Source organism: Bradyrhizobium sp. 190 (assembly GCF_023073415.1).
Lineage (GTDB): Bacteria > Pseudomonadota > Alphaproteobacteria > Rhizobiales > Xanthobacteraceae > Bradyrhizobium.
This window is the reverse complement of record NZ_JADPJL010000083.1, coordinates 1-57,671: the sequence shown is the minus strand read 5'-3', so window position 1 is coordinate 57,671 and position 57,671 is coordinate 1. Positions and strand designations below refer to the sequence as shown.

The window sequence follows — 57,671 nt, the reverse complement described above, 5'->3', positions numbered from 1 at the left end:
CTTATGGCTATATACGATGGAGAATCCAACATCATGAAATTATCAGTTGAAAATCCCGGGCTCTCTGAGATGCGGCCAATTAACCTTGGCTACCTGTGATACGAAGTGCTGGTGAGGTTTTCAGTGCGGTTCAAGGAGGATTATAGTAATACCTTTGAATTGAAAGATTAAATTTTGTTGGTCCCCAAAATGGTCAAATCTGAAAAAATCGAAAGCCCGGTCGTTGATGGCGCTGTCGCTGAACGCGTCGGTGAGATCGACCGCGAACGAATCGTAAGGCGCTACATGGAAGGTTATGGGGTCGATGTATCGGAGTATTTCGCCGGTCTAGCCACCGCCGACATCTACGAGTGCAACGCCACTGGCTACCGCTTCTATCATCCATTTTCCCTCACCGGCAAGGAGCATCTCTATCGCGAGTTGGAAAAGACCACCGACGGAACCTACAAAGATGACAAGTGGGAATATCGGGAAGCGCTGAGCTTCATTCCGGGTTCGTGTCGCGTCCTTGACGTAGGCTGCGGGAAAGGAGCGTTTGTCGTTTTGGCTAACCAAGCCGGCCACGAGACAACTGGGCTTGAGTTGAACTCGGCGTCTGCAATGGAGGCGCGACAGCGAGGCATCGATGTGCGGACAGAGTTGATTGCGGACCACGCTAACAAGAACAGCCCTGCCTATGACTGTGTTTGCTCGTTTCAGGTGCTCGAGCACATACCGGATGTAAAACCCTTTCTTGATAGTTGTTTAAGCGTGCTTCGCCCCGGCGGTTTGCTGATCTTGGGCGTTCCCAACAATGGCGGGTTCGTCGGTTTGGACCCCGATGCCGTTCTCAATATGCCGCCGCACCACATGGGGTTGTGGACTGAAGAAAGCCTAACGGCTCTAACTCACTTTTTCCCGCTTTCCCTTAGGGCGATCAGATTTGAGCCTCTAGAGGAACTGAATTGGTACGCCTCTGTCATGGAGCGCAGGGCGTTATCGAACAGTGTCGCTCAAGCAATCTACTACAAGTTGGGCATCAGCCATTTGTTTAGAATGTGGGTTAGGTTGAGAAAATCAAAAATTCACGGGCACACTATAATGGCCGTATTTCAAAAGGCGGATGAGGCAAAGCCTACGAATCCTCGTTGAGTGCGATAGGCGCTGGCTCCCGTTGGGGGTATCGTGCAAGCGGCAAATCGCGCCGCTAAGGCGCGTGACTAAGAAATGATTCTGTAATGTCTAGATATCAGCAGGTGCGTGAGAGTTTGCAAGCTGAGCCCAAGCGATGGCTTATAACGGGTGTTGCGGGCTTTATTGGCTCAAACCTTCTCGAGGAATTGTTAAGACTCGACCAAACAGTCATAGGTTTGGATAATTTTTCGACTGGCCGCCGCCGAAATCTTGAGGAAGTGCGAAGTTCGGTCACGCCTATCCAGTTTTCTCGCTTTCGCGTGATTGAGGGAGATGTTGTTGACGCTCGACTGTGTCGAGAGGCAGTCGCTGGCGTCGACTACGTTCTGCACCAAGCCGCCTTGGGGAGTGTGCCTTGGTCAATCAGCGATCCGGTAACAACTAATCTTGTGAACGTGGATGGATTTCTTAATATGCTGGTTGCATCGCGCGATGCTTCAGTTCGTCGCTTTGTCTTTGCGGCGTCCAGCTCGACCTACGGTGATCACGTGGCGCCACGTCAGGTTGAGCACGTGATTGGCCGGCCTTTATCACCGTACGCGGTGACTAAATTGGTCAATGAACTTTACGCAGATGTCTTTAGCAAAAACTTTTCCTTTCATTCGATCGGGCTTCGTTACTTCAACATTTTTGGTCGCCGCCAAGACCCTAAAGGTCCATATTCTGCGGTCATCCCACGGTGGACGGACGCGATGATCGCTGGAGATGTAGTGGAAATATATGGAGATGGAGAGGCTAGTCGTGACTTTTGTCATGTCGAGAATGTAGTTCAAGCAAATATTCTGGCTGCAACGATCGAATCCTCCGACGCAACAAATCAAATCTACAATGTTGCACTCGGTCGTTGCACCTCGCTGAACGAGCTGTTTGGTATGATCCAGGGGGCTCTCGTTCCACATTGCCCAGATGTGAAAGACCTAAGGCCCGTCTACCGCGAGCCTAGGGCAGGCGATATCGTTCGATCATCCGCGGATATCAGCAAGGCTCAACGTCTTTTGGGATACGAGCCAACCCGTCCGCTGGATGTGGGCTTGGCAGAAACGAGCGAGTGGTATCTAGCTAAGAGGGCAGGGTTGAACTAAGTCCTGGGCAGATCGAACGATTTTCAGTAGCCCTATAATTTCCAGTAGCTCTATAACGTGTGGCCGAGGCCGATCGGTATCAAGTGCATAACGTAGACGGCTAGCTTACCGAGGATGAATCCAACACCGTAGATGGGAACACAGCGTAGCTCTTTCGCTGGACTTATCCAGCCCTCACCACGGGCTATCAAGAGTATTGCAACTGACGGAATAGCGCGACTAGCGACTGCACCAGCGATGCCGCCAAGAGCACCGAAAAAATAGAATCCGAATACCATGCAGCAAGCCAACGAAATCGCCTGAAGAACTGATATCCAGGCCACTATATTTGGTTTGCCGACTACTGCGAAAGCCCCGCGGATCAGTAGGCTGGGGTAGAGCAGGAGAGCAAAGCTAAGGATGCGCAACATGACGCCCGCTTCCGCATAACGAGGGTCATAAAGCACATTCACGATCAAGTCGCCTGCCGCGAAAAGAAATCCTGCAGAACCGGCGGCCACGAGTTCGATTGGTAATCTGAATCGATAATAGCGATCTTTGAGATCACCAGGATTTTTTCTGGCGATCTCGCCCAGGACGGACAGTGTCATTGAGCTGTTTAGTCGTTCAACGAAATTCTCGATCGCGTCACTTAGCGTTTTCGCGATGAAGTAGATTCCCAATAGCGGCCCCGTTAGCCAGACCCCAAGGAGAAGAACGTCGCTTTGTGAACTGATGAATGTGGCCATCGACGAGAGGTTGACCCATTTTCCAAAAGCAACAATTTCCTTGATATGTTCTCGATGCCATACAAACTTCATCCGAGGGCCCGGAATGATGGCATGCGACAGGGCGAGGCGCATGATGCCGCCCACGACGTTTCCAGCGACGATGGACCACACACTGGGATAGAGGTAGGCCAAAGCAATCATTATTGGGATGGACGTTGTTCGGGCCGTGAGATCGAGCACGGTTATTGCCCTAAAATTCAGCCGTCTCGTGTTCAGTGGAATTGCCGTAGATTCAAAACCGCTTAGGGCAAGAGTAATTCCCAGTACACAAGTAACGAAAGGAAATTGAACATTCGCGAATACGCTCTCCGGCGGCAGCGTTGAGCGAATTGCCTGCAGGTTGAGAACGGCACAGACAACGATCAATACAAGCCACAGCAGAACGCCTCGGGAGCATTGAAATGTCCAGGCCGATTGGAGGAATTTTGGATCTTCCCCATGAGGGCTGCGGATAATCACAGCCCTTACGCCGAAATCGCTCAACAATCCAAGACCGACTATCAACGCCGTTGCAGCTGCCACAACGCCAAATGCTTCCGGGAAAAGAAGGCGCGTCATAACCAAATTCGTGAGCAGTCGCGTTGACAATTCAACGCCGTATGATGCGACGGTCCATGCTCCAGCTCGAAGAGCCCTTTGACGAAGGGTCATTGTTCCAATCACTATTGCAGGCCATCGTAAGGCGGTTGTGGGCAATGGAGGCTAAAGTCCATGCTCATCAGGTCGCGGTTAATTTGGTTGGATTCACCAGAGTGTTCGTGCTGGTCGATACATCCGAGCGATGTCCTAGAGTAGGCGTTGATCCAATTGATCGCCTGGCGAGAAGAGCTTCGGCTCGACCTAACAATGCGCCGCCGAGCAACCACGTCCAAGGGATCAGTCCTGAATTCGGGATTAAGTCAAACATGTTTATCGCCACGAGCAGCGCAAGTGTGCCCATTGCACGCTGATCGCTCGGCGACGAGGCAAATCGAAAGGCAGAAGCAGCTCGATAGACGCAAATCGCTAGCAGTCCGAACTCCAGCAAGAATCCTACCAGTCCAAACTGGCCGATAACGATGACCCATCGTCCATCGGTCACGCTGACGTCCCTACCGGTACTTTCGTCGTACACTCGGCTTCGTCCATAGCGTCCCCATCCAAACAAGGGTCGCTCGAAGGCACGCGTAAGTAACATGTCTTCGTTGGTAAGTCGAAACTCTAGCGATTCGCCTCGTTCATTATCGATCGATTTCGCCACGCCGAGGATGGTTGTGGTGGGGACGAGGTCGAGTGATCGCAATACAGGATAAGCCAACGAGATCGTAACCAGCACCACGGCGACACGAAACATCAGCTTTGGCTTAGACATTAGAACCAAGAAGCCACCGATAACTCCATAAACAAGCGCACCTAGGCTCTTACAAAGTACAAGAAGGATGCTCAAATACAGAGCCGCCAATCCCGATGGAATGGGATGCAGGCGAATATGATTTCGCCAAAGCGTCATCGCGCTTAAGGCACTGGACATCAGGAGAAAAGCGGCGAGCAATCCATGGCCTATGAAGACCATAGGGCGGAATCCGCCTTCGCGCATTGCTTGAACAAATTCAATTGGCGAATACTTATAAACCCAGAGGTGCAGTTGCGGGCTGAACCTGATCTCAAATAGCAGTGGGATCGAATAGAAGAGAAAAGTCACTGTGAGGATCCGCAGGACGGCTTCAGTATCTGATTGAGTTCGAAGGAAATATCGCCCAAGCATGAACGGAATGAGGGCTATCAGTGCTGACGCGGCTGCGGAAATGGCATCATAGAGGCCAACGCCCGGCAGAAAACGGCCACCGATAATGAGATAGTCGCTATTCAATTCGCTCGTGATTATCGGCGATACTACGGTGCCTAGGATCAATACTTCCACCACACCAAATTGTCTTGATCGTTTCGGCGACTTGCCCCGAGAAAAAAAGAAGATGCCTGCAAGAGCGCAGAAGCTTGCCATGCTGGCTTTATCAAGCTGCGGAACCATCGGGAGCTTAATGCCCGTGTTGCTGGGAAGAAGCAGCTGTGCCGTCAGAAAAGTTAAGATCAAGGCTTCCGATCGAGATTTGCAAAATGCAAACAGGCAAAGGCTCACGACTGGCCAAAGCAGGAGAGCCAGTGCCGCAATAAGTGTTAGGTTTTCCTCAGCCAATGCTCGGTTCCTGACGGGTGCGACGTGGAACGGGAAACTTTGATTCCAACATGTTTGTTTAGCTAGAGCTCTTCAGTCCAGCAGCCTGTTTCTTGCAACCCGTAAGAACTCTAAGAGAGGCGCCAGAAATGTCTTATCCAAAAGCTTGGGAGAAATGTCACTCTTTGTGCCGTGTTGCTTTGCCAAGTTGGGAGATGCGATAAAGACGCGTGTTTGCGGTCGCACCAGCAGCAAATGGCCGAAAGTACCATCACGGCCCATAGATCCGCCATCGGGGTGGCCGGCCGGTCTCGATTGACATTCCTTCATATAAGTTATGATCACATCAAAAAATGAACCATTGACCGCATAGAAATGTCCTCCGATTGTTCCTGTTGAATGGCGGAGCAATCCTGTTTCTGAGGAGGGAGGCAGTGTCGGAATCAAATACCCAAAATAGATGATGTCCCATTCGGCTGGAATTTGATCGACAATTGTTTGTACAACCGAGGGCTCGACAACGTTGAAGTGAACGTCGTCCTCAAAGATAAGCACGTTCTTTAAGCGCGTTTGTCGCGCAAGCTCAAGGACCCGATGGTGACTGGCTACTGATCCTCTATATCCAGTTGAGGGGAACGATCCCGCGTCATCGAACTTTATTGCTGGAAATAGACTGATCTTGCCTCTTGGATTTTGACCCGGGGGCGCGGCTTCAATCTCGAACCCGAGTTTCTTGAATTCCTGCTCAGCTCTCCTCCTTCGATCAGCTCGCTCAGGAAGATTGATCAGGAAGGCGTGATCGAAGTAACCGATTATCTGTTTCACTTGGAAGCCATTCATCCAATGCGCTTAGCGGTAATCTCTCGAGAAACGTCTGATCGATGACAGTAGATCATTCCTGTCAATGGGCTTGGGTTTGAGGATGGCGAGACGCCCGCGCATTTCGAGTTCTGCGAACTTCTCAACCTCACGATAGTGAGGTCGACCTGCATAATCGTCGAACATTATCTCAAAATCATCGAGACGACTAATGGAGTAGAGCGCACAGTGCACACGGAAGCGGCCATCGATTAGGATGAGATCCGGTCGAATATTGTAGGTCCAGGGTAGTTCGGCGTAGTTCTTCCAGCGTACTAGCCTCCCGGGGGTTTCTGTTTTTAGCAGAGGAAATCCCCAGGCGGTCGTGATACCGATATTGGCATGGAGCAAGTGTCCATTGCTTAAATCGTATTGGGCAGTCTTTTTACGGACGCTCTCTAAGTAGACGCGGTCACTATCAACACTGACAAAAGGCTTTTTCAGGCTGGCAGCAACAACGGTGCTGCCTCCGCTGCCATACTCAAGATAGAATGATGCCTTCGTAAGCCGATCGAGAAAATAGGCTCGGCCGTCAGCATCGAACTGCGGCTGATCTGGAACATCGAATCCGTGTCGATACCTATCGATCAAGAACCTCGCCGTCGATAATGATTTTCTGAACATAGCTCAACATTCTGTGGGCTGCGCCCTGACAACATACACGCTGCGGGCTTTTTGGCCATTCGCTCAAAAGCCGATCATAATTCCGCTTTTTTGGAATCTGCTTGTGTTCGATGATCTGAGGGCGACGAGGCATTAGGCGGTCGCGCCAAAACATCGCGAAGCCTATTCCTTCAGGGAAGCGAGCGAGAAGCTGAAAGGAAGCGAGGTGCGCAGACGCATTCATTCGGTATGCAGCAAGATTGCGGTGGAGACTCAAGGTGGCAACAGATGATCTGGCGTCCTTCCTCGTCGCCTCCAGCTACAATTCTAGCGCCACGCCGATCCCTTCATCAACCATGCGCTGCCGATCTGACGCCGGCTTCCAACTCAGTTCGGCGCGGGCGTACACGGCAGATTACGTACTATATGGGGGCCGCGTTACGAGACGAGACATCGCCGACAATCTGTTCAAGAGGGCCCACCGCTTATTAACCCATGACGCCACAGCTCATCGCGCACTAGTCTTGCGGTCGAAATGAATGGCAGGCGCCCATAGCAAGTAGTCTTGCCGAGCGAGCTTTCGGACCCTCGCTGAATGGAGAGCCGGGGGGACGAGATCAAGCATTTGACGTCTGGATTCTGCTGTCGGAACAGAGTGAATGATCCGTCTATGTACATCTTGCCACCCAGCGGATGTCCGGCTGGCCGCTCTATCACTGCTTCAAGATATCTCGCAAGTTTGGGAATAACTTTAGCTCTTACTGCGTAACAGTGAGCCCAGTAGAATCCACCAGTGTAAGTGACAAAGCCATTTTCTGAGGACGGTGGATTACGAAGCGAATGGCCAAGAAATAGGATGTCCCAATCGAGCGTCCTGATGGTCTCGGCGATCTCGGGTCCTCGTGAGCCGATTGCAGTTCTAAAAATTGCGTCATCTTCCAGGATCAGGACTGATTCCAATCGGTCGGCTTCCGCCCTGCGAATGATATCAAGATGACTGAGGAAATTGCCGTACACCCCACGAGATGGAAAGCCGTTTGTGGTCTCGGGTCTTGGAGCGTTCGGAATTCGGACCTTGGGGTCGTCGATGTCCAGCCCGACGCGCGCCAGTTCGGAGCGCAGCGCTGCCAAGCGGTCAGTTCGTTCAGGCAAATGGATGATCTCGATTCGATCAAAATAATCAAACAACGCGGCCTTAGACATTTCGTACCTCATGTGAGCTGCTTCCGGTTTCGCGCAGATCCATTGTTGGCTTATCTGATCTCACCTCGATGCTTCACTTGTATTCTATAATTCGGGATGGAGATCGCAGGAGCTTGTTGCGAACGAACTTGAGCTGGCCGACGCTTTCGGGAAAGCGTGATAGCAGGTCAAAGAAAGCCAATTGAACTCGAACAGGCCACGTTCCCGGAATGTGGAAGACTCTGCGTCCGAGCTGCAGCGGAAAAATCAGAAAGGCCAATAGGCCGAGCAATCCGAAGGCTAGGGTAAGGGCGATGCAGATCAAGGGAATTATGAGGCCCCACAAAATGGCACGCCGACTTTCCCAAACCCAAAGCCGCTCGGGGGGCGTCCCATGGAGATAGGCCCCGTTCGCGAAAGCATATCCGCTGCGTACGTGCCTACGCCACCATTGCTCGAATCGCGTCATCGCGGCGTCGTGCAAGGTCATTTCCTCGTCAATGCGCCAGATCAGCCAGCCGGCAGCGCGAAGTCGGACGCTGAGCTCGGGCTCCTCACCCGCGATTAGTTCGTCGCGATATCCTCCAACACTGGTGAGGGCCGCTGTCCTGATCACTACGTCGCCGCCGAAGAAGCGGGCTTCTCCGACCGGCACGTTCCATTCGCGGTCACAAAGTTCATTGTAGAAAGAATGTTTCGGATGACGCTCGCGACGTCGGCCAAATACGGCGCAAACCTTTGGGTGTTCATCCAGAAACGCCATGGAGCGTTCGGGCCAGTGCTTCGCCAGTTCGCAATCACCGTCTACAAATTGCACGTACTCCAGATCAGCCCGCAGCTGCATTAGGCGGGCAAAGCCAGCGTTGCGTGCCCGCGCGGCGGTGAAGCCTGTCTTCATGTCGAGCTCTACGACTTCGACCCCGCGGCTTCTGGCCCAATCGACCGAGCCGTCGGTCGAGCCGGAATCGACGTAAACGGTTAAATCGGCGTTTTGAGCGAAGATCAGACATTGCTTGAGGCGCTCGCCTTCATTGCGACCGATCGCGACAACGCCGTAGCGATATGGCCACTCAGCGGGCGTCACGAGTTGAAAACTGCCGTCGATTGCTGGCGACGCGGCTTTACGACAGCGGGCACGCCGATAGCTATGCTGTTTTCGGGAACGTCCTCGATCACGACAGCGTTGGCTCCGATAATTGAATTGTCGCCGATCCTGATCGGACCCAGCAATTTGGCTCCTGCACCAATGTCGACGTTGTTGCCGATAATGGGAGCAACGGGCTCCTCGACACGTCGCAGCCCGACAACCACGCCGTTCCGGATGCGGCAATTGTCTCCGAAACGCGCGTAGCCACTGACAATAATGCCGCCAAAATGATCGATAACGAAATTGCGACCCACTATCGCCTCGCAGGGCAGCTCTATTCCGGTAATGATCTGAATGATCTTGTAGAGGACCTTGTAGATGAACGAACACAACTTGCGCAGCAATGCCGGGCGCACGCTGTACCGCCATCGACCAAATCGATAGATCACCATGGCCCAAAATCCCTGGGCCCCCGCGTCGCGGCCGTGGGCATTAAAATCGGCTCGAATATTGTCAAACATTGCAATGGGGTCCGGCGATCGGCTTGCGAGTTCAAATAACCAATTATGCTGTACCACCAGGGTGGATTGAGCGGGAACCGTTTTTGGTAGCATTGAGCGCTCTGAGGTCCGGCATCCGGCGAGAGATTAGGAGGTTAGTTAAGATTAGTGATGAACGCGGACCAACGGATGCTGATGTGTTAAGCGGCTTGATGAAATCCGCACCATCTTGCCGAGCATGCGATCCGCTGTCGTGGTCGTGGGACTATGCACGTGGTCCAATGTCCCATGATGGGAATCTGTCTATGGGGTCGGGTTCTTGCCCGTTCCGACGGGATATCCTGTCGCTATCCCGTATGGCTCGACATCGGCAATCACGACGGCGTTCGCCCCGATCCGCGCATGTGCGCCGATCTTGACTGGCCCAAGGATCTTGGCGCCGGCCCCCATATCTACATGGCCGGCAATTTCGGGAACCCCGCCGCGGCCGCGGCTGCCAAGTGTGACCTGGTGGAAAATCAGGCAATTCACCCCGATTTTGGCGTCCGGATGAATGACAATGCCGTTCGGGTGGGGGACCAACAGCCCGCCGCCGATCTGGCAGGTTAGCGGTATCTCGGCTCCCGTCACCACGCTCCAGAAGCGGTGGCGCAGCGCGATGAACTTGCAGCACAGCGTGCCGAAAAGCCCGCCGCGTGCCCGCCAGAACTGGTAGCGCCGGACCGTCAGCAGCAGCTTGCGGCCGGGGTCCCAGAACTGCCGCGGATGTTCCCGCGTCCAGTCGGGAACATCGGCGCTGATCTCTTTGGTAGCCTGATCCACCTGTGTGCACCTGTGTCCTGGAATTAAACCAAATAGCGGACGGCTCGCCGCGTTGGAAGCGCCCGGTTCTCATGCGCGCAACCATCTCCATCGGCCGTCGATCGCCGACGGCCCGCGATTTCCTGAGGACGCCCGCCCCATCCATTTCCTTGGAATTGGCATTTCATTCAGGGTACGGTATTAATCACGTATATTAAATCGATTTCACTAAGCAAGATTTTCGTAGTAGATCGTTTGCGATTCGTTAATTATATGATGGCCCACCCGCGGTGCGTCGGGCGAAGATTTGAAGTTCGTGGAGCTTTTATGTTAAATACGTTACGCCCCCTGCCGGCCTCGTCCGACTTGGCCGATCGATCTGCGGATCCGCAATCGGCGTGCGCCTCTCCGGACGACCTTTCCCGCAATATATTTGGCCTCCTCGGCATTCCCGTGGACGCGCTCCATTTTCCTTCGCTGCTGCGCTCGATGGAACTCGCAACGAATGCCGGCTCGCCATTTCTGATTTCGACGCCCAACGTCAATTTCCTCGTCAAGAGCCAGCTCAACGGCACCTTCCGCGAGTCTATGCTGCTGAGCGATCTGTGTCTTGCGGACGGCATGCCGCTGATCTGGATCGCCAAACTGCTGCGCATTCCGATCCATGAGAGAGTCGCCGGAAGCGACCTGTTCGGCCGGCTCAAATCGGCCAATGAGGCTGGCCGGCGCCTGCGGGTCTTCCTGCTGGGCGGAGCGGAGGGGCTGGCGGCTGCGGTCGGCGCCCGGCTGAACGCCGAGGGGGGCGGGCTGGAATGCGTCGGCGTGCTCAACCCCGGTTTCGGTACGATCGAAGAGATGAGCTCGTCGAAAATAATTGATGAAATAAATGCCAGTGACGCGGATTTAATTGCGGTATTCTTCGGCGCGGAGAAGGCCCAGGCCTGGCTGCTGCATAACCACTGGCGGCTGCGCCCGCCCGTTCGCGCCCAGTTCGGCGCCACCATCAATTTCGAAGCCGGAACCGTCCGGCGGGCGCCGCCGATGCTTCGCAGCACCGGGTTCGAGTGGCTATGGCGCATCAAGGAAGAACCGTATCTCTGGCGGCGTTACTGGAGCGACGGGAACGCGCTGCTCGCGATGCTGGTCACTTGCGTCCTGCCCCTGATGCTGAGTGAGCGGCGGACGCGAAACTTGAAGAGGCTGTCGATCGCAAGAAGGGAAGATCACGGTTCCGTGACCCTTGCTCTGTCGGGGGCGGCGGTAGCCACACACGTTGACGGCGCGATCGAACAGCTTCGTGACGCGCTCGATAGTGGTAAACGGTTGATCGTCGACGTTTCGAATACGCAATACATCGACGCAAGATTTTTTGGGTTGTTCCTGATGGTTCGGAAACAATTGGCCAGCCGGGGACAGAAACTGCTGTTCACGGGCGCCTCCGCCGGCCTGCGGCGAATATTCCGCCTGAACAGATTCGAATTCCTCCTCTCACAGGAAGTGTGATAGCGGAAGAAGCAAACGATTATCCGGCCGGGTTCGGCCGTCTGACACTCATTCAGGGCCAGAGATGAAGCAGCCAGTTGGTCAGACTTTTCAAGTTCGCCGCGGACTTGCGCTCCTGCTCGTGATGTTTGTAGCGGGCTGCGGATCGCCCGAAGAACGCGCGCAGAGCTACTACGAGAGCGGAATGGCTCTTATCGAAAAGAAGGACGACCTCGAGGCGCGGAAGGAACTCCTGAAAGCCGTCAAATACAAGAGCGACAAGGTCGAAGTCTGGCGGGCACTCGCAGGTATCGACGAACGGACAAAGGCGACTTCGCTCTTCCTCGATCTGCGCCGTATCGTCGAGCTGGATCCGAACGATCTGAATGCGAGATTGAGGCTTGCGCGGATTATGGTGGGCGGCGGGGCCGCCGAGGCCGCGCTCCGGGTCGTCGATGCCGCGAACGAGGGCGACAAGCCGAATGCGGAACTCCATGCTTTGCGGGCGATCATTCTCCTTCGCACAAACGACAATGCCGGCGCGCTCCGCGAAGCCCAGCGCGCCTATGAGATTGAGCCGGCAAACGTCGATGCGATCTCGTTGCTTGCGTCGAGAAAAGTCGCAGATGGCGATCTGGATGGCGCACTGAAGCTTCTGGATTCTGTTCCTGCGGACAAGGACGAAACGCGCATTACACTGCAGAAGATCGACACGTACGCACGCAAGAAGGATCTGGCGAAGGCAGAAGAGTTGCTGCGCAAGCTGATCGCGCAGAATCCTCAAGAGGCTGCATACCGCGCCCAGCTTCTGCAATTTCTCATTGCGCAGCGAAAGTTCGTCGAGGCCGAGAAGGAGTTTCGGGCTAGGGCCGAAGCCACTCCGACCGACAGCAAGATCGGGCTCGACCTTGTTCGCTTCTTGGCTGCCACGAAGGGGGCGGATGCCGCCAGAGCAGAGTTGGAAGCGCGGATCAAGGCAGGCGGCGATGACTTCGATTACCAGATCGCACTGGCAGAACTGAATCTGGGGCAGAACCGAGCGGCGGATGCCGTGCAGGCTTTGCAGAAGCTGACGAGCACGGCAGCCACCCCCGACAAGAAGCTCGCCGCCCAGGTCAAGCTTGCGGAGGTCTATATTGCCAAGAACGACAAGGCGGCTGCCGAGCCCTTGATCGCCGATATCCTCTCGAAGGATCGCCGAAACTCGGGCGCGCTCCGGCTCCGGGCGGCCCTGAGCATCGACAAGGGCCAGATCGACAGCGCCATTTCCGATTTGCGCGAGGCGCTCAACGATCAGCCGAAGTCGGTTGAGCTGCTGTCGTTGATGGCAGTGGCGTATGAACGCAGCGGCAAGGCCGAGTTGGCCGATCGTCAGTATGCCGACGCGCTGAAATCATCCAACTCCAATCCCGATGTCGTCCTCCGCTACGTCGCGTTCCTGCAGCGCAAGGGCGATGCGGCTCGTGCCGAAGAGATTCTAACGGAAGCTGCCAATCGCAATTCAGGCAATCTCCAGATCTGGTCGTCGCTCGCGCAGGTCAAATTGAGCCGGCAGAACTGGTCGGGAGCCTTGGCGATCGCGGACGCCATCGGACGCGTCGATGAGGGCCGCGTGGTTGCTGAGCAGATCCGTGCAGCGGCTTTCGCCGGCCAGAACAAAATCGAGGAAAGCGTCGCAGCGCTGGAGGCTGCGCACAAAGCGGGGCCGGATGCACTACAGCCGGCGCTTGCGCTTGCCTCGGCCTATGTGAAACAGGGCAAGCCAGACAAGGCCTCGGCGCTGCTGCAGGCGATGAGCAGCAAGTTCCCGGCCAATGCCCAGCTTCTCGTGTTTCTGGGGCAGGCCAAGCTGGCGGAAAAGAAGAACGATGAGGCGCTGCAAAGCTTCAGGAAGGCAGTCGAGCAGCAGCCGAAAGAGCCGGCGGGATACACTGCGCTGACCGAGCTCTATATGCAAAGCAAGGACTATGATGCGGCTGACAAGGTGCTCAAGGCCGCACTTGCGGAGTTGCCCGGTAATGTAGCTTTCCGTCTCTCCCTGGCTGGATTGCAGATCCAGCGGGGGAACAACGACGCCGCAATATCTCAGTACGAAGCGATTCTGCAGGACCAGCCGATTTCCGTGGTTGCGATCAACAATCTTGTCAGCCTGCTATTGGACAATCGGAGCGACAAGCCAAGTCTCGAACGTGCGTTTGAGCTGTCTGAGAAATTGAAAAGCTCCAACGTGCCGCAATTTCAGGACACGTTCGGATGGGCTCAGTACAAGCGTGGCGATTTCAAGGGTGCGATCGCAACCCTGGAGCCAGCGTCTGCCAGCATGCCGAACCTTGCGGCAGTCCACTATCACCTCGGCATGAGCTACGCGGCTGCGGGGCAAACCGAAAAGGCGACCGAACGGTTCAAGACCGCATTTTCGCTGGAGCCGGACGGGACGCCCCTCAAGGACAGCATCCGCTCAGCGATGAAGTGAACGCTGGCTGGATCATGTTCGAGAAAAGCGGATAACGGTTTCCACTGAGGACAAGCGCGAAGCGTTTGCACGGAAAGTATCGCTCCGGGGGAGGGCGCCTTGTGCGGCTTGAGCGCCTGTGCGTCAGGGGCCATTGCAATCATACTCGATTGCTCGCGTTTTAAGTGCGTGGTTTAAGTGAGAAGGCATAGCGGACACCAGTTCGCTTGAGAGCGATAGCCAGCGCGATTGGCGCAAGCAAGCCCGCAACAATTCCAGCGACGAGATGGATGAAAGGGGAGCTTACGTGCAGAGAGGCCAGAAATATCCTGGTTCCCGCAGTAGCTATCGTGTGCACGACGAATATTTCGAGAGAATGATGACCGAGATACTCGAAAGTCGGCGCGAACTTGCTTCTCGAAATCAGAATAGCAGTAGCACATCCCCCACAGATGCCTAGCGTTGCAAAAACTGGATAGAATCCATCCTGCGGGAGGACGATGCGACCCGCGGCAGATGCTAAGCCCGCAATCCCAATCAGGGCGAGCAGGCCAGAACTCAGTTTTTCAACGTCCCGCAGATGGACTGAACCAATCGCTGCGCCGATGGCGAAGTAGACAGCAAATCGACTGACTTCGGCCATCACTCTGCCGTCCAACAGGAGAGGTGCCACATCAGGATGAATAGCGATTGCTGCCGCCAGGAAGATCCAGAAGGTTGTTCGGCTCAAATATAGCAACTTGAAGCCGATTGAGAGAACGAAGAGTGTATATAGGAACCAGTATTGTTCGATCGGGTGGTAGAAGATCAGAGATAGGTCACGCAAACTTCGCGGCGTGGTTGGGAGCGGTCCGAGTGCTGTCTTCAACAATATCGTAATGATCGACCACACAAAGTAAGGATAAGCGAGGGTCGCAACTTTATCGAAGATGAAATGGGAGAGCGTGTTTTTTTCAGCGGACCTTGCAATAAAAAGCCCAGTCAAGAAAAAGAACAGCGGCATGTGGAATGAGTAAATCCACGTGTCGACGTATTGGACGGTCGCTGTTTCAGTCAATATGCGCGCTTCCAGCAGCCCTCGGATCGCGTGTCCGACGACCACCAAAATGATTCCAAATCCTTTGGCCGCGTCGACCCAGTCGACGCGGCCCTGCTGAGCCCCGTAATCCCCCATGGCCGTGAGCCTAACGGTCCGGTCCACAGCTTCGCAAGGTTTTAGAGGCGAGCACGCAACAAAAAGACCGCCGAGGCGGCTTCCGTTCTAGCAGTGCAGCGCACAAATGGTTTTTGCTTTGTGCGAGCGCGAATCTCGGTGAAAAATAGACGGCGACATGTCATCGGCGATGAGCATGGACGGCGTAGGGATCGTAATTTGCGGCTTGCTGGCTTTGTGGGGTTTGCGGCGTTCTTGCTGCTGCCAATCCGATCAACTGCCTCGCGATCCAGACGACGAGAGACAGCCAACCGCCCATCAGCCGTTATAACCGCGAGGAAGTTGTTCAAGCCATAAGTGGCGCACCGGTACACAAAGTCGCCAAGCGGAGCATGGTCGTTTGGCGACTTCGCTGGTGTGGGCCCCGGACCTGGGGAAATGGTCCGAGCGGGATGACGATTAGTTGCCCGACGGCAGCACAGTCCAGTTGTGCGTCACAACGAACATCAGGCTATGGGAATCCGCAGGCCCCAGGCCGGACACAGTTGGGGTGCCGGTGATCGGATCGAAGATGGTGGTGCCGGTGCTTGCGAACCGATGCTGGTACCGGTAGGTGGCCGACGTCAGCCATTCCCGGGTCAAATTGTAGCTGTAGGTTGCCGACGCCGAGGCGAAATCCGTCGTCGTGGTCGAGATCTGCCGGTTGCCGCTCGCTGAAAACGACAGGGTGGATCGTGAATTGATGTCGTGGCTCAGCGATGCCGTGATCGAATCCCTCTTGAACAGAGAGCCGACGACGCTCGGTCCAACCGACTGGCTGGCGATGACGGACAAGGTCGTGCTCTTCAGCATTCGATAGGTGAGGACAGCGTCGCCGATCCAGTCGAGGAGCGAGCTTGATACAGGTGTGACCGTCGTCGCGCCGCCGAATGCTGAACTCGAAAGCCCTCGATCGGTTACCAGATAGGCAACGCCGGCATTGGCGCGAAAGGAAAGCACTGCCGACAGAGTGGTGTCGAACCCGGCCTGCTCACGAAAAATCTGGACCTGGGTGTTGAATGCGTTGCCATATTCGAGCAGTTCATACTCGGAGGACAGGTTGATCGCTGTGGCCGAACTTAGCGAGCGCCGCCAATTGCCGCGCGCAAGTGTATCCGTAAACGGGATACCACCACTGGATGGCTCGTAACTCGTGCGAGTGGATGTGGCGAACAGAGACACTGTGTCAATTGCGGTGATCGAACGGTCAGTGCCACCGGTTGCCGTAAGCCGATCGATGAAGCCTGAAGCCGGCGTGGAAACGCCGAGATCGTTCAGGATCGCTAGAGCGGTACTTTGCTGTCTCCAGTTCGCCTCAACATACTCCCGGTCAAAGTTCGTCTTTTCCCGAACCTCGTAGCGGGCCCCGAATCCATAGTTCAGGAATTCCGACGCGGTTCCAGCAGCGCCCGGACCCCAATATTTCCTGTAGGTACCGTCGCCAGTGAAGTTGAACTTGGATGTCGGCGTGCGCGCCTCTGCGTCAGCGTTGAGCGTGGTGTAGGATCCCACCGATCCCGCGGGGGAGCTGCGCAAGAACTGATTGCTATTGACTTCGACCGTTTCCGTCTCGCTGGCCTTTATCGACCAATCGAACGCAAATGCCACGGACGGCGCCATGCCAAAGCACACCGAGACTGCTATGGCAGCTCTCTTCACGTTGCTTCTCGCCCCCGCCGATCGTCAAGCCTCACTCAAACAAGCGCCGTTCCGGAACCATGATGACGTCGCCGGCCCGCAAGGTGATGTTACCCTCCAGGTCGTTACCGGCTTCGTAAGCGCGGTAGTTGAACATGAAGATTGTTTCGTCGCCGCCGGGGCCCTTACGCCTCACCTGAATGCGATTCCTCGCAGCAAAAGGTCCGATGCCGCCGGCAAGGGCGATCGCCTGCATCAAGGTCGTTTTCTGCCTGACGACATAGGAGCCCGGCTTTATGATTTCCCCGGTGATGAAAATCTTCGGCTTCAGGTCGTCTTCGGGGATCTCCTTGGGAGCGTTTAGGACAGCGACCGTGACGTCCAGATTCTCGTCCTTGTAGTTGTTCTTCAGCTTGTTCTTGAGAATGTTTTCGAGCGCCACTGGCGTCAGCCCACGTGCCCGGATATGGCCGGCGAGGGGAAACGCGATTTCACCGGCGGGATCGACGACAACGTTCCGATCGAGCTTCGGGTCTTGCAGGACGGTAATGCTCACGCTGTCGCCCGATTTCAGGGTTTGCGCCTTCGCCCCCGGGATCAGGAAGGCAACACACAGCAGTGCCAGCAAGATTCGCATGTCGTACCCCCTCAACGTCGGCAAAAAGCCCGCAAACAAAGACATTTGGGCCGACGTGTGGGGATTCTTTCCCAAACACGCAGCCATTATTTAGCCACGGGGGAAACTAATTGAATACAATTACTTAGGGAACCCGCGAGAACTTTTTTACCGGAAAAATGCTGTACTGTTGCTTATCCGCAATAACATCCCGAACAATATTATCCGAAATCACGCGTTGGTCGTTGGCAAAGCCATAAACCAGCGCCGTGTCACATAAGACGTTAATCATTCGGGGTATCCCCCCGCTCGCGGACGCGATCAATGAACAGGCTTCCTGAGTGAACAGGGGGCGGCGGGCGCCCACCGCCTGGAGCCGGAACGCGATGTAATTAGCTACCTCCCGGTCGTCGAGGGGGCGAAGGTGGAAGTCGGAGGAAATCCGCTGCGCGAACTGATGCAGCTTCGGCGCCAGGAGCAGGTCGCGCAGCTGGGGCTGGCCAACCAGAATCAGCTGCAAAATCTGAAACTTGTCAGCGTTAATATTGGAGATCATGCGCAAATGTTCGAGCGCCTCCGGCTCGAGATTTTGGGCCTCATCGATGATCAATATGGTCCGTCTTCCGTTGGCGAATTGACCATACAGGAAATCCTGTAACTTCTTGAAAAGATTAGGATAATCTCCATCGAACGGTTGACCGAGCGACATCAGGATCCATTGTAGCAATTCCTGCCGGCCCTGCGGGGAGTTCGAGATCAGGCCGATGGTGATCGCCGGGCTGACCTTCTTGAGCAGATGCCGGACCAGAGTTGTCTTGCCGGAACCTATTTCACCTGTAATGACGGTGAAGCCGGCGTTGTTCATGACACCGAACTCCAGCATCGTGAACGCCATGGAATGTATCTTGCCCCAGTAAATCAGGTCGGGGTCCGGAAGAATTGAAAAAGGTTTCTCCCGCAGCTGATAAAATGCCTCGTACATTGAACTTCCTTAGCCCGGCTACAGACCCTTATAGCGTAATTCGGGAAATTACCTTGTCTCCCTCAACCCATTTCTCTGATCTACGTAAATTTGCCAAAGCGGCTGCCGATGGAACCATCATTAAGATTGAAATTTGAAACTCCTGGCGCTGAGCAACTATTCATTAAATCCTGAAAAATCGATGCTAGATTGCAGCTCGGAGCGACGCGCCACCGATCATTTCGCGGTATCATTAGCCTAGCAGGCTCGCAAACAGACGCTCGGACGATATATGTTGCAGAAAGTTGAATTCGAGGACGATTTCCAGGCTCTGCAAGAGGACCGCAGTCACCTATTGCAGCTCTCTTTCTACTGGGAACTGTTCAAGCGGCGCTGGGCCTATTTCGCGCTGCCGTTCGTCACGGTCCTGGTTGCGGGCGCCGCGGCAGCTTTGCTGTGGCCGCCTACCTATCTCTCCGAAGGACGGATCCTCGTTCAATCGCAGCAGATTCCATCCGAGTTGGTCCGGCCTACTGTTACCAGTGCTGCCCAGGAGCGTATTCAGGTCATTCAGCAGCGGACGATGACGCGAGATAATCTCATCGCGATCGCCGACAAATTTAAGCTGTTCCCGGACAAGCGCACGCTGATGTCGCCGACCGAGCTCGTTGCGGAGGTCAAGAAGAACACGAAAATCGCGCCGGTCGACCTTCAATTGGACTTCAAGCAGCGGACGCGCGCCGCGATGGAAAATCCCACGATCGTTTTCTCGGTCGGATTCGAATACGGCAATCCTGCGGTGGCTGCACAGGTCGCCAACGAGTTGATGACGCGGATCCTGAACGAGGACCTTCGGGATCGGACCAGCCGCGCCACGGACACGACGAAATTCCTAGGGCGAGAGGTGCAGAGACTTCAGGCGGAGAACTCAGCGCTCGATGCCAAGATCGCTCAGTTGCGGATTACGCAAGGCAAGCCTGCGTCGTCCAGCGGCTCCGATCAGCCGACGACGCTGACGCAGCTGAAGGCTGAACTGATCCAGAAGGGCGTCCTGTATTCAGAGCGACATCCCGCGATCCAGTCCCTGAAGCGGCAGATCGAAGCCCTGGAAAAGGTGGCTTCTGCGCCGGCTCCTACGAACGACGCAGCAACGGCGGCCAGCCTCGAGGCTTTGGTCGCGCAACAGGAGAGCTTGCAGAAAAACCTCGATGCTGCCTCGGCCAAATTGGCCGCTGCACGGCTCGGCGAGAATCTCGAAAAGGACCAGCAGTCCGAGAAGCTCGAAATCATCGAGCAGCCCACGGTCCCGCAGGAGCCGGTCAAGCCCAATCGGCTGAAAGTCCTTGCAATGGCGTTCGCGGCCGCGCTTGCGGGCGGAGCAGGGCTGGCAGTCCTGGTCGAAATCCTGGACAAGGGAATTCGCAGAAGCAATGACCTTCTGTCTGTTGTCGATGGCCAGTTGATCGTTTCAATTCCATACATCACGACGGCCGCCGAATCGCGTTCGAGGCGGCGACGGATATTTATTTTTCTGGGAGCGTTCGTGCTGGTCGTGATCGGACTGTTGGTCGTTGCCTACCTGTTCCTTCCACCGCTTGACCTGATGATTGCCAAGGCCAGGGTCGGGCTGTTTCGATAATTCGCGGAGTCACGCAGTGGATTCAATAAAGCAGGCTGTCGAACTCGCGCGAGCTGCGGAGACGGTACACCGTCCTACAGCATTGGGCGGATCTCCCCTCTCTGCCGAAGGGCCGTCGCAGCGCTCTGCCGAATCGCCGTTCAAGGAAGTGCGCCTCAGCGCCGGTCATCTCGAAGCCAATCGAATAGTGGCCTACGGCACTTCCGGTCAGAACCGCCGCTACTACGACATGCTGCGCACGCAGGTGCTGCAGGAGATGGACAAAAAGAACTGGCAGTTTCTGGCCGTGACTTCACCTACGGCCGGCTGCGGAAAATCGGTAACAGCCTGCAATCTTGCGCTGAGTATTTCCCGCCTGCCGGAGCGGTCGGTGCTGCTGGTCGATCTTGATTTGCGCCGGCCGACGGTCGGAAAATATCTCGGCATCGGCGGCAATGGTGGTGTTCTCAGCGTCCTCGAAGGGCGCGCGCCACTTTCGTCAGAGGTTCTGCAGGCAAGCATCGGTCCGAATGGCATGCTGGTGCTGCTCGGATCGGTCTCGTCGAACTCTTCGGAATGGATGGGCTCGCAGACGATGGGAGCGCTGCTCCAGACCATCAAGCGAGACTTCCGGTCGCGCATCGTCATCTTCGATCTTCCGCCGATGCTGCTGGGCGACGATGTGATTTCTATTCTACCCAGAATGGATGCGGCGTTGCTTGTTGCGGGGATTGGAAGCACGACGGTTTCTGACATTAAGGAATGCCAGCGGCATTTGAAACGAACACCTGTTGTCCGCGTGGTCGTGAACAAGTCGACCGAGGCGACTGGTTCGTATTATGGCTACTATTGATTTCAAACCCGGCCGCGATTTCCGAATCGGCGTGAGTTCGATTACGCATCTTTCGGAATGACTATTGTTGTCCTTCATGCAGGAACGCCTGGTAGGCGAGCCTGATGCCCTCCTCGAGCGAGGTGGAGGCACGCCAGCCGAGTCTGGCCAGCCGGCTGACATCGAGCAGTTTTCGCGGGGTGCCGTCCGGGCGCGAGGTGTCAAAACCGATCTCGCCAGTGTAGCCGACGGTCGCCGCGACCACGCGGGCGAATTCGGCGATCGTGATGTCCTCGCCGGTGCCAATATTGACCAGTCCGTCGCCGGAATAGGTCTTCATCAAATGGATGCAGGCATCGGCGAGATCGTCGACATAGAGGAATTCGCGCCGCGGCGTGCCGGTGCCCCAGACCACGACCTCCCTGGCGCCGGACAGCTTCGCCTCGTGGAAGCGGCGGATCAGGGCGGCGACGACGTGGCTGTATTCGGGATGATAATTGTCGCCGCGGCCGTAAAGATTGGTCGGCATCACATTGATGAAGTCGGCGCCGTACTGGCTGCGATAAGCCTCCACCATCTTGATGCCGGCGATCTTGGCAATCGCATAGGGCTCGTTGGTCGGCTCCAGCGGCCCCGTCAGCATGGCATCCTCGCACAACGGCTGCGGCGCCAGCTTCGGATAGATGCAGGAGGAGCCCAGGAACATCAGCTTCTCGGCGCCATGGACATGCGCCGCATGGATCACATTCGCCGCAATCGCCAGATTGTCGTAGAGGAACTCGGCACGCAGCGTGTTGTTGGCGACGATGCCGCCAACTTTCGCGGCCGCCAGAAACACCACCTGCGGATGCTTGGCAGCGAACCATTTGTTGACCGCGGCCTGATCGCGCAGATCGGCCTCGCTGCGGCTCGCCGTCAGCAGTTCGACGTTTTCCGAAGCCAGCCGGCGCACCAGCGCCGAGCCAACCATGCCGCGATGGCCGGCGACGTAGACCGTCTTGCCATTCAGCTCAAACGGAAGGCTTGCCATTGGCCACCTCCCGCCTTGCGTCAGCGAGATCGCTTGCCACCATTTCCTTGACCAGCTGGGCGAACGGCGTCTTCGGCTGCCAGCCGAGCTTCTCGCGCGCCTTGCTGGCATCGCCGACCAGAAGGTCGACTTCGGTCGGCCGGAAGTAGACCGGGTCGATGCGCAGGATGGTCTTGCCGGACTTGCCGTCGACGCCGGTCTCGTCGACGCCGTTGCCGCGCCACTCGATGCGGCGGCCGACCTCGGCAAACGCCAGTTCGACGAACTCGCGCACCGAACGGGTCTCACCGGTCGCCAGCACGAAATCGTCGGGCGCGTCCGCCTGCAATATCCGGTGCATGCCCTCGACATAATCCCGGGCATGGCCCCAGTCGCGCTTCGCCTCGAGATTGCCGAGATACAGCACCTCTTCGAGGCCGGTCTCGATGCGGGCGACGCTGCGCGTGATCTTGCGCGTCACAAAGGTCTCGCCGCGGATCGGGCTCTCATGGTTGAACAGGATGCCGTTCGAAGCAAACATGCCGTAGGCCTCGCGGTAGTTCACCGTGATCCAGTAGCCGTAAAGTTTCGCGACGCCGTAAGGCGAACGCGGGTAGAACGGCGTGGTCTCATTCTGCGGCACTTCCTGGACCAGGCCGTAGAGCTCGGAGGTCGAGGCCTGATAGAACCGCGTCTGCTTTTCCATGTCGAGGATGCGGATCGCTTCCAGAAGCCGCAGCACGCCGATGCCGTCGGCGTTGGCGGTATATTCCGGGCTCTCAAAGCTGACGCCGACATGGCTCTGGGCGGCGAGGTTATAGATCTCGGTCGGCCTGATCTGCTGCATCAGCCGGATCAGGTTGGTCGAATCGGTCATGTCGCCGTAATGCAGCAGGAACGGCACATTGCCGGCGTGCCGGTCTTCGTAGAGATGATCGATGCGGGCGGTGTTGAACGAGGACGACCGCCGCTTGATGCCATGGACCTCATAGCCGAGGCCGAGCAGATATTCGGCCAGATAAGCGCCGTCCTGGCCGGTGACGCCGGTGATCAGCGCCACGCGCCGCTGTGAATGTTCATTCGTCATGCCAGTTCCAATATTTTCTTTCCGCGCGCCAAGGTGCCAAACTTATTGAACGCCGACGCTGCGATTTGTCTCAATGTGCGGGCGATCGATCGGCAGAGCCAAGGGGGCCGACTAGAGCTGGGCGGGCAAGAAGGCCGCAATCTCTGAGGCCGGTACAAAGTATTTGGCAATATCACGCGTTTCCGTCTTTCTGGTATCAGGTCGATAATGTGGTTGCGATATTTTTCGGCTCATTATACCGAGCAGGCATTTGCGTTTGACATCAAACACGCCTGATCCTGAATTGCCGGTACGGGCCACGTCGGCGATGACCGTGCTGAACCGGCTGCGGGTTCCGATCGGCAGCCGATGGGGCGCCAGGATGTGGGAGCGCACGGCCGATCCCGGCACAATGGTCACAACCTCTTGTCCCGGCTTGGGCGGTTCGGTGCAGATCGAGTTTCGCCGAAGTCGCAAGCGCGCCGGAAGCAGCTCTTCCTCGACCGATAGCAGCGTGAGATCCGTTCCCTCAAAACTGCCTTCCTTGATGACACGCGTCGGATATTCCGAGCCGGCAATCGCGATCTTGGGCCGCGTCAGCCAAGTCCGGCCTGCAACATGCGCTGCGGTGATGAACAGGCCTTTTCCGAGATAGATGCCGGATCCCGGTCCCCAGCTCTGCATCGGCGTCTGATGGATGTGCACCGCATATGGCAGCAGCGTATCGTCAGCGCCTTGCGCGCATGCCGGCTGCCACAGGACCGCCAGAAGAAGCGCGGCCTGGAGAAATGGTGCGCACAGCAACTTTGCGGTGTTTCGAGCGAACGCCAAGATTACCTGCCGGGTTTGCACGCTCGTTTGTTAGCGATCTTCAGCTCGCACCGGTAAAGAATTTCAGTTCCTGAGGCGGAATGGCGGCGAGCAGATCGCGGATAAATTGGTCCTGCAGCTTGAACGATACATCCTTCGGCAGACCGATCGTGGAGACCCTGATCAGCGCGCCATCGGGAATGATGCCGCGCAGGCCATACTTCAATCGGCTGAGCTGATGATCGACGACGCCATTGGCGATGTCATTGCCGATCCGCAGCCAGTAGGTGACCGGCTCGAAGCGCGACTCCCTTGCCGCAATCAACCGGGTCATCTTGATGGGTTGCGTGCCATTGCGATAGTTGATCGCGGCGTCCGCTTTTTCCGAGATCCGGAAGCCATTGGCCGTATAGCAGATCTCCGGACGGTGGGACTTCAGTCGATAGTTCTGCACCGGACCGTAAGCGACCATCAGCATGACGATGTTGCCATGCCCGTCGGTATAGCCTCGACCGACTTCCTGGCTGTAGATCTTTCCCGCGAGCGGGTCCGGCTGAACGTAGGCGTCCGGATCCGCCGGGCGGACCGGGCTGATTTCCGGAACCAGCGTCCAGGTTCCGAACTGGCGAGGGATGACGGTTTCAAGGCTGGGGGAGGCCGTTGTACGGGCCATCAGTTGGCGGGGCGCCAGTACGGTCGCAAGCACGGCGCAGCCCACGATTGCGATACATGCCAATATGATCTGAACTCGAGGGTATTTCATTGAGGCCACGCAAAATCTTCAAGAGTTAATTGGATCAGCCGTTCTGGACGAGGATATACTCCAACAGGCGTATTTGCAGTCAAAAGAAAGAGATAATCGGTTTACTTAACGAAATTAACATAAATAACCAAAACCGCAGTGAAACAGTGTTATTGGCTCGACCCGGGGCAGCGGGCTGTTTAGTCATACCAAGATTAGGGCACGGCCAGCCTGTTGTATATGCTTCTCGGCCTAGTTGAATGCACGGAGTTCCTGGATGAAGGGTATGTCTATCAAGATCGCCCGGCTTGCCGTTTTGCTAGCCTGTAGCGCGGTCGCCTTAGCCGGGTGCGGCAAGAACAGCGATCAGCCCGCGGCCTCCAAAGGACAGGTCGTTGCGCGTGTCGGTGAGGAAGTCGTAACCGTCCAGGATCTGGAGAATGAGTTCCGCTGGGCGAACGTAACTCCGGACAAGCAAAAGGAACCCGAGATCGTCAAGCGCGTGCTTGGTGAACTGGTCGTGCGCAAATATTTGTTCCGCCAGGCCATGGCGGCGAAGCTCGATCGCGAGCCGGGCGTGCTGCTGGACCTGCTGAGATCACGTGAGCAGATCCTTGAGAAGGCGTATTTGCAGCGAACAGCGGCAGCCAAGGCGCCGGGCAAGCTAGATGTCGATAGGTACATCGCCAACAACCCGGCGAAATTCGCCGGCAGAAAATTGCTCAGCGTTGAACAGATCGCATTTCCAATAGGGCCGACCACCCAGTCCTTCGTCGAAGCGAACAAGGGTGCCAAATCGCTCGACGAAATCGACGAGAAGCTTACCGCAGCCGGCATCCCCCACGGCCGACAAATGGGCGCGCTGAACAGCGGCGATCTGCCGCCGGAGTTTTACGGGTTGATCGAGGCCAAAAAGGCGGATGACGTGTTCTTCGTTCGCGCCGGCCAGAACGGGATGTTCTTCAAGGTCAAGGGCGAGGAGCGGCGCCCGCTCGAAGGAGAGCCCGCAGCCAATCTGGCCCGGCAATTGATGCGCGCGGATGCGGTCAAGGCCGAACAGGGGATTGCCGCCTACTCGGCGAACCTCGAAGCGAAATATGAAGGTGAATACGCAAAGATCATGCAGCCGGGAGACGGAAAGAAGAACTGAGCGCAGAATGTAATCGCGCCGCCGTAAAAATGTTCCTCAGGGCGACATCGAAGTGAAATGACAACGTTTTTTGATGTGTTGACCGTTACCTGTTTCGTGGCGTTGGTGATCGCGTTCTTCCGATTCACCGAACGCGACAATCGAACGTTGCTGCATTTCATGCTGGCCGGCATCGTATTCGCCGTCGCCAACCAGGTCGGAAATGCCGGTTCGTTCTATCTTGCGCTGATCTTGATTCTTGCTGGCGCCGGTTACGCGGTTTTGATAGTCCGGAGATGAGCGGCTTGTTCCTTTTAATGCTATCGGTAGACTAAATTTCGCAACCTGTTGGTATTCGAATGACATATTCGCAAGTACTGCCATCGGCGAGGGCAGGTTTTCTTGGCCCTTTTCTGTGGCCGGCGCTGCTCGGCGTCTCTGTGATCGCTGCCTATGCCCAGACCGTTCTCAGTTTGATTGATGGGCCTTGGCAGACGGAGCAGGAGGGTCATGGCCCGCTCATCATTGTGGCCTCGCTCTGGCTCACCTGGCAGTCGCGCGAGAAGTTGAGAGCCGTGGAAATTTCTCCGGCTCCCGTCACGGGCTGGCTCGCTCTCCTCGCCGGCCTGGTCCTGCTCTATCTGGCCCGAATCCAACAGGGTCTGGTCACCTTTGAAACCTTTTCCTTGATTCCCGTCATCGTCGGCTGCGTCCTGATTTCGGCGGGATGGCCGGCGCTGCGGGTCCTCGCGTTTCCGATCGGCTTCCTGATCTTTGCGGTGCCGATGCCCGACTGGCTGGTTGATGCCCTCACGGTTCCGCTGAAGGTCTTTATTTCGAACGTCGTTACCAACGTGCTCTATGCGACGGGTTTTCCGGTCGCCCAGAACGGCGTCATGATCATGATCGGAACCTATCAGCTCCTGGTAAAGGACGCCTGTTCCGGAATGAATTCGATTTTTGCATTGTCCGCGATCGGCGTTTTTTACGCCTACGCGTTTCGCTGGCAGGAGAAAATTCGCAGCCTGCTCCTTCTCGCGGCGATCATACCCATTACCATCATTGCAAATTTCTGTCGCGTTTTCGCGTTGGTCCTGATCGCTTATTACCTGGGACCCGACAAGCTCGAGGGAATTCTGCACGATCTCACCGGCATCGGTCTTTTCGTCGTCGCGGTTATTCTACTGTTCCTGTTCGATGCCTTTCTGGGCCTGTGTTTTGCGCTGGTGCGCCGTGTCCGCAACCGCGCTGCAGCACCGGCGACACCCGCCTAGCTTCCAGCATCTTCGCTGTGTCGCATGACATCGGCCGTTGAGGCACCTTGCTCCTGCAGGCGCTTTCTGCGAGGTGGTTCGCTCGCGTCGAGCTTGCTAAGCTCATTCCACTACTTCAGGACAGGTTCCTAGCGAAGGTTGCCGTGAGCCGAACGTACGCCATACCCGACCTTCATGGCCGGCTGGATCTCCTGGATCGCGCAATTGACGCGGTTGCGCGGCATGCGGAGGGGATGGCTTCCACGATCGTAACCTTGGGCGACTATGTCGACCGTGGGCCGCAGAGCAGACAGGTCATCGAGCGTCTCATGAACTGGAGACCGGATGAATCGAAGGTCGTCAATCTGAAGGGCAACCACGAGGCGATGATGTGCGCGGTCTGCGAGAATAGGGCCGAGCTCGACTGGTGGATCAAGAACGGGGGAGGGGAGACACTGGCATCGTATGGCCAAAGCCCAACGCTGCCCGATCTGCGCGCAATCCCGGACGACCATCTGGACTGGATCGTCAATCTCCCGCTGATGCATGTCGATCGGCACAGAATATTCGTTCACGCCGCGGTCGATCCGAGAATTCCGCTCGATCAGCAAAACGAGGAAACGTTGCTCTGGAAGCGTTATCCCGGTGGCGCCGATGTCGGACACGGGCATCGGCATGTCGTGCACGGTCACCATGCCGATGCGCGCGCGCCAATTGCGGGCAAGCACAAAACTAATCTCGACGGGCTGGCCTGGAAGACGGGACGGTTGGTCATCGGGATATTTGACGACGACCGCCCCGGGGGGGCCTCCGAGTACGTGGAAGTATTCGGCCGCGAAATGTAGGGCTGGCCCATCGCAGGCCGTGGAGATGCGCGCGAGGCGGACCAGTCCGTGGCAGGTCATAATCGTTTCCCGACACTCGCAAGCACCCGAATTAGGCTCGAATAAATGCCTCCAATTAAAGTTTAATTCCTTTTCGGTGATCGCGCGTTTCCGCTAATATTCGGACACGAATCAGTGCTGCGTTCGTTTTCACACAAAATCTCGGGAATTATTTATGAAGATGAACCCAGCTGCCCTGGGGGCAGCACTGATGCTGTTTTCAGGCACGGTCAATGCGAACGCCGGCCTAGTTACTTACGCGAATTTCTCCTTGTGGAGCGCAGCCGTACCTGGCTACACCTCTCTTGCAATTCCCGATCCGACAGGTTCTGAGGGATATGACGATTTTGGAAGCGGTACGGCCTCCGTCAGCTATGGCGGTGTACTGTTTGCGACGAATGCCGCCTTGGGCAACGGAAGTTTTTACAACATTGGACCGACGTTCAGCGGGTCTAACGGTTTTTTTCCGGTTTTGTCCTCGCAGCAACAAAGTGATGGCGTCGCAAATATTCTGATCACGCTTGCCGCCCCTGTAAAGGCATTCGCGTTGAACTTCGATACGTTCTTCGGATCTGACGTTACGTTCACACTTTCCAATGGCGAAACGCTGACGCTGCCCAGCGCGGGATATGCTTACGATCTCAAGAGCTTTTTCGGCGTAACCGACGACACGCCGTTCAAGACGATTTTGCTCACCTCGTCGGACTCGGTGTTAAATCTCAATGCGCTGAATTTTGATGCAGCGGTATCCCCCATTCCGGAGCCGGCTACCTGGATCATGCTGCTGCTTGGCTTCGTCGGGATCGGTCTTTTCGGCGCGCGACTGCCCGCGCGCCGTGCACCGGCGCTGCTGATCGACAGGGCACAGTCATAACGCGAACTGCGACAAAAATCGGGGATTGTGACCCGGTAATGTTGATGCAGGTCCAATATGAATCAATCTACTTAATGTGAATTTTCCGCCCGAGCGAGTTTAGGCCGAGGCGGGTGGCACGTGGCACGGAGATTTAAATGCTTTCGTTAAGAGCGAACACGCTCACGGCTTGGGTGCTTGCGGTCGGCTTGTTGATTGGCCTCAGTTCGGTGAATCCGGCAAAGGCGGTTGTTGTTTCGGGTGCTGATTTTGAAGTCATCGAGACCGCCGGTCCAGGCAACACGGGCTATTACACCATCATCAACAATTCGGTTTCCGAATATATCTACGGATTTTCGGTCACGAACCCGCTTGCCTCGAGCGTCAACAGTTGGACGACGGAGCCCGGCTGGATCGCAGGCAAGACGCCCGTGCTTGGCTATCCCAAGACCGGATTCGGCTATCTGACCGCCCCGGGGTATTGGACATTTTCGAGGGGACGTCCGGTTTTCCATGTCAGTTCTCTGACCATCGGTCCGGACGAAAGCTCCAGCGATTTCTTTTTCGGAACGGCGGAACTGGCGAGCCTCGTGACGCTGCTTCTGGTCGACGCGAAAGGAAATTTCTCGACGGTCAGCTTCGATGCCACGCAAGCCACGCCAGCTGTTCCCGAGCCTTCGACCTGGGCGATGATGCTTCTGGGTTTTGCCGGCATCGGCGTGCTGGCCTATCGCCGGCGCCGGAATGGCGTTGCGACGGCCTGAACGGGCTTGGAAATCCGCAGACGCCAAGACCGCCTACGGGCGGTCTTTTGCTGTCTGCCAAAAGCGATGAATCAAGGGCGCCGGCACATTGTTCTAAAAGCAGCGCCGTCCCTGACTGTCATGGAGCACATAATCCGTTCCGGGCGGCGGATAGTGAAGTTGCCCGCACGAGCCGGAATTGACCGGAGCGCCAAAAATATCGAGCTTTCTGTCCAGCGCGTTTGGCGAGGCGGTCTGGTCGCTGCTTCCGCGCCCATAATACTGTCCGCTGTATTGCCCGCTAAATTGCCCGCCATACTGGCCAGCGTACTGTCCGCTATATCGGCCGATATACTGCATGTTGACCTGACCGATGGCCGGCTGCATCGCGCCGATGACAGTCACAACCGCCAGCAGGGAAAGCAGTATCCTCATCTCACTTCCTGGAAGCATGAGGTATGGCGCAACCGGGGCCACCGACAATTGTCGGTCCAACTGCCCGGTCTAGGCTTCAATCAGTTCGGCCAGCTTAGCCGCTTCCTTGTCCACATCATGGCGTTGCAGGACCCGTTGACGGGCACTTTCTCCCATTTGCGTGATCGCTTCCGGCGCGGTGCCGAGACATTGCTCCATTGCCACGGCTAGACTCTCGAGGTCGCCGGCCGGAACCAACCAGCCGTGCTCGCCATGCCTTATCAGTTCGGGGATGCCGGCGACGAACGTTGTGATGACCGGTCTGCGCAACGCCATGGCTTCCATGATGACGACCGGCAGGCCTTCGGCGAAGCTCGGCAACACCAGCGCCCGGGCTGCGAGAATTTCGGAGCGAACCCCTTCGCTGCTGATCCAGCCCGTTATTCGCACGATATCCGTCAACTTGTGTTTTGCGACGAGCGACTCGATCTCGCCCCGCATTTCGCCATCGCCGGCGAGCACCAATTCGAACTTGGTCCCGCGCTCCGCCAGCAGCCTCGCCGCCTCGATCAGGAGCAACTGCCCCTTCTGTTCACATAGGCGGCCCACGCAAACCAATCGCCGTTCGCCGCCCGCCGCCGTGGTGGCATCGGTTTGATAGAAGGCCGGTTCAAGCCCGCAATGGACCACCTTTATCTTGGGCCAATAGGAGTGGGGGACATTGCGAAGGAGCTGGCTTCGCCCGAAGGAACTGACCGCGACGACAAAGCGAGCCCGCCGGATTTTCTCAGGCAGCGAGATGAACTTCGGCTTGTCGAATTCCTCGGGGCCGTGGGCGGTAAAGCTCCAGGGCGGGCCGCCCAGTTCGCGGACCAGCATCGCAACTTCGGCGGAATTGGTTCCGAAATGAACGTGCAGGTGCTGCGCCTTTTCGCTGCGCAGCCACAGCGCCACCTGACACGCTTCGAACAGATAAATCAGATGAACGGGCAGGGGACGCTCCGCCCGCAAACCGACCTTCAATGTCAGGACGATCGCGCGAAACAGGCCGGCGGGATTGATTGCCAGAATGCGCAGGAATGAAAACAGAAGCGGCACCGCGCCGCCGCGCAGCACGTAACGTGTGCGGGCCTGCTCCAACTGATCCTCGGCGCCGCACTGCGCGTCGGCCCAACCCCGCACTGATATTCGCAGGATCTCGTGACCCAGGCGTTCGAGCGCCAGTATTTCGCGCCGAATGAAACTGTGGCTGATCGCCGGATAATGGTTAACCAGATAGGCGATCTTCATAAAGGGGCTCTGCCTGACTTATCCGAAAGTAGGCCGATAAAACAAGCTTATTCGGCCCGCGTCCTATTTATCTATTTGGGAGATATAGTAGTAATTTAGAGGGAAACAGGATATTTATACCTGACTTCCATACTCACTTTTTTGCAAAAGCGTTAAGTCAAACGTTTCAAGATTGGTATTTGTGAAATGTTGATCTTGGCCGCACTGGCTGGGTTGCTCAGCGTTCCCGTCGCTGTCCTGCTGGTTGAAGTCATTGCAGCGCTTAAGGCGCCAAAGCTGGAGCCTTTCGAGGCCAAAGAATTAAATATCGCGAAGCGCGTTGCGGTAATTGTTCCTGCGCACAATGAGAGCGCGGGACTTGTTCCGACGCTGCAGGATATCACGGCGCAGCTTGGCGCTGGAGATCGCCTTATCGTTGTTGCTGATAATTGCACCGACGACACCGCGGCGGTTGCGGCCGCATCGGGCGCCGAGGTCATTGTCCGCAACGACCCCGACAGAATTGGCAAGGGATTTGCGATGGGGTGGGGCGTAAGCCACCTTAGTCAGGACCCGCCCGATTTTGTTCTCTTTGTCGACGCCGATTGCAGGCTCCAGGCCGGCTTGATCGAAGGGCTAAAGCGAACCTGTCAGCACGTTCAGCGGCCGGTACAAGCGCTGTTCTTAATGCGAAGCGCCGAAAATTCGCCCATCAATCACAGCTTCGCGGAGTTCGCCTGGGTTCTCAGAAACTGGGTTCGGCCGCTTGGACTAAGAAACCTTCATGGCCCTGTCCAATTGATGGGGACAGGAATGATGTTTCCGTGGAATGCGATCAGCTCCGTTCCGCTGGCCAGCGGTCACCTGGTGGAGGATTTGAAGCTGGGGCTCGATCTGGCGGAGACAGGCAAGGCTCCGTATTTCTTTCCGTTCGTGAAAGTTACCAGCGTATTTCCGACAAGCGCCAAGGGAACCGAGAGTCAGCGCCAACGCTGGGTACAGGGTCATCTCGCCACAATCGGGAAATTCGTTCCGCGACTTCTCGCTGTCGGTTTAAAACGCGGCGACTTAAACGTCCTTGTGCTGGCGCTCGATCTTTTGGTGCCGCCGCTCTCTCTCCTTGCACTATTGATCGTCGGGGCGATGGTCCTGACCTCGTCGGTTGCGCTGCTTGGTGGGCCGTGGCTGCCCGCCCTGATCGCAGGCGGCAATCTCGCCGGATTTTCCTTATGTGTTGTTCTGGCTTGGTTTAAATATGGGCGCGAGGTTTTTCCTGCGCATCAGGCATTATCGTTCGGCACTTTTGCACTTAAAAAAATCCGGCTCTACGGCCGGATGTTGATAGGCGGCACGGCGTCCCAATGGATACGGACCGACCGGTCAACCCCTAACTAACCACTACACCGCGGTTTTTTTCCGCGGTTTCCCCCAAATGGGTCACGCAAGCGTTATCGAACTTCAATAAGAACGCGCCAGACAAAGGTTGGTCTGGTGTGCCGGTCGCATCACCTGCGTTTGGGTGGCACATCGTTTGCCTGTGTTCTCGGGCACGAGGAGGGGGTACCCATGAAGGCGCACAGCCGCAAGACCGTGGACGTTCTGCCGAAATCAAAGAAGTCGAAAAAGGCTTTGAAAAAGCTCCCAGCTGTAAGCATTGCGGAGCGGTACCTGGAATTACGACGCCTTCGTGAGCGCTTGTCCGAGGCGGAAGCCTTGCGAAGTTTGCAATGAAAAAGTTCCGTCAGGGTTTAGCCCCGCCGCTTTATCTGGCCGCGATCGGGATTGCCATGGTTGGCTGGCTGTGGGCGATATTTGCCGGCGTGGGATGGCTTTTGGGGGCTTAGCTGGCGCTCCCGGATGTCCGCCATCGGCGTGGTGCACCGCCCATGCCCGATCACATCCTGCTTCTTGCAGGATAGTTCTGAGGAAGGCGGGTTTGCTGGGCCACTTCCGGCTATCGGCGCTGTTCGTCATTTGATCGGAAAAAGGTATGGCAAGTCAGGTGGCCGGCTTGCGAATCGCTGCGCGGTCGGGTTCCCATTAGTGTCGGAGCGATGAGCGCCCTGGGGTAGGTTGCGCTGCCGTTTTTCTTCGGGCTTGTGGCCTGCGAGAATTGCCGGATGGCGCAGAAGGATGGACCCATGCCGGATAGGCTGACGAGCGCGCTGCTTGCCGCGCTGAATGAATCGACCGAGGTAAAGGACAGTGATTGGCTGCAGCTCGAAAGAGCATTGCGCGGTCAATTGGACGGGGTTGATCGTAGGCCAGACATCGAGCCGAAAACGGGCTCGGAAAACAGGTTCGCTGCTACGGTATGCTCGGGGATGGCCAAGGTCCGGATGAATTCCTGAACCTTGCGCCCCATTATGGCGACGCTGAGACCCGCGTGATAGCCTTGCGGAACGTAGCTCCGTCCGGCTTCACGGGTCCCGTGACCGCAAGTCGGGAGCGGTGCTGCCGCAAGCTTGATCAAACATTTGGCCACGCGATTTGTGTCCGTTCGGGCGGCTATAAATGGCCATCCGTTTCCTGTGTCGGAAGCTATGTGGAAATCCTTCCTCGTCCCGGCCGCCTTGATGTTGAGCACAGCGGCGTCTGCGCAGGAGAGCGGCCGCATCAAGCGGCCGCCACCCTCTGCCGCCGAGGCCGCGCGGATCGCTTCGGATATGGCCATGAACGATAGCCTACTGCAGAGGGGCGACATCGTGGTCACAGACCGCGGCTTTTTCGTTTTTCTCGGACCGGCTCCGGATGGCGTGACCAACGAGTTCGCGCGAGTGCCCAATCCTGGCCCTGTCGGCAAAGCAGCCCGGTAGTCTCGCGGCAGGGCACCGTCCCAGGCGGTCGGCGGCAGAACTAATCCGATCGTGCGATGGGTTTAACTCCGGCGAAAGGCTCCCGAAAGCCGATTTAAATGAGGATTAACTAATTTGGAAGGTCCGGATTGCCGAATCGGATCACGCAGATCGCCAGCGCGCAATCGCATACCAAAGGGGCAGGACTTCCATCCAGCGACCGAGCCGCGTTCAGACAAAAGAAGGGTTAATCTAACTGAAGCCTACTTCAGGGGCTCTTTGCAACAACCTGCGCGTTCACGCTGTTAACGATAAACGCGGCGGCGAAAGATGCGTCTTGCATCAGGCAAGGCCCATGGTAATAGTTTGGTAACAATAAACGATGGTGTTCGATTTAATTGTTCACCTCTTGAGGAATTTAATATGTCGCTGCGGTCTGGTTTGCTCATTGCTCTGTCTACTGCCTTTCTGGGCTCTACGGCTGCTTCGGCGGTGCCGGTCACCGTCACCAGCTACGAGATGAACAATGGCAACGGAACGGTCTCGCTGGGCACTTACAACTACTTGGACGGGGCGTACGTAGGAACGACGCCAGCCGTGAACTCGACTACGGAGGCGGCGCCCTTAAAGGGAGGGACTGGCATCCTCACCAATGGCATCGCTCCAGCGACCGATTATACGCTCGGACCTCAGCAATATGTCGGCTGGAAATACACCGACCCCGTCCTGAATTTTTTTCTGAAGCCCGGATCCCAGATCAGCCAGATCACGCTCTATTTCGCCAACCCGTTGCAAGCGGTGAACAGTCTTCAAGGCGGTCTCGTTGGCCTGCCCGGCCAGATTAACTTCAGCATTGATGGTGTCACGCAGGCACTGACACCCACCTTCTCAGCTCTTTCGTCAGTCGTCGAGAAAGCGACGTTCACCTTCGATACACCAATCAGTTATGATCAAGACACTGATTTTCAGTTCCAGCTTTTACGCGGCGGTCTTTTGGCGGACTCGCTCTATTACCACAGCTTGTATCCTGGTGATGAGTTGTTCAACGCCAACTCTTTCAACGTAAACAAGCAGGCATGGATAATGCTCAGCGAGGTGGAATTCACTGCTGCCGTGCCGGAGCCGTCCACCTGGATCATGATGCTTCTTGGTTTTGCGGGGCTGGGTTTTGGCATGTACCGGCGCAACGCCAGACGCGTGCCAGCCGTGGCATGATCTGACCTCTCCGCAACAACCGAAAACGGCGAAGGCCACCGAAAGGTGGCTTTTGTTTTGAATAGCAGAGCTGGCTGAATTGTTTGGTCTGATCCGAGCGTTCACTTCCACTAAGGAATGAGACGCTCGGCCACCACTATTTTGATTGGTCGAAGCGGTGGCAATCAAGCGAGTGCAGATGTGCACCCGTTCAATAGTTTATCGACGTCTGCGCGAAGATGCCTTGGGCCCTCTGGTCGCCCGCGAGGCGCCATCGATACTGCAGCGTCAGCTCCCAGTACGAGGGGGGCGCCATGTATTTTGTCTCGCCAAACCAATAGCGCAACGAACCACCTGCGCCGGCCGAGTAGGCGGAACGGTTTGCGAATGAATCGTCGTAGTTTGCAGCCAGCACGGCGTGCGGGAAGAATACCAGTTTGCTGCTGATGGGATCGAGCCGGAAGCTTCGTCCGAAGCGGCCTTCCATGATCGCCACTAGCTGTCGCTTCTCGAGGAAGCGATCCACTTCCGCGTAGACGTACCAGGTCGGCCAGCTCGCATCTAAAACACGCAGATCTGTACCGACCGTGTAGGAGTAGAGCGCGCGCAGCAGCGTGTCATCACGTGCCGCATCGCCAAGCGCAATGAGCTTGTCGACTTCAAAAACCAGATTGGCGTTCGAGAACGGCTTCCAGCGGGCGCCTACCATGCCCTGTGTCGTGCGTCCGCCCGTTGGCCCGCCGGACTGGTCATAGAGGGTTTCGAAAAGGCGACCGAACAGCTCTAATATCGCGCCATTTCTGTATCCGAATCCTTCAGGGCGATAATAGAACTCGGTTCCCAGTTGCGACGTGTAACTGCTGGGTGCCGTTATCGTCAGGAACGGATTGGGCGCCGAACCAACTTTGCCGTACGTAACCGAAGTGTTGATACCCCATACGCGGGCCAGGTCTGAAACCGTCCGGCGCGTTTCGAACAGCTTTTGATCGTCAATATCGATCCGTCCGCCTGCCTTGGCGTCGATTCCTTCCATCAGATAGGCGATGGCCTTTGGATTTTCGAAGCGACGCATAGCGGTATATCCCGCATCGATCGTGGCCCGAGCCGGCAATCGTCGGTGGGCATGCGCGCGATCGAAGCGAGCCAGCGCAATCTCATCATTGCCAACGGCGACGGCGAGGTAGCCAACGTCGGCATCCCGGATGGAACCCAATCTACCCTGGGCGATCGCCTGATCGAACAAAACGCGGGCTTCCGGCTTGCGCTCCAACTCGACCAGCGTGTTGATCTGCGCGCGCAGTGCGCCGTCCCTCTGAACAGTGGTCGTTGCGAGCCGTTCCGCTGTCCTGAACTCAGGAAGCGATTCTTCCTTTCGCCCAAGCGCCTGCAGCGCATAGGCCTTGCGGATCGCCGTGTCATAGCTGACGGCCAACTTCTGCAACGCGCGCAACGCCCGCAGAGGCTCGTTGGAAGTCAAGGCGGCATCGGCGAGCGAAAGTCTGATGTTGCGGGCTTGACCGGAAGGAAGGCCATGCTTCAGGGCGGTTTCCCAGTCCGACATCGCACCATGAAAATTCTTGAGCTTGCTCCTCGCATATCCGCGTTGCGCGTAGATTTCGGCATTCGCATGCCCCGCATTGATCGCCTTGGTCGCCTCTGTCTCGGCCTCCGCGGGGTGGCCGGCAGACATCAGGATGTTGACAAGCAGAAGCCGGCTCGCAACGGCATCGGGTTCAAGCTCCACGGCTTTGCGCGCCTCGGCGACGGCTAATTTGTAGTTCTTGTCCCGTTCGGCCCGATAAGCGCGTTCTTTCGCTTCATAGATTTCTGCTGCAGCTTTCTCTTCAGCAGATGCAACGGGTGTCAGAATACTCGAAACCAGAGGTGCCTCGAGTTCGCAGCGAACACCACTGGCATTGGCTAAACAGTTCTGTATCGGCGCCGGCGTATTATTGCCGTGGCTCTGTAGCACCCCCACGCGTTGGCGTGCGCCTTCGGCGTCGGTCAGTCGGGTGATGACCTTGGGATCGGTTCGCGAATAGTTGCCTAACAAGTCTATCGCGGCGTTGAAGTCCCCCGATGCAAGAGCTGCATCCGCGGCGATCAGGCGGATATTCTTTTGCTGAGCCTCGGTCAGGCCGGGCATCGCGAGAGCAGCGTTAAAGGCGGAAACGGCTTCGGCGCGCTTTCCCAGTCGCTGGTTGATATAGCCGCGCCACACCAGGGGGACATGGTCTGTCCGATCGAGCGCAGTGGCTTCAGTGGCAGTCGTCAAGGCACCGGGCAGATCATTGTCCGCGAGCTGGGCGCTCAGCAACAACAGGCGGTAGGACATCGAGTCCGGAGCATATTCGACCGCGCTGCGCGCCGCCCGGACGGCCGCCTTGGCATCGCCCTTCTCAAGCGCCTTGTAGCCTTCGCCGGCCGGCCGCTGGGCGAGGCGCTGCCGAATATTGGCTTGCCGCCCTTCGAGATCCTGGTTGCCAGCAAACGCAGCCGCTGCGGTCTTTGTTGCCTGCTCGGCCTGGGTGAGGTCGCCCGCGGCGACTAGCGAATCGATCAGGAGAAGGTGCAGGCGGAGGAGACCAGGACGGAGCGCCACCGCTTCGGCGGCGCTCGCCACAGAGGCCTTGTAGTCGCCTTGGCCGAACGCCTTGTAAGCGGTTTCCGCCGCCGTGTAGGCGTCCCCCTCCAGCGGAGAACCGTTATCAGCGACCTGGGCACTGGCACCGGCGCACAGAACCACGGCGAGCAAAAGCGCCCCCAGCGCCGCCCGAAATGCCGTCTGGTTCAGGTATTTTCCGCCCCAACTGCCCATGCAACCAGCGCTACGCCAATCCCGTTAAATTTTAACGCTGATTTGTAACCGAGGCGGCGATTCAGCGGAACTGAGATTTGGTTCTTTAATGTCGCGGCAGGCCTTGATGTCATTCATTTTTCTCACTTTTTTGGGGGATGTGATGTTTTTGCTGCGCGATGTCCGAGCAAACCGCCACGCTGCGCGGGTTAACCATTTTTTAGTTGCGCAGGGTGCCTCCCAGCACAGTTCCAGTCGGCGGGACCGATAAGGCTTTGGGGCCCCATACCAACATTGTCAGCCCAGCCAGGCCTCATTAATTGCCAGACCACGAATGGGTGGATCGCAGAGAATTCCGGTGGTTTAAGGTACTTTAGTAAGATGGCCCAAGGGCCTATCTCAAGGATTCCACTGATCGAGACCGGCCTGTCGATCTTGTTCGACAGCCGCTGTGGGACCCCGCGGCAAATGCCGTCCAGTGAAAGTCGGCGCGGTAGAACACTCCTGCTTGCCGGCGACCACGGTCTTGAACGCATTCCTGACGTCGATGGCGGTGACGCCGCTGGAGTGAAGTTACAGCACGTCATACCGCCTCGGGATCTCGTCCGACATCGCGGCGCCGTCGGGCGACAGAGGCTCATCGCGCCCTGGCTTCAGCGGCACGATAGTCGCGCGGATAGCTCGACAAGCTGATATGCCATCGCCGGCCCCTGTTAGGGTTAAATGCGCTCAGCCATTGCAGGATCCAACAGGAATCTGGATTTGTTGCGCCGTGGGCGGCGCACGGGCCGGCTCTTGAATTGATCGGGTTTTTAATAGCTGTGCATTTTTTAACCGTGCAATCATGGCAGATTGCTGCAGTCCGAATGGATAAATACGACATGGGTGTTGAAACGAGCGTCGCCCTGATGGGTGGCCAAACATTCAAGCTGGTTTGCGAACAATGCGGCAGCCCGACGGTTGCGTTGCCGGTCGAGGTCCAACCGGATCCATGTTCGATTCTGAAATGTGGGCGATGCGGTTCTCCGCGAGGAACGCTTCAGTCGCTGCGCGATACGTCAGTTCAGGCGGGCATTCGGCTTCCGGTGTAGCGGAAATGGCCGGCGACTGGTTTGCTGTCTTGAATAGGGGGCTCGGAGCCTCGATCTTCGTGACCGATCTGCCCCAGAAAAAGGAGATGGACGCGGCTGGACCGAGTTTTTCGGCGAGACCTGCCGGCGTGTGCAGTGGTCAGGCGACATCAGTATGAGCGCGCGCCGGCCATGATGCGTGATCTCGACTGCGGATCGACCCGCGCGCCGTAGCCGCAAAGTGTTTCCGATGGATATTCCCCGAATAGCGAATGGTAGTAATGAGAGAAACGTCCGAGCTCGATGAAGCCGTGCTGGATCGCGACCTGCGCGACTGTGGTCGTTGCAGGGTCGTTGTCCTTTAGAACGGAGTGAATGGCGCAAAGCCGCTTTTGGCGCAGGAACGTTATCGGTCCCAGCCCCAGAACGTCGAAGAATGCACGGTGCAGCGTTCGTCGGGTGACGTTGAGGTGTGCGCAGATCTCGGAAATGTGGACCGGTCTGAGGCCGGCCGCATCGAGGTAATCGTCGACTTTTCCCACCAACTGCGTCGCCGAGGGCAGAGGTCCTCTGGAGTCCCGGGGTAACGAATGCAAGATCGTTCCAGTTACGGCGTCCACGATGGACCGTTTCCAGAAATCGGCGGCATCGTCAGATAAGGCACCCTGGTGCTGTGCCAGACGGGAAACGATCAGAGGCAGCCGGCGTGTTGCTGCAACGCTGACTAAAGGGTCCGCCCGATAGCGGCTTTTGTCGAGCCATGCGGCGGGATCACTCAATCTCGGTTCGCCCTTGAACAGAGACGTGACCTCGCAGAGATCGAGGCGGATCGCAGCATACGCAGCAGCGCCACGAAAAATTCCGTCATGCTCGGTACTGGGAGGCATCACCAGAACATCCGCCGGGCGCATATCAAAAGACCAGTGGGTGACGCGGTCTTCCGAGTAGAGCAGCATTCCGACAACGAGCTTGTCGTCGGTCGGCACGCGCTGGGTGCGAACGCCGACGGAAAATGAGCCGATGCTGAGCGAGAGATCTCCGATGCTGACATGGCTCAATAAGCCACAAAACTTTCCGGCGCCCAGTTGCATCACCTCGACATGGGATCCATGAATCGCCTGATGAAGGCCTTCGAAGCTGTCCAGGCTGGAGCTGTTCACCGAGATCGGCCGAGGCATCACGCAGCCTCCGTGTTGTTAGAATTAAGCTATGTTTTGACCGGTTTCGCGCCCCCCAGATTGGCACAAACTGCACATCACAACAATGTCGAGTTGTCCTAGCATCCCGGAATCGTCAACAGATCGCGCGTGAAACTCCAATCGAGTCGGGGGCACGCGATAGGGGAGTCTGCGCGCTTCGATGTGATGATTTCATGCTGGGAGTGAGTGCAACGACAATCGCCGGCTGGCTGCCGGGGCACATTGCGACAACGCGAGGCCACCCGCAGGCGCAGGCGGTAACGGTCGCCGGCTGGGTCCACGCTGATCTGCGGCTTTGCGCTGTGGCCGGTCGTCGCACTGATCTGGGCCTATGTCGATGTACCCGCCTCGCAAGGCAGGGAGCCACGGTCATGATGGTCGCGATCATGGCGGTGTACCTCGTGCTGTTGTTCCTGTTGGTGCGCTTCGGCATCGTCACCTTCAACCTGGTCTGGAAGGCCTCGCCCTTCATCGTCCTGCTGCTGCTCAATTTGCTGCTGTTCATTCCGATGGGGTGGGGCGCGCCGCAAGGGCCTGCGCTGGTGGTGCGGAATTCGGTTGCGATCGTGCCTGACGTCGCGGGCGAAGTCATCGACGTTCCTGTCGAGGCCAACAAGCCGCTGAAGGCGGGCGCGGTGCTGTTTCGGATTGATCCGACGCCTTTCGATGCCCAGGTCAAGGCCATCAAGGCGCAATTGAAGCTGTCCGACACGCGGCTGTCGCAGATGACGCAGCTCTTCGAACGCGACTCGGGCCGCAAATTCGACGTCGAGCAGAGGCAGTCCGAGGTCGACCAACTCACGGCGCAACTCGAAGGCGCGCAGTGGAATTTGGACAAGACGGTCGTGCGCGCACCTGCCGACGGCTATGCGACCAACGTGGCCTTGCGTAAAGGCGCGCGCGTCGCGAACCTGCCGCTCGCGCCCGTCATGGCGTTCATCGACACGTCGGATACGCTGATCGGCGTCGAAATTGCGCAGAACGACGCGCGGTATGTGCGGCCTGGGCAGGACGCCGAAGTCACGTTCAAGGTGATGCCCGGCAGGGTCTACGCGGCGAAGGTCGAAAGCATCCTCAGGCGGTGGCCACCGGACAGGTCCAGACGTCCGGGCTGGCCGTTGCACCGAAAGCCGTTCAGTCGCTTCCGTTCGTCGTGCGGATCAAGCTGGATGATGCCGAGTTCGCGCGCGCATTGCCGGCCGGCGCCACCGGCGAAGCCGCAATTTTCACCGGGCACGTCAAGGCGACGCATGTGATCCGCAAGGTGCTGCTGCGGCAAGTGGCGATCATCAATTTCGTTAATCCGTTTTGAGCGGGGCGCGATCGATCGTGAGCCGAAGATGAAACAAGGAGGCGTACAGCTAGGGTTCAAGACCTCCATTATCGCGCTGTTTGTCGCGATCGTGCTCGTTATCGGTCTGACGCTGGTCTATCTCAGTTTTCAGCGGATCGCCGCGGTCACGGAAACGGCCGCCAGTCAGTTCATCGGGAAAGTCGCCGAACTATCGTCTGACCGGATCGGCTCGCAATTGAAGTTGGTCCGGGACAATCTCGAAATATTGAATGCGCTGCCGCCGGTCCAATCCGCGGATATCGACGACAATCCGCGGCTGGTCGCGCTGCTGGCCGCCATGCTGAAGAACAACAACCAGCTCTTCAACCTCTATGTCGGTTACGATGACGGTTCCTTTATCGAAATGGACGCCATCGATGGTGCGGGGCGGGAAACGCGCGCGAGGCTGGAGGCGCCCGAACAGGCGGCGTTCCGAATGGTTCTGATTTCGCGGTCTGACCCGAGCCAGGTCAAATCGAGAAGACTGTTTCTATCCGACCAGCTCGAAACGATCAGGGAGCTACCGGGCCCGCTCGACTACGATCCACGCGAGCGCCCCTGGTACAAGGATGGCGCTCGCCGCGATGGCAGTTGGTTGACCGGGCCCTATATTTTCTTCGCAACCGGTAAGCAGGGCTACACCGTTCAGTCCGCGCTGAAACAGGGCAGGGGCGGCGTGAGCGCGGGCGATCTGTTGCTGGACGTGACACAGGAGGTGATGAAGAAAGAGAACCTAACCGCCTCCGGCGTCGCTTTCCTGTTTGACGATGACGATCGCATTCTGGCCCATCCCCGGATGTCGGAAATGCTCGGAAGGGAAGTTTCCGGCACGATTCCTCGCCTGCGTGAGACCGATATGGCGGGTGTTCTGAAGGCGATCCGCGCGTGGCGCGAGAATGGAATCGCCGAGCAGTTCTTTAAAGATCCGGACGGCCGGCTGTATGCCGCGGCGTTCCAGACCATCCCCAGGTCAGGTCCCGCCAACTTGCGCGTGGCGGTGGTGGCGCCGGTCGATGAATTCTTTGCCGCTATCCTCTCCGAGCGTGGACGGCTGTTTGCCGCCACGCTGGGTTTCGTCGCGTTGATGGTCCCGATCGTGTTTCTGATCGGCTCGCTGCTGTCCCGGTCCCTGCGCGCCCTCGCCGCAGAGACCGATCGAATTCAGAGGTTCGAACCTTCCTCAGCGCCGCCGGTGCGTTCGATCATTCGTGAGATAGATGAACTCGGCCGGTCGGTGTCGACCATGCGGACCGTCACTGAGACATTCTCGCACTTCGTGCCGCGCCGGCTGGTGGAGAAGTTGATTGAAACCGGGACTCCGTTGCAACTCGGTGGAACGCGCAGGGAAGTCACATTGCTGTTTTCCGACGTGGTGAATTTCACGGAGATCACCGAGAAGGCCGACCCGGCACAGGTCATGAAGTATACATCGCGATACTTTGCCGCGATGTCGCACGAGATCGTGGCGTATGCCGGCACCGTCGACAAATTCATCGGCGACGCCATCATGGCGATCTGGAACGCGCCAGCAGACGACCCGGATCACGCGGCTAATGCCTGTGCTGCCGCGCTCGCGCTTCGACGTGCCAATGATCGCCTCAATGCCGAGTTCGAGCGGGAAGGATGGCCGGCGTATAATACGCGGATTGGCCTGCACACCGGCGAGGCCGTCGTTGGCAATATCGGGTCAGAAGACCGCATGAATTACACCGCGCTCGGCGCGACTGTTAATCTCGCGGCGCGCCTCGAAGGGCTCAACAAGAACTACGGAACCTCGATCCTCGTCAGCTCCGCCCTGAGGGAGCGCGTGGGCTCACGATTTTGCTTTCGCAGTGTCGACCGGATCACCCCCAAGGGCTTCGCCGAGACGTTCGATATATATGAACTGCGAAGTGAGAGCGTCTTGGCCGAAGTCGACGAGCGGAAATTCTGTAGCGAATGGGAAGCGGTGTATATGGCGCTTCGCAATGATCCGCCGGTTGTCGCCGAAGCCGAATTGGACCTGTTCCTCGCCAGATATCCCTTGGACAGCGTCGCTCGCTATCACCGAACGATTTGCGATGACGCCGCAACGTCGAGGAGGTATCGCGCCCAAAATTTGGAGGTAAGCCGCCTTGATTCCGGGAACGAATGAAATGCTGATGGCGCGCTGCGGACCGGTCGAACCGGGGCCACCCGCGGAGGCGTTGGAAAGTTGTGGCGCATAGCGGGCGCTGTGCAGCTTCATTCAGGTTTGATGTTGCCGGTCGTGACGACGTCGCGCCATTTCTCGATCGAAGTATCGATATGGGCAATGTACTGCTGCGGTGTGGAGCCGATCGGTTCGTAGCCGATCTCATCGAGGCGCCGGCGCAAATCGTCGGATTTTAGCGCGGCCTGTGCGACCGCGCTGAGTTCATTGAGGATAGCTTCCGGCAGATTGGCAGGCGCAACGATTCCAAAGTCCGGCGCCGCATCGACCTTTGGCAGACCGGCCTCCGCCATGCTGGGCACGTCAGGCAGTTGTGCGATCCGTGCTGTCGTGCTTCCCAGCGCCCGCAACTTGCCGTCGCGAACATGCGCGAGAACGGTGGGGATCGTGCTGAAAGTAAAATCGACCTTCCCGCCGAGCAGATCAATAATGGATGGCCCTCCGCCGCGATATGGCACCGAGACAACGTCGATGCCGGTTTCCTGGCGGAATTGTTCACAGCCGAGATGGACAGCCGTGCCGAGCCCGGCTGTTGCCATGCTCAGCGCACCCGGCTTCGACTTCGCGAGCGCGATCAATTCTTTTACGTTGCTGACTGGAAGAGATTCCGAAACAACCAGCAGCAAGGAGGTGCGGGCCAGCAGTGATACCGGCGTGAAATTCTTTTTCGTGTCATACGGCAGTTTGGTCCCGAACAGGCTGGGGTTGATGGTGAACGCGCTGTCGACGACGCCGATCGTGTAGCCATCGGGCGCGGCAGTCGCGATTGCCTGGGTGCCGATCATGCTCGCACCGCCGCCCCGGTTGTCGATAAAGAGCGATTGTCCAAGCTTCTCGCCCATGGCCCCGGCTACGAGGCGTGCGACGATGTCCGATGCGCCTCCAGCGGCGTAAGGGACAATGACACGGACGGGACGCTGCGGATATTGTTGCGCCTGCGCATGTGGTCCCGCCAGCGATGTGGCCGCGACGGATGTCAATCCCGCCAGAAGAGAACGTCGATTTATATGGATCATGATTTTCGAGTCCGGTTTCTCATCAGTCGTCAGGCGCGTCATCGCGTTTTTAGGCGCTATATCGTTCTATGAGATCCATATCCGGATCGCCGCCGAGACCCGGCCCGTCGGGAATATCCATGAAACCTGCCGCAATCGGCGCGAAGCTGCCGCAGGGATCGAAGGCAAGATCGCAATAAAATCGTTCCAGGGCGCTCGTTCGGTCCTTGGCCGCCAGCACATGGATGGTCGCGAGATAGCCCGGGCCGAAGAATGGCGAGTGGGGGACGCAGGTTGCTCCAGCCGCCTCCGACTCGGTGCAGATTCGCCAAAGCGGCGTGAGGCCGCCGATCTTGATCACGCTGGGCTGAACATAGTCGACACAATCATCCGCGAGCATTTTTTTGAAATCGAGAGCATTGCTGGCGTTCTCTCCGATTGCGGTTGCAACGCCAGACGCCCGCCTCAGCGCGGCAAGCGATGCGAAATCCTCCGGCGGCCAGATCGGTTCTTCGATCCACAGAAGATTCGATGGCGCCATTTCGGTAACGGCATTGACTGCATCCGCGGGCAACCACGCGCAATTGGTATCGACCATCAACGGCACGCTCGGGCCCGCCACGTCGCGGGCCGCTGCGACCGCATCGGACGTGCGCTCGTGCAATTTGATCTGCTGAAAGCCGTCGCCGAGTGCGCGCTCGACAATACGTCGAACCCGTTCCAGGTCGCCGTTGTACTGCAGCAGGGATGCATAAACCGCGATGCGATCGCGCCTGCGGCCGCCAAGCAAAGTCGAAACCGGTACCCCGGCAAGTTTGCCTCGGATGTCCCATAGAGCGATGTCGAGACCGCTGATGGCGTGAATGGTGGCGCCCGCGCGACCGAGATTGTGCAGGGTTCGCTCAATCCGCGCCGGCAGCTCGACATCGTCGACTTTCTGGCCAATCGCCAGTGGCGCAACCCATTGGTCGATCGCTGGAACGACCGCCGACCAGAAGCCGCCATAGGCTTCGCCCCAACCCACCGTGCCACGATCGGTTGTGACCCGCACCAGGACGGTATCGAGCGTGGTGCGTGGCTGGCCTGCGAACGCCGGAGAGGGGCCCCAATGGTCAAACGGAATTCGCAGCGCGAACGCCCTGATTGCCGCAATCCTTGGTGCGCTCATGGATGAGACCTTCGACGATTCGGCCTGACGACCAGGGCCAGCGAACACGGCCTGTTTTGGCCGCCCGCAGCCATTGTCGTCTCAAGATGCATGTGTTCAAAATACCGAAAGCTGTATCAATCATGTTTTGAGGTTATGATGTTGAGCATTCGGGAGTTGGAGGTGTTCCGACGCGTTATGGAGTTGGGCACCGTTACCGCGGCGGCCGAGGCGCTTCATATTTCCCAACCGGCCGTCAGCCGAACCCTCCAGCAGGCGGAACGACGGCTCGGATTCTCGCTATTCTTGCGACGGAAAAAGCGATTATTGCCAACGCCGGAAGCCCGATCGTTGTTTTCCGAGACAGTCAGGGCGTTCGCAGCCTTTGACGTCGTCCAGAAGCGCGCCGCCGACCTGGGAGCAGGGCGCGCGGGCGGACTCAATATCGCGGCGATCTCCGCCTTCGCAAATGCGCTGCTCCCAAGCGCGATAGCAAAATTCTGCAGGTCGCGGCCTGATGTCGTTATCACGCTCCAGTCGATGAGTGCGCTGCAAGTCGCCACGCACGTCGCCAATCACCAGGCAGATCTGGGGTTCGTCATCGATTCCATCGCGGCGCCCGGTGTGTCTGTGACCGATCTTTGGGCCACCGATTTCGGATGCGTCATGCCGCGTACGCATCCATTGGCATCGAAGCTTCATATCGCGCCCGCTGATATCGAGCATGAAACGCTGATATGTCTGAGCAGGCAGCTTCCTTTGGGAATCCACGCCGTACGCGTTTTTGCGGATGCGGACGTGCCGTTGAAGATTGCAATTGAGGTGTCGCAGTCTACGGTTGCCTGCGCACTGGTGCGGGCCGGTGCAGGTCTGGCGTTGCTTGACGGGCTGGGAGCGATGGGGGCGCCAGCAACCGATCTGGTAACGCGGCCGTTCTATCCGCCGGTGAAGGTAACGGGGCGGCTCGTCCGGCCGCGCCATCTGCTGCCGTCGCGATTGACCCGCGAATTTATTGATACCCTAAGTGACGTCATCGAGATCCAAAATAGCTGCGCCGATACCGCCGATGGCGTTGCGATATTCCAAGCCGCCAGCGCGAAGAATTCATAGGATTGCCGCCGGTGCCGCCGAGGCCAGTTTGTGGAGCCTGAGTTCGCCAAGGAAGCGCAAACCCCAGATAATCGTGGAAAAATACGCGTGGAAGGCCCTAGTCAGCATCCGGTTAGGCGGGGTAGGCTCGATCAGGTAGGCCGTCTATGGCTGGGTACGCCATTCCCGAACATGTGCAGGGGACGCGGGGCCAAAACATAAGCCGGCCGCAACCCGGGGAGGTGGAGGTGATTGCCTGCAGTCAGCCGTCAGTCTTGTATTTTCGAGTCTCTGCATTTTCGAAGCAGCTATTAAATTCGCGAGGAGAGAAAGAAACATGCGACCGATCTGTGCGTCCGTGCTGGCGGCCGGCCTTTTGATTGCTACCAATGCCGATGCAGCGCCGCTTCTCAGCCATAGTCAGCCTGCCTCGGATTCGCTGATCACGGCTGCGAAGGTCATCTGCGACGAGGCGGGAAACTGCTATCGACCGAATGTGCGACGGCCCGTCGCCAGGTGGGTTTATGGCGACAAGAATTTCTATGGACCGTACGCCGGACCTGGCAACTACGGTAATCCGCGGTATCGTTACAGCTGGTGGCCCTGGTACTGATCTCGTCGGCCGGACATCATCGCTGCGTGGGGCCGTTAGCCTGCCGAAAGCCAATGCAGGAATGTGGCGCAGCCGCAAATTAGTTGCGATGCCAGCAGGAAAACGGCCCATGAAACGAACAGGATTCGAACGACCATCGTTGCGCTCTCGACCGACTGCAGATCGCTGACTGGTCGTGCACAACGCACCAGATTTGAAATTGTTCATCATCGCCTAGGCACGTGGGACGCGACCTCGGAATTTCGCTTTGCCTTAATTCCCTGAAGGGTGAGCGCGCGTAATATCAAGCGATCGCTCGAGGACGGTTTTCGATATTGAGATTAATACAAGCGGCTTAAATCATTATCGCGTGCCGAGTAACTAGATCCATCGGGTTCAGCGCGAGTGAGGACGCCCGCGGATTTTTATTAAAGGCCGCGGCTATTGTCTCCACAGACGGATTCCTGTGGAACCCAAATTAAGTTTGTTCCTGCCTATAAACGGTATCAAATCGCTGCTATAGCATTGCAGAATGCCGCGATACTGGCGCGGTCAGGGCGCCGATTATTGGTTTTAAAGACAATCACGTTGTTCAATTATCATGGCTATTAAAATGAATGGTGCAGCCCCGCGAATCACGGGTTCTGAAGATATCGGGCCAGGCGAGAAATCCGATTTGGCTGCCATCCCTGAAGGCATGCGGCATGGCCTTGAGTTCGACGGCATCGATTGGTCGAAAGCTGCACCGAGCTTGGTTTCAATGTTTACGGGACTCTTTTTGCCGCTGCTTGCTCTCGCTTTGCTGGTTGTTTCCATCGATCTTGCGTTGGGTTGGTTGTTTGAAAGATGGGCCGGCCCTGCCAGCATGTCGTCTTTGCTGCTTGCCACGATCATGTTTCCCCCGGCGCTGATAAGCGCATTTGGCTGCTGCAAGCTTTTCCTGCATTTGAAAGACAGACTGCGGTGAGGGCGGCTGCTCGATCCGGCAACCGAGAGCGTTGTCTGAGTGGATTGATGGCCTGCCGCATCGTCTGACGGATTCGAAGTCCGTACGAACGCGGGTGGCTGTCAGGCGATGGCGTGCCAATAGCAATCGGTCTCATCCTGATCGTCGGTGGCGATCCGAAACGAGAAGGCTTCGTTACGTTTGAACGCGGAGCCGCCGTTGAGGCCGAAACAAGGGACGGACGCCGGCAATCGTGAATTCGACCGTCAGCACATCACCCGCCTTGCCGGATGGATAGTCACCGGGTGCACGGTGGACGGAGCCTAAAATGCGGTTCTTCACGTCGAGATTGCCTGGTTTGATTTGAAGATCGCGTCGTTCATGTGCAGCCTCGCGTGTCGGTCCTCGCTGCCTGCCAGACCTCGGCGAGCAAAGCGGGAACAATGCCGTGCGCGGGACACCGATTCCAGGCGCCGGCAAAGAAGGCGAAGCTCGGATCGGCACTTTGCCGACGGGCGCTTTCCACCGCCAGCAGCACCAGCGACCGTGCGCGGAGCCGGACGGGACCGGCGCTGCCTTCATCGCGCACCTCGCGGACCACGTGCGATGGTGCGCGCAAGGTGCGCGCTAACGCATCCTGCGGTCCAATCTTCGCCAGATTGTCGCCGTGGCGCGCCAGCCGGCGCATCAACTTGATCGACCTCACGATGTTGTCCACCGCAAGCGCGGTGGCGTGCGCGCAAGCCATATCGCCGCGCGACAAGTCCATGATCCGGTCAAGCGAGGCCTGCAGCGCGCCGCTGCGCCTGATCCAGAACGCGTGCAGCGGCCAGGCCGACAACCAGCTCTGCAGTATTCGCGCGGCGTCGTAGGATTTCTCGCTTGCGGCGTAATCGGCAAAGAACAGGCGGCCCACCGCTTGTTGGACGATGACGCCCGTGCTGCGATGCGCTACCCCGTCGCGAACGTAGTCGCCAAGCTCGGCGATCTCAGGCGCGATCCGTCGCAGCAACGGCTCGACGTTGGAGAGCCTGGCTTCGAGCGCAGTCTGGCGCTCCCCGCGCAACAGATCGGGCCGATCGCGGAACGCCGGCCAGATGTCTCCGTCCGGCGAGCGGAAAACCGCGAACCTGGCGGCGACCAAGCGGTTCACCAGACCGCCACGGCCGGATAATGAGCGCTGGACCATGCTTGCATCGTTGACGGCGAGCACCTCGTCCGGCGTCGTGACAGCGACGAGACGGATGATGCCCGGAATGGTGATGGTGAAGGTCACAGCAAAACCTCAAAGCACGTTCCAGGGCATAAAGCAGTTTTTGACGCCTTCGAGCGCCGGGCCGAGTTGCGGCACATGCCGCAACAGCACAGATTTCATGCCGTTGTTATTGATCCAATCCAGGCCGAAGTCGGTGTAGATTTCGGGCCGATAGTCGTCGGTAAAGAAGCGATCGCTCTTGAGCCGCCGCGTTGCCATCAGGACGAAGATGCGGAAGGCGGTGTCGCTGAAGCCGAAGCCCTTCGGCAGATCTTCCGCCAGCAGTCCAACAAGGAGGTCGACACGGTCGACGTTCCCGTAGATTTTGCGCATCTTGTCGGCCGCATCGGGTATGCTGGTGATTTCTTCGAACGTCCTGACGCGTTGCTTGCCGACCAACTCCCGGAAGCGATTGTAGCGCGGAACACCGCGTTCGCGGTCGCGCATGATGTCGATCGCGGCCATGTCAAGCAGCGGCTGGCCATCCTTTTCGAACCGGCGCAGGAAATTGGGATAATTATAGAGTTGAATAGCACCCGGGTGATTGGTGCCGAAGGAGTAGAGCAGGTTTGTGAAGCCGTGGTCCTCCATGAAACGACGCGTAAACCTACCCTGCATGTTGACCAACTCGCAGAGCACCTGCTCTCCGGTGTCGAGCCGCCGCACGTTCATCTCGTCCGGGATGAGCGGGTGGAGGCGATAGACGGAGGTGAACTCCTCGGTCAGGGCGTAGGGCGCGCTGTGCTGGTCCGTCGGCGAGCCGATGATGCCGTAGGCGGCCTCGCTGTCCTTGCCGAGCACCGCACGCATCACATGGGAGGGCACACCCGACCAATTGGCACGCATGGCGAACTCCAGCGCCGGATGCGCGAGGATGCCCGGTGTCCATTCGATCGTGTGTATCTTGGCAATCAAGGCCGCGTTGATCAGGCGCGCTCGCTGGAACAGCTCCTCGTCGCGCCAGGCCGGATAGCGCGCCTTTAAGGCGTCGCAGAGTACATTGTGCTCACGCGCGAAAAGATTGTGCAGGAGGCTGAGCCCAACCCACCAATTGTCGTTGAAGCCGGTGAGATCGACGCCGCGATGTTTCGGGTCTGGCGGAAGCATGCCGTCGCGACCGATCGCGATCTTCCCGTCCGTACCGGAACGGATCTCCGCCTGCCTTGACTGGCTGCTGCCGTAGATCTGTCCGGCGTCCCACCAGTGGGAGTTGATGTTCTGGAATGTCGGGGTCGCGCCGAGCCATGTTTCGCGCGGCGTCTTATCCGCGAGGGTGCGGCGGATCTGCATGCAGCCGTCGACTCGTTCGCTATCGGGCCAATTGTCGCCCGGCTGCAGCGGAATTTTGAACTCATTACCCGGCTCGGGCACCCCATGGCTGAACCAATTGTGTGTTTCGAACTGGATCCACGCGGCGGCCAAAAGATTGAGTCTTTCCGCGGGAATAAAAGTGCGGCGTGCCAGCAATTCTCGGGATATCTCCCGCGGGCTAGGATCGAGCAGCTCGTCTCCGCTGTCGGGCACGCACTCGGGCAGCGGGAAGTTACGGCCGAACCGGGATCCCGCCATGCCCATCCGCGGATGACCGAGGCTGTTGAACGAGCCATCGGCCGTACGCCAACGCTCCTTGCCCGCGCTCCAGTCACCTGATGTGTTAATGCCGTAACCGGTATGGTGAAGGTTGTGCGCCCGCAGCCTGTCGCGGAACACCCCTAGATTGGCGGCCCCGATCAAGGGAATCGGCAGTCGATCCCACCTTACAAAGAAGTTGATGGCCCGATAAGCAACATCCAGCAACCGCTGCAGCAGGCCATGATGGAAATCAAAGCCATCGTTTTGGCGTGACATTTTTTCACCAAAGGTAATCGTCTGAAATTGATTTCGGCTGCAAGTAACTGCTATCCATTATCACTAAAACGTCTCTGTGCCAAACCGACACGCAGTATCGAGCGCGAGCGCCATCAGGGCGATTGAAGCAAGCCCTTACACGATCGCGTGGGTGCAGCGGCAATAGCGCTCGGCCGGTTGCTATCCTCACAATCATGCCGCCAAACTCGTGAGGTTTACAGCGTCTGCGACCCCGGCTGCACAAAATCTTACGACAAACGTGAGCTGCTTCACATTCGCGCCGATCGCAGACGAGTAAAACTGAGGTCAATTTCGTGCAGGCGCTTGCTGGGAATTGCTGCCGATGGTTATGGCGGGGATTGCACGATGCGACGTGAATCGGCTTTGCACCGAGGGGAACGTTTCGCCATAGAAGCTCAACTCCTCGCGAAGTCGCCGTATGGCGTACGCTACGAGGTTGCGACATTCGCTGAGCATTTGTTGGACGACGAAGAAAGTCGGAGAGCTCCCCCGTTCCGCCTATACCTGATCTTTAGACCCGATATCCCGGATTTCAGATGGCTTCAGCGATGGACCGTCGTCGTAAAGAAGTGCGCCGCAGCGAGCATCGCTGGATTTCCGACATCCGTGACATCGCAGAAACCGATATGGGGCCTGACCCGCAAAGTAGGCGGTCCGCCGGCCTGCAGCCCTGCCTCGACTTTGGCGCGCAATCGGCACGAACCCAGCAATTTTCCCTGTCGGCCGAATGGATGCTCGGATAGTATGCGATGGAATTGCAACCCGCGTTGGTCGACGCGCCTGATTTCGTGTTTGCGCGGTGAAGCTGTCCGGCAACAGCCTCAACTTTATGATGACCGAGCCGATGCTCGATCCCAACGTCGGTAGAACTGGAAAGATCTGGTCTACATGTTTCGCCCGTCAAGGGTGCTCGTGGGGGAGAGACAGATGAAAAACATGGTTCGCAATTACGATGGCGGGATCACAGCCTTTCCCGCGCAACTCGTGTCTCCGTGCAACGTTGCCGAGATTCAATCGATCCTGAAAGATGTCGGCCGCTACCCTGGTCCGGTCCGGGCGATGGGCAGCTATCATTCCTTGACGCCGTGCGCATCCTCGGACGGAACTATCATCAACATGTCCGGCATGAATCGGACCCTTGAGATCGATCCGAAGAAAATGACGTTCACGGCCGAGGCGGGCCTTCAGTTCATCGTCGCATCGCGGACACTGCGCGCGCAGAACCTCCAATTCCTGACCAATATCGAAATCGGGAACATGACGCTCGGTGCCGCGGCTTGCTGCCATACGAAGGACGGTTTGGATGGGGGCGAGTTCGGGCAGGTCGGCTCATACATCACAGGGATCAAATGGGTGACGCCCAGCGGTGATCTGGCAGAAGCCTCTGATGCGAATAACCCCGCTCTACTGCACTTCATGCGCTCGAGTTACGGTCTGTGTGGGGTCGTCTACGAGGTCACCTTTCGTATCAAGCCGCTGGAAGCGATCCAGTTCAGCTACCTGCCGCGGCCGATCAAAGATCTGACCGAGAAGGAAGTGGATAGAATCATCGATGCGTCGAAAGGCTTGATCTGCTGGACGGTCGGCAGAAGGGCACACTTCCAGACGCGAAAGCATGTTGACCAGGTTGGGCCGTTCGCGTCGCTATTCGCCGCCGGTCGGCGCAGGCTGTGGAATCACACCGAGGCCCGTGTGGGCCGGTTCATTGACAGCCGCATCCCGACCAAGCCGCTCAGGAATGCGTCCCTTGATGCCTGGTTTGCCGGCAGCAAGCTGCTGATGTCGACGCTGAAGCTGGTGGGCGGGGCGACCTTGTATAATCCCGACAAGACGATCGACTACAGCAGGACTCCGTCATCCGCGAAATATGCATTCACATTCTGGGCCTTCCCGCGCAGTCAATGGCTGGATGCGCTGCGCGAATACCTGGAGTTCAGTGAAAAGCATTTCAAGAAGTACGACTTTCGCTGCAACATGCCTCTTGGCTCATACTTCATTCGGAAGGACACGCAGTCGATTCTGTCCTACACGCACGACGGAGACGTCTTCTCGATCGACCCGATTCATGCTTACACGGATAAGCCGGCTTGGGACAGATTTCTAAAAGAATTCAATGAGTTCGCGTACAAGAAGAACGGCATTCCCTTGCTCAACCAGAGCCCGTTCGTCGAGAGGCGGCATGTCGAGGCAGCCTACGGGGCGAGATGGAAGCAATTCTCTGTGCAAGTTAAAGCAGCGGATCCGCAACAGCGCATGCTAAACCCATTCTTTGCGGACCTGCTGAGCGAGTGAGGGCCGGCTCAGAGGCCGCCCGACGGCAAGAGTGGCGCTTGTGGCGCCTGAGCTGGAAGCCTAGTCTGAAGTGATCGAGATTAGTGTGACCGTCGATTGGCCGCCTGAAGGGTCGCGGGACCTGGCTTCGATGGATGGGTCCGAGTAGACGACAAGGATTTCAAACTCATAGGGAAGAAGAAGCAAAGCTCAAATGATCCGCTGAACATCGTCAGAATTCCTGGATGAATGATGGACGACCTTCACGATAGAACAACTGAACGTCGGCAGGTCACCGTTCTGTTCTGCGATATAGTTGATTCAACCGGTCTCTCTGAGCGCTGCGACATTGAGGACTTGAGAGAGATTCTGCTGGAATTCCAGGCGATCAGCTCACGGTGCATCAATAGTGCCGGGGGCATCGTCGTCAACTACATCGGTGATGGCATTCGCGCCGAGTTCGGGTATCCCCTCTCGTCGGAGAACGAGGCTGAGAGCGCGGTGCACGCTGGCCTGCTGTTATTGCAGGGCATTCAAGAGCTTAGCGAGCGCTCGACGGCGACGATCCAAGAACCGCTTCGCGTCCGGATCGGTTTGCACACGGGCGTGGCGGTGATCGGCAAGGCGGGGCGGGGCCATGTGCACGACGCAACGGAGATCGTCGGCGATACGCCCAACATCGCAGCCCGGTTGCAGGAAATAGGCGAGCCCAATTCACTGGCGATCAGCGGTGAGACCAAGCGCCTGTTACGCGGTAAATTCTCCTTGCGACCGCTCGGGATGCGCACGCTCAAAGGACTGTCGCGGCAAATTGAAGTCTTCCTCGTTCTGGGAGAGGCGTTGGAAGATGACGTGGCGCATCGCGCACGCCGTCGCAATGCCTTGCCCCTGGTCAACAGGGTCGCCGAAATCGGCCAGTTGCTGCAAGCGTGGGAGTTAGCGAAGACCGGACGGGGGCACACGGTGGAGATCACAGGGGAGCCCGGGATCGGCAAATCGCGCTTGGCGCTGGAGCTGACTGACAAAACCGGGCTGCCCGACAACTTGATTCTAGCGGTCCAAGCCTCAGCCCAGCACCAGAACACGCCGCTGTACCCGATCATAAGGACCCTCGAGCAGCGCATCGGTATTCGCAAGGATGAAGGCGCCGAGGCCAATTCGGCGCGCCTGCGCGAATTCCTCGCCACGACGCCTGCCGGCGACGAGGAGCAGTATATGCTGATCGGCCAAATGCTTGGCTTGCCTATGCATGGCACATCGAGCGCGACAGTTCCCGATGCGCGCGAGCGGCGTCGCAAGACGCGCGACGCGGTTGTGCAGCTGTTGACGTCGCACGCCCACGGCGGCGCGGGCCTGATACTGGTCGAGGATTTTCACTGGACCGATCCATCGACGATCGAGATCGTCGAGCGTATCGCTGGCCAGATCGGCAACGCGCCTATTCTGCTCGTGATCACCAGCCGGACGACTACCATTCGTAGCGGTTCGCCGATGATGCAGCGCATCCTTCTTCAGCGCCTTGACGACGACGACTGCCGCGATCTCGCCGGCTCCGTGGTCCGCGACAAGCGTCTGCCAAGCCAGTTGATCCAGCAGATCGTCGCGCGGTCGGACGGCGTGCCATTGTTCGTAGAAGAGTTGGCGGCGGCGGCCCTCGAGACCGGCCAGGTCGATCCGGGCGCCGGACGAAGGGTCGACGCCAGTGGGCCCGCCGAAGTGCCATCGGCGCTCTACGACTCCCTGATGCTCCGTCTCGAGCGGCTCGGCGATGCCAAGGCGATCGCTCAGTTCGCGTCGGTGATCGGGCGCAGTTTTTCGCATCGACTTCTGGCGGCTGTTGCGAGCGAGCACCACAACACCCTTGAACCCGCGCTCGAGCGGCTGCGCGCGTCCGGACTGATAGGGCTCGAGCGCGATGACAACGAAAAGGTCTACTCCTTCAAGCATGCTCTGGTACGGGACGTAGCGTACTATTCGCTCCTCAAGCGGCAGAGACGAGAGCTCCACGCCCGCGTCGCCGAGGAGATCGAATTCCAGCTGCCGGAGATCGCCAACAGGGAACCAGACTACCTCGCACAGCACTTGTCGGAGGCCGGCCGCACCTCGCGAGCGGCGCAGATGTGGCTCAAAGCGGCAAAGCAAGCAGCCGAGCGCTCAGCAAATCTGGAGGCCATCGCACAACTTAACACGGCGCGTGAGGAGATCAGGAAGCTCCCTGCTGGACTTGAACGGGACAATCTGGAGCTGAACGCCCAGATTGCGCTGATCGGACCGACGATCGCGCTACGGGGGTTTGGCGCCGACGCGGTCGCGGATGTAAGCAGCCGCGCCATCGAGCTCTGCCGCGCTTTGGACAACGATCCGCGCATCTTTCCAGCGCTGTACGCGCGGTGGTCGTACCTACGAGTTGCAAGCGATGTGCGGGAGGCCGGCGCGCTGGCGCGAGACTTTCTGACGCTCGCCGAGCTGAAAGGAACAAGGGCCGATCGCATGGTCGGCCACCGATTGCTCGGCACGTCGCTGCTTGACGGGGAGACTGAAAAGGCGCGCGATCATCTCGAGCGGGCAGCCAAACTCTACGATGCAACCGCCGACCGTGGAACGGCGGTCATATACGGGACCGACGTGCAGATCACGAGCCTATCCAACCTGTGCGTCTCCTGCTGGCTACTGGGCCGGGTTACCGAAGCGGTCGCACACGGGCGAGACGCGCTCGAATATGCAGACCGATTGTCGCACGCTCATACCCTCGGGTACGCCTATGCTCACGTCTGCATGCTGTACACACTGGAGCGGGACGTAGAAACGGTCCAGGCTCTCGCAGAGCGGGTGCTTGCGGGCGCGATCGAACGGGAGCTACCGCTGTGGATCTCGGTGGCGCGGTCATTTCTCGGCTGGTCAGAGGTCGAATCCGGCCGCTTGGCGCAGGGCATCGACACGTTGGAGAAGCAGCGCGATTTCTTGCAGACGGCGCACCTTGTCTACTGGCTGCCCACCTACCTTTGCTGGCTCGCTGAGGCATATGTCCGCACCGATAAGCTGGCGGAAGCTAGACGTTGTCTTGAGCAGGCGCGCAACGTTTTCGGGAGGGGTGGTAACTACTGGTACGAGGTCGAGTGCCTTCGTATCGAAGGAAGGCTTGCCGCGCACGCGCAAATCCATGATACGGCACTCGCTGAACGGTATTTCGAGCAATCGCTCGCGCTCGCCCGCCAGCGCGGCCAACGAGGATTTGCCTTGCGCGCGGCAGGCAGTCTTGCCGGCCTTCTCGCCGCCAAAGGCCAGAGCGAACGTGCACACACTCTGCTGCAACACGAATTACAATTCTTCGCCGATCAGCCGGACCGCGGCGATCGGTCAGATGCCAAAGTGTTATTGCGCTCCCTCCAAGAAGGACCTCAACGCTAACAGCGTTTTGAAGACGATGGAGGGGCTACGGCTCATATCCCTTCGCCCGTTTCCTGCCGATATCAAAAACATCCTGCGCGCCAGCATCCAAATGGCCTTCCCGTGCGGCCGTTCAGGCGACCTTCCGCAAAAAGACCGGCAATAGAGCACTTTGGTTGTCGCCTAACCACGGACTATGGAAATTGTTCGGGTTTGGTGGCGTTCTCGCGCAAAGCGGTCGTTCCATAACATCCGATCGGTGAATGCCCGATGTAGCAGCAAAGCTAAAATGTCAGCACTGAGCAAAGTAGAGATGTCAGTTTCGGCTCCTTTTTGGGAGTTCGGAGGCTGTTATTTCGATGGGCATGGT

Annotated in this window: 46 protein-coding genes and 4 pseudogenes; 25 read left to right on the top strand and 25 right to left on the bottom strand. The window is 57.8% G+C overall.

Annotated features, from left to right (window positions below; genetic code table 11):
* The first annotated feature begins 189 nt into the window (after nt 1–189).
* Both IVB22_RS40065 and IVB22_RS40060 read left to right on the top strand, forming a co-directional pair.
* Nucleotides 190–1,131 (top strand): bifunctional 2-polyprenyl-6-hydroxyphenol methylase/3-demethylubiquinol 3-O-methyltransferase UbiG, encoded by a 942-nt coding sequence (locus IVB22_RS40065; RefSeq protein ID WP_247522644.1) that lies wholly within the window; start codon nt 190–192, stop codon nt 1,129–1,131.
* 86 nt (nt 1,132–1,217) lie between these two features.
* Entirely contained in the window at nt 1,218–2,255 is a 1,038-nt protein-coding gene (locus IVB22_RS40060) for an SDR family oxidoreductase (RefSeq protein ID WP_247522643.1), read from the top strand.
* A 50-nt stretch (nt 2,256–2,305) separates the two neighbouring features.
* On the opposite strand, the gene IVB22_RS40055 is transcribed toward IVB22_RS40060, so the two are convergent.
* The 8 genes from IVB22_RS40055 to IVB22_RS40020 form a co-directional block, all read right to left on the bottom strand.
* Nucleotides 2,306–3,676 (bottom strand): oligosaccharide flippase family protein, encoded by a 1,371-nt coding sequence (locus tag IVB22_RS40055; protein WP_247522642.1) that lies wholly within the window; start codon nt 3,674–3,676, stop codon nt 2,306–2,308.
* Nucleotides 3,677–3,743: 67 nt separating this feature from the next.
* Nucleotides 3,744–5,198, bottom strand: coding sequence for a hypothetical protein (locus IVB22_RS40050; protein ID WP_247522641.1), 1,455 nt, complete (start codon nt 5,196–5,198; stop codon nt 3,744–3,746).
* Nucleotides 5,199–5,270: 72 nt separating this feature from the next.
* Nucleotides 5,271–6,002, bottom strand: coding sequence for a glycosyltransferase family 25 protein (locus IVB22_RS40045; RefSeq protein WP_247522640.1), 732 nt, complete (start codon nt 6,000–6,002; stop codon nt 5,271–5,273).
* A gap of 24 nt (nt 6,003–6,026) precedes the next feature.
* Nucleotides 6,027–6,626 (bottom strand): hypothetical protein, encoded by a 600-nt coding sequence (locus IVB22_RS40040; protein ID WP_247522639.1) that lies wholly within the window; start codon nt 6,624–6,626, stop codon nt 6,027–6,029.
* 480 nt (nt 6,627–7,106) lie between these two features.
* Nucleotides 7,107–7,841, bottom strand: a complete 735-nt coding sequence (locus IVB22_RS40035) for a hypothetical protein (RefSeq protein ID WP_247522638.1) — start codon at nt 7,839–7,841, stop codon at nt 7,107–7,109.
* Between the two features lie 73 nt (nt 7,842–7,914).
* Nucleotides 7,915–8,904 carry a glycosyltransferase family 2 protein gene (locus IVB22_RS40030; RefSeq protein WP_247522637.1) on the bottom strand — a complete coding sequence of 330 codons (990 nt, stop codon included), beginning with the start codon at nt 8,902–8,904 and terminating at the stop codon, nt 7,915–7,917.
* Nucleotides 8,901–9,428: a serine O-acetyltransferase gene (locus IVB22_RS40025; RefSeq protein ID WP_247522636.1), complete on the bottom strand. Its 528-nt coding sequence runs from the start codon at nt 9,426–9,428 to the stop codon at nt 8,901–8,903. Before IVB22_RS40025 ends, IVB22_RS40030 begins: the two co-directional genes overlap by 4 nt.
* 282 nt (nt 9,429–9,710) lie before the next feature.
* Nucleotides 9,711–10,229 (bottom strand): serine acetyltransferase, encoded by a 519-nt coding sequence (locus tag IVB22_RS40020; protein ID WP_247522635.1) that lies wholly within the window; start codon nt 10,227–10,229, stop codon nt 9,711–9,713.
* A 252-nt stretch (nt 10,230–10,481) separates the two neighbouring features.
* On the opposite strand from IVB22_RS40020, the gene IVB22_RS40015 reads away from it, so the two are divergent.
* Nucleotides 10,482–11,711 (top strand): WecB/TagA/CpsF family glycosyltransferase, encoded by a 1,230-nt coding sequence (locus IVB22_RS40015; RefSeq protein ID WP_247522634.1) that lies wholly within the window; start codon nt 10,482–10,484, stop codon nt 11,709–11,711.
* Between the two features lie 184 nt (nt 11,712–11,895).
* Nucleotides 11,896–14,163 (top strand): tetratricopeptide repeat protein, encoded by a 2,268-nt coding sequence (locus IVB22_RS40010; protein ID WP_247522633.1) that lies wholly within the window; start codon nt 11,896–11,898, stop codon nt 14,161–14,163.
* Between the two features lie 160 nt (nt 14,164–14,323).
* Here IVB22_RS40010 and IVB22_RS40005 read toward each other — a convergent pair whose 3' ends face one another.
* From IVB22_RS40005 to IVB22_RS39990, 4 genes are all read right to left on the bottom strand, one after another.
* The gene (locus IVB22_RS40005; RefSeq protein ID WP_247522632.1) at nt 14,324–15,316 is read right to left on the bottom strand and encodes an acyltransferase; all 993 of its coding nucleotides are present in this window, start codon (nt 15,314–15,316) and stop codon (nt 14,324–14,326) included.
* Nucleotides 15,317–15,754: 438 nt separating this feature from the next.
* On the bottom strand, nt 15,755–16,942 hold the full coding sequence (locus tag IVB22_RS40000) for a hypothetical protein (RefSeq protein WP_247522631.1): 1,188 nt from the start codon (nt 16,940–16,942) through the stop codon (nt 15,755–15,757).
* 82 nt (nt 16,943–17,024) lie between these two features.
* Nucleotides 17,025–17,609 carry a polysaccharide biosynthesis/export family protein gene (locus IVB22_RS39995; RefSeq protein WP_247522630.1) on the bottom strand — a complete coding sequence of 195 codons (585 nt, stop codon included), beginning with the start codon at nt 17,607–17,609 and terminating at the stop codon, nt 17,025–17,027.
* Nucleotides 17,610–17,733: 124 nt separating this feature from the next.
* Nucleotides 17,734–18,570, bottom strand: a complete 837-nt coding sequence (locus IVB22_RS39990; protein ID WP_247522629.1) for an ExeA family protein — start codon at nt 18,568–18,570, stop codon at nt 17,734–17,736.
* A 271-nt stretch (nt 18,571–18,841) separates the two neighbouring features.
* On the opposite strand from IVB22_RS39990, the gene IVB22_RS39985 reads away from it, so the two are divergent.
* Together IVB22_RS39985 and IVB22_RS39980 are read left to right on the top strand one after the other, a co-directional pair.
* Nucleotides 18,842–20,188 (top strand): sugar transporter, encoded by a 1,347-nt coding sequence (locus IVB22_RS39985; RefSeq protein WP_247522628.1) that lies wholly within the window; start codon nt 18,842–18,844, stop codon nt 20,186–20,188.
* A gap of 16 nt (nt 20,189–20,204) precedes the next feature.
* Complete coding sequence (locus IVB22_RS39980; protein ID WP_247522627.1) at nt 20,205–21,020, top strand: CpsD/CapB family tyrosine-protein kinase; 816 nt, start codon at nt 20,205–20,207, stop codon at nt 21,018–21,020.
* A 61-nt stretch (nt 21,021–21,081) separates the two neighbouring features.
* Here the strand turns inward: IVB22_RS39980 and IVB22_RS39975 are convergent, their stop codons facing one another.
* The 4 genes from IVB22_RS39975 to epsI form a co-directional block, all read right to left on the bottom strand.
* Nucleotides 21,082–22,029, bottom strand: a complete 948-nt coding sequence (locus IVB22_RS39975; RefSeq protein ID WP_276576938.1) for a GDP-L-fucose synthase — start codon at nt 22,027–22,029, stop codon at nt 21,082–21,084.
* Nucleotides 22,010–23,095 (bottom strand): GDP-mannose 4,6-dehydratase, encoded by a 1,086-nt coding sequence (gmd, locus tag IVB22_RS39970; protein WP_247522626.1) that lies wholly within the window; start codon nt 23,093–23,095, stop codon nt 22,010–22,012. Before gmd ends, IVB22_RS39975 begins: the two co-directional genes overlap by 20 nt.
* 111 nt (nt 23,096–23,206) lie before the next feature.
* Entirely contained in the window at nt 23,207–23,905 is a 699-nt protein-coding gene (locus IVB22_RS39965) for a serine protease (RefSeq protein WP_247522625.1), read from the bottom strand.
* Nucleotides 23,906–23,945: 40 nt separating this feature from the next.
* Nucleotides 23,946–24,647: an exosortase-associated protein EpsI, V-type gene (epsI, locus tag IVB22_RS39960; RefSeq protein WP_256467527.1), complete on the bottom strand. Its 702-nt coding sequence runs from the start codon at nt 24,645–24,647 to the stop codon at nt 23,946–23,948.
* A 256-nt stretch (nt 24,648–24,903) separates the two neighbouring features.
* Between epsI and IVB22_RS39955 the strand changes: the two genes are divergently transcribed.
* The 6 genes and pseudogenes from IVB22_RS39955 to IVB22_RS42230 all read left to right on the top strand — a co-directional run.
* Nucleotides 24,904–25,776: a hypothetical protein gene (locus IVB22_RS39955; RefSeq protein ID WP_247522623.1), complete on the top strand. Its 873-nt coding sequence runs from the start codon at nt 24,904–24,906 to the stop codon at nt 25,774–25,776.
* Between the two features lie 57 nt (nt 25,777–25,833).
* Nucleotides 25,834–26,055 (top strand): XrtV sorting system accessory protein, encoded by a 222-nt coding sequence (locus IVB22_RS42235; RefSeq protein ID WP_374207859.1) that lies wholly within the window; start codon nt 25,834–25,836, stop codon nt 26,053–26,055.
* Between the two features lie 59 nt (nt 26,056–26,114).
* On the top strand, nt 26,115–27,029 hold the full coding sequence (gene xrtV / locus IVB22_RS39945; RefSeq protein WP_247522621.1) for an exosortase V: 915 nt from the start codon (nt 26,115–26,117) through the stop codon (nt 27,027–27,029).
* A gap of 143 nt (nt 27,030–27,172) precedes the next feature.
* Nucleotides 27,173–27,853 carry a metallophosphoesterase gene (locus IVB22_RS39940; RefSeq protein ID WP_247522620.1) on the top strand — a complete coding sequence of 227 codons (681 nt, stop codon included), beginning with the start codon at nt 27,173–27,175 and terminating at the stop codon, nt 27,851–27,853.
* Between the two features lie 214 nt (nt 27,854–28,067).
* Complete coding sequence (locus tag IVB22_RS39935; protein ID WP_247522619.1) at nt 28,068–28,766, top strand: PEP-CTERM sorting domain-containing protein; 699 nt, start codon at nt 28,068–28,070, stop codon at nt 28,764–28,766.
* 632 nt (nt 28,767–29,398) lie between these two features.
* Nucleotides 29,399–29,509 (top strand): annotated as a pseudogene (locus IVB22_RS42230) (PEPxxWA-CTERM sorting domain-containing protein); the annotation flags it as partial.
* A gap of 93 nt (nt 29,510–29,602) precedes the next feature.
* Here the strand turns inward: IVB22_RS42230 and IVB22_RS39925 are convergent.
* Entirely contained in the window at nt 29,603–29,923 is a 321-nt protein-coding gene (locus tag IVB22_RS39925) for a hypothetical protein (RefSeq protein WP_247522617.1), read from the bottom strand.
* A gap of 69 nt (nt 29,924–29,992) precedes the next feature.
* Entirely contained in the window at nt 29,993–31,192 is a 1,200-nt protein-coding gene (locus IVB22_RS39920) for a glycosyltransferase (RefSeq protein WP_247522616.1), read from the bottom strand.
* A 186-nt stretch (nt 31,193–31,378) separates the two neighbouring features.
* On the opposite strand from IVB22_RS39920, the gene IVB22_RS39915 reads away from it, so the two are divergent.
* From IVB22_RS39915 to IVB22_RS39900, 4 genes are all read left to right on the top strand, one after another.
* The gene (locus IVB22_RS39915; RefSeq protein ID WP_247522615.1) at nt 31,379–32,566 is read left to right on the top strand and encodes a glycosyltransferase; all 1,188 of its coding nucleotides are present in this window, start codon (nt 31,379–31,381) and stop codon (nt 32,564–32,566) included.
* A 171-nt stretch (nt 32,567–32,737) separates the two neighbouring features.
* Nucleotides 32,738–32,902 carry a hypothetical protein gene (locus IVB22_RS39910; protein WP_247522614.1) on the top strand — a complete coding sequence of 55 codons (165 nt, stop codon included), beginning with the start codon at nt 32,738–32,740 and terminating at the stop codon, nt 32,900–32,902.
* A 410-nt stretch (nt 32,903–33,312) separates the two neighbouring features.
* Entirely contained in the window at nt 33,313–33,522 is a 210-nt protein-coding gene (locus IVB22_RS39905; protein ID WP_247522613.1) for a hypothetical protein, read from the top strand.
* A gap of 867 nt (nt 33,523–34,389) precedes the next feature.
* Nucleotides 34,390–35,181: a PEP-CTERM sorting domain-containing protein gene (locus IVB22_RS39900; RefSeq protein WP_247522612.1), complete on the top strand. Its 792-nt coding sequence runs from the start codon at nt 34,390–34,392 to the stop codon at nt 35,179–35,181.
* A gap of 190 nt (nt 35,182–35,371) precedes the next feature.
* Here IVB22_RS39900 and IVB22_RS39895 read toward each other — a convergent pair whose 3' ends face one another.
* Both IVB22_RS39895 and IVB22_RS39890 read right to left on the bottom strand, forming a co-directional pair.
* Nucleotides 35,372–37,978 (bottom strand): tetratricopeptide repeat protein, encoded by a 2,607-nt coding sequence (locus IVB22_RS39895; protein WP_247522611.1) that lies wholly within the window; start codon nt 37,976–37,978, stop codon nt 35,372–35,374.
* Nucleotides 37,979–39,197: 1,219 nt separating this feature from the next.
* A complete protein-coding gene (locus IVB22_RS39890) occupies nt 39,198–40,205 on the bottom strand; it encodes a helix-turn-helix domain-containing protein (RefSeq protein WP_247522610.1) in 1,008 nt (335 codons plus the stop codon).
* A 218-nt stretch (nt 40,206–40,423) separates the two neighbouring features.
* Between IVB22_RS39890 and IVB22_RS39885 the strand changes: the two are divergent.
* From IVB22_RS39885 to IVB22_RS39875, 3 genes and pseudogenes are all read left to right on the top strand, one after another.
* Nucleotides 40,424–40,601: pseudogene (locus IVB22_RS39885) on the top strand (DUF3302 domain-containing protein); the annotation flags it as partial.
* Nucleotides 40,598–41,538, top strand: a pseudogene (locus IVB22_RS39880) (HlyD family secretion protein). The pseudogenes IVB22_RS39885 and IVB22_RS39880, both read left to right, overlap by 4 nt.
* Nucleotides 41,539–41,566: 28 nt before the next feature.
* On the top strand, nt 41,567–43,693 hold the full coding sequence (locus IVB22_RS39875; RefSeq protein WP_247522609.1) for an adenylate/guanylate cyclase domain-containing protein: 2,127 nt from the start codon (nt 41,567–41,569) through the stop codon (nt 43,691–43,693).
* A gap of 89 nt (nt 43,694–43,782) precedes the next feature.
* On the opposite strand, the gene IVB22_RS39870 is transcribed toward IVB22_RS39875, so the two are convergent.
* Both IVB22_RS39870 and IVB22_RS39865 read right to left on the bottom strand, forming a co-directional pair.
* Nucleotides 43,783–44,808, bottom strand: coding sequence for a tripartite tricarboxylate transporter substrate binding protein (locus tag IVB22_RS39870; RefSeq protein ID WP_247522608.1), 1,026 nt, complete (start codon nt 44,806–44,808; stop codon nt 43,783–43,785).
* A gap of 7 nt (nt 44,809–44,815) precedes the next feature.
* The gene (locus tag IVB22_RS39865) at nt 44,816–45,913 is read right to left on the bottom strand and encodes a mandelate racemase/muconate lactonizing enzyme family protein (protein ID WP_247522607.1); all 1,098 of its coding nucleotides are present in this window, start codon (nt 45,911–45,913) and stop codon (nt 44,816–44,818) included.
* A 138-nt stretch (nt 45,914–46,051) separates the two neighbouring features.
* On the opposite strand from IVB22_RS39865, the gene IVB22_RS39860 reads away from it, so the two are divergent.
* The 3 genes from IVB22_RS39860 to IVB22_RS39850 all read left to right on the top strand — a co-directional run bounded on the left by IVB22_RS39860 (nt 46,052) and on the right by IVB22_RS39850 (nt 48,540).
* The gene (locus IVB22_RS39860) at nt 46,052–47,002 is read left to right on the top strand and encodes a LysR substrate-binding domain-containing protein (protein WP_247522606.1); all 951 of its coding nucleotides are present in this window, start codon (nt 46,052–46,054) and stop codon (nt 47,000–47,002) included.
* A gap of 316 nt (nt 47,003–47,318) precedes the next feature.
* Nucleotides 47,319–47,594, top strand: coding sequence for a hypothetical protein (locus IVB22_RS39855; protein WP_247522605.1), 276 nt, complete (start codon nt 47,319–47,321; stop codon nt 47,592–47,594).
* A gap of 592 nt (nt 47,595–48,186) precedes the next feature.
* Nucleotides 48,187–48,540, top strand: coding sequence for a hypothetical protein (locus tag IVB22_RS39850; protein WP_247522604.1), 354 nt, complete (start codon nt 48,187–48,189; stop codon nt 48,538–48,540).
* Between the two features lie 107 nt (nt 48,541–48,647).
* Here IVB22_RS39850 and IVB22_RS39845 read toward each other — a convergent pair.
* The 3 genes and pseudogenes from IVB22_RS39845 to IVB22_RS39835 all read right to left on the bottom strand — a co-directional run.
* Nucleotides 48,648–48,846: pseudogene (locus IVB22_RS39845) on the bottom strand (VOC family protein); the annotation flags it as partial.
* A 52-nt stretch (nt 48,847–48,898) separates the two neighbouring features.
* Nucleotides 48,899–49,795, bottom strand: coding sequence for a hypothetical protein (locus tag IVB22_RS39840; protein ID WP_247522603.1), 897 nt, complete (start codon nt 49,793–49,795; stop codon nt 48,899–48,901).
* A 9-nt stretch (nt 49,796–49,804) separates the two neighbouring features.
* Nucleotides 49,805–51,508 carry a peroxidase family protein gene (locus IVB22_RS39835; protein WP_247522602.1) on the bottom strand — a complete coding sequence of 568 codons (1,704 nt, stop codon included), beginning with the start codon at nt 51,506–51,508 and terminating at the stop codon, nt 49,805–49,807.
* Between the two features lie 671 nt (nt 51,509–52,179).
* On the opposite strand from IVB22_RS39835, the gene IVB22_RS39830 reads away from it, so the two are divergent.
* The 3 genes from IVB22_RS39830 (at nt 52,180) to IVB22_RS39820 (ending at nt 57,322) form a co-directional block, all read left to right on the top strand.
* The gene (locus tag IVB22_RS39830; protein WP_247522601.1) at nt 52,180–52,386 is read left to right on the top strand and encodes a hypothetical protein; all 207 of its coding nucleotides are present in this window, start codon (nt 52,180–52,182) and stop codon (nt 52,384–52,386) included.
* A gap of 184 nt (nt 52,387–52,570) precedes the next feature.
* Nucleotides 52,571–53,935: an FAD-binding protein gene (locus IVB22_RS39825; RefSeq protein ID WP_247522600.1), complete on the top strand. Its 1,365-nt coding sequence runs from the start codon at nt 52,571–52,573 to the stop codon at nt 53,933–53,935.
* A 231-nt stretch (nt 53,936–54,166) separates the two neighbouring features.
* Entirely contained in the window at nt 54,167–57,322 is a 3,156-nt protein-coding gene (locus tag IVB22_RS39820) for an adenylate/guanylate cyclase domain-containing protein (protein ID WP_247522599.1), read from the top strand.
* Nucleotides 57,323–57,671: the final 349 nt, after the last annotated feature.

Excerpts from the sequence above, each read along its gene's own strand:
- IVB22_RS39920 (WP_247522616.1), bottom strand. The coding sequence starts at position 31,192 with ATGAAGATCGCCTATCTGGTTAACCATTATCCGGCGATCAGCCACAGT.
- gmd (WP_247522626.1), bottom strand. The coding sequence starts at position 23,095 with ATGACGAATGAACATTCACAGCGGCGCGTGGCGCTGATCACCGGCGTC.
- IVB22_RS39875 (WP_247522609.1), top strand. The coding sequence starts at position 41,567 with ATGAAACAAGGAGGCGTACAGCTAGGGTTCAAGACCTCCATTATCGCG.
- IVB22_RS39935 (WP_247522619.1), top strand. The coding sequence starts at position 28,068 with ATGAAGATGAACCCAGCTGCCCTGGGGGCAGCACTGATGCTGTTTTCA.
- IVB22_RS39855 (WP_247522605.1), top strand. The coding sequence starts at position 47,319 with ATGCGACCGATCTGTGCGTCCGTGCTGGCGGCCGGCCTTTTGATTGCT.
- IVB22_RS39830 (WP_247522601.1), top strand. The coding sequence starts at position 52,180 with ATGGCTTCAGCGATGGACCGTCGTCGTAAAGAAGTGCGCCGCAGCGAG.
- IVB22_RS39975 (WP_276576938.1), bottom strand. The coding sequence starts at position 22,029 with ATGGCAAGCCTTCCGTTTGAGCTGAATGGCAAGACGGTCTACGTCGCC.
- IVB22_RS39820 (WP_247522599.1), top strand. The coding sequence starts at position 54,167 with ATGGACGACCTTCACGATAGAACAACTGAACGTCGGCAGGTCACCGTT.
- xrtV (WP_247522621.1), top strand. The coding sequence starts at position 26,115 with ATGACATATTCGCAAGTACTGCCATCGGCGAGGGCAGGTTTTCTTGGC.
- IVB22_RS42235 (WP_374207859.1), top strand. The coding sequence starts at position 25,834 with ATGACAACGTTTTTTGATGTGTTGACCGTTACCTGTTTCGTGGCGTTG.
- IVB22_RS40060 (WP_247522643.1), top strand. The coding sequence starts at position 1,218 with ATGTCTAGATATCAGCAGGTGCGTGAGAGTTTGCAAGCTGAGCCCAAG.
- IVB22_RS39865 (WP_247522607.1), bottom strand. The coding sequence starts at position 45,913 with ATGAGCGCACCAAGGATTGCGGCAATCAGGGCGTTCGCGCTGCGAATT.
- IVB22_RS39955 (WP_247522623.1), top strand. The coding sequence starts at position 24,904 with ATGAAGGGTATGTCTATCAAGATCGCCCGGCTTGCCGTTTTGCTAGCC.
- IVB22_RS39870 (WP_247522608.1), bottom strand. The coding sequence starts at position 44,808 with ATGACGCGCCTGACGACTGATGAGAAACCGGACTCGAAAATCATGATC.
- IVB22_RS39860 (WP_247522606.1), top strand. The coding sequence starts at position 46,052 with ATGTTGAGCATTCGGGAGTTGGAGGTGTTCCGACGCGTTATGGAGTTG.
- IVB22_RS39825 (WP_247522600.1), top strand. The coding sequence starts at position 52,571 with ATGAAAAACATGGTTCGCAATTACGATGGCGGGATCACAGCCTTTCCC.
- IVB22_RS39850 (WP_247522604.1), top strand. The coding sequence starts at position 48,187 with ATGAATGGTGCAGCCCCGCGAATCACGGGTTCTGAAGATATCGGGCCA.
- IVB22_RS39985 (WP_247522628.1), top strand. The coding sequence starts at position 18,842 with ATGTTGCAGAAAGTTGAATTCGAGGACGATTTCCAGGCTCTGCAAGAG.
- IVB22_RS40015 (WP_247522634.1), top strand. The coding sequence starts at position 10,482 with ATGATGGCCCACCCGCGGTGCGTCGGGCGAAGATTTGAAGTTCGTGGA.
- IVB22_RS39900 (WP_247522612.1), top strand. The coding sequence starts at position 34,390 with ATGTCGCTGCGGTCTGGTTTGCTCATTGCTCTGTCTACTGCCTTTCTG.
- IVB22_RS39890 (WP_247522610.1), bottom strand. The coding sequence starts at position 40,205 with ATGCCTCGGCCGATCTCGGTGAACAGCTCCAGCCTGGACAGCTTCGAA.
- IVB22_RS39995 (WP_247522630.1), bottom strand. The coding sequence starts at position 17,609 with ATGCGAATCTTGCTGGCACTGCTGTGTGTTGCCTTCCTGATCCCGGGG.
- IVB22_RS40035 (WP_247522638.1), bottom strand. The coding sequence starts at position 7,841 with ATGTCTAAGGCCGCGTTGTTTGATTATTTTGATCGAATCGAGATCATC.
- IVB22_RS39915 (WP_247522615.1), top strand. The coding sequence starts at position 31,379 with ATGTTGATCTTGGCCGCACTGGCTGGGTTGCTCAGCGTTCCCGTCGCT.
- IVB22_RS39910 (WP_247522614.1), top strand. The coding sequence starts at position 32,738 with ATGAAGGCGCACAGCCGCAAGACCGTGGACGTTCTGCCGAAATCAAAG.
- IVB22_RS39990 (WP_247522629.1), bottom strand. The coding sequence starts at position 18,570 with ATGTACGAGGCATTTTATCAGCTGCGGGAGAAACCTTTTTCAATTCTT.
- IVB22_RS39905 (WP_247522613.1), top strand. The coding sequence starts at position 33,313 with ATGCCGGATAGGCTGACGAGCGCGCTGCTTGCCGCGCTGAATGAATCG.
- IVB22_RS40065 (WP_247522644.1), top strand. The coding sequence starts at position 190 with ATGGTCAAATCTGAAAAAATCGAAAGCCCGGTCGTTGATGGCGCTGTC.
- IVB22_RS40010 (WP_247522633.1), top strand. The coding sequence starts at position 11,896 with ATGGCTCTTATCGAAAAGAAGGACGACCTCGAGGCGCGGAAGGAACTC.
- IVB22_RS40005 (WP_247522632.1), bottom strand. The coding sequence starts at position 15,316 with ATGGGGGATTACGGGGCTCAGCAGGGCCGCGTCGACTGGGTCGACGCG.
- epsI (WP_256467527.1), bottom strand. The coding sequence starts at position 24,647 with ATGAAATACCCTCGAGTTCAGATCATATTGGCATGTATCGCAATCGTG.
- IVB22_RS40055 (WP_247522642.1), bottom strand. The coding sequence starts at position 3,676 with ATGACCCTTCGTCAAAGGGCTCTTCGAGCTGGAGCATGGACCGTCGCA.
- IVB22_RS39895 (WP_247522611.1), bottom strand. The coding sequence starts at position 37,978 with ATGGGCAGTTGGGGCGGAAAATACCTGAACCAGACGGCATTTCGGGCG.
- IVB22_RS40025 (WP_247522636.1), bottom strand. The coding sequence starts at position 9,428 with ATGTTTGACAATATTCGAGCCGATTTTAATGCCCACGGCCGCGACGCG.
- IVB22_RS39925 (WP_247522617.1), bottom strand. The coding sequence starts at position 29,923 with ATGAGGATACTGCTTTCCCTGCTGGCGGTTGTGACTGTCATCGGCGCG.